The sequence below is a fragment of the uncultured Endozoicomonas sp. genome (genome assembly GCF_947495845.1).
Classification (GTDB): Bacteria; Pseudomonadota; Gammaproteobacteria; order Pseudomonadales; family Endozoicomonadaceae; genus Endozoicomonas.
Window position 1 is genome coordinate 57,672 of the sequence record NZ_CANMAO010000013.1, and the last position, 56,992, is coordinate 114,663.

48 protein-coding genes (1 of these 48 running past the window's edge) are annotated in these 56,992 nt (G+C 45.6%); 25 read left to right on the top strand and 23 right to left on the bottom strand.

Annotation, left to right across the window (positions count from 1 at the left end):
* From aroB to hemE, 4 genes are all read left to right on the top strand, one after another.
* Window positions 1-465 carry the final stretch of a 3-dehydroquinate synthase gene (gene aroB, locus Q1B11_RS10525; protein ID WP_299731874.1) on the top strand. Its footprint begins 615 nt before the window's first position, so 465 of the gene's 1,080 nt are visible here — the last part of the coding sequence; its start codon lies beyond the left edge, outside the window; the stop codon is at window positions 463-465.
* 655 nt (window positions 466-1,120) lie between these two features.
* Window positions 1,121-5,578 (top strand): glutamate synthase large subunit, encoded by a 4,458-nt coding sequence (gltB, locus tag Q1B11_RS10530; protein ID WP_299732028.1) that lies wholly within the window; start codon window positions 1,121-1,123, stop codon window positions 5,576-5,578.
* Window positions 5,579-5,641: 63 nt separating this feature from the next.
* Window positions 5,642-7,090 carry an FAD-dependent oxidoreductase gene (locus tag Q1B11_RS10535; protein ID WP_299731877.1) on the top strand — a complete coding sequence of 483 codons (1,449 nt, stop codon included), beginning with the start codon at window positions 5,642-5,644 and terminating at the stop codon, window positions 7,088-7,090.
* 160 nt (window positions 7,091-7,250) lie between these two features.
* Window positions 7,251-8,318, top strand: coding sequence for a uroporphyrinogen decarboxylase (gene hemE, locus Q1B11_RS10540; protein WP_299731880.1), 1,068 nt, complete (start codon window positions 7,251-7,253; stop codon window positions 8,316-8,318).
* Window positions 8,319-8,366: 48 nt separating this feature from the next.
* Here hemE and Q1B11_RS10545 read toward each other — a convergent pair whose 3' ends face one another.
* The 7 genes from Q1B11_RS10545 to Q1B11_RS10575 form a co-directional block, all read right to left on the bottom strand.
* Window positions 8,367-14,063, bottom strand: a complete 5,697-nt coding sequence (locus tag Q1B11_RS10545) for a hypothetical protein (RefSeq protein WP_299731883.1) — start codon at window positions 14,061-14,063, stop codon at window positions 8,367-8,369.
* 641 nt (window positions 14,064-14,704) lie between these two features.
* A complete protein-coding gene (locus tag Q1B11_RS10550; RefSeq protein ID WP_299731886.1) occupies window positions 14,705-17,032 on the bottom strand; it encodes a response regulator in 2,328 nt (775 codons plus the stop codon).
* 162 nt (window positions 17,033-17,194) lie between these two features.
* Complete coding sequence (purD, locus tag Q1B11_RS10555) at window positions 17,195-18,475, bottom strand: phosphoribosylamine--glycine ligase (RefSeq protein ID WP_299731889.1); 1,281 nt, start codon at window positions 18,473-18,475, stop codon at window positions 17,195-17,197.
* A 20-nt stretch (window positions 18,476-18,495) separates the two neighbouring features.
* Window positions 18,496-20,088 (bottom strand): bifunctional phosphoribosylaminoimidazolecarboxamide formyltransferase/IMP cyclohydrolase, encoded by a 1,593-nt coding sequence (purH, locus tag Q1B11_RS10560; RefSeq protein WP_299731892.1) that lies wholly within the window; start codon window positions 20,086-20,088, stop codon window positions 18,496-18,498.
* 206 nt (window positions 20,089-20,294) lie between these two features.
* The gene (fis, locus tag Q1B11_RS10565) at window positions 20,295-20,627 is read right to left on the bottom strand and encodes a DNA-binding transcriptional regulator Fis (RefSeq protein WP_299731895.1); all 333 of its coding nucleotides are present in this window, start codon (window positions 20,625-20,627) and stop codon (window positions 20,295-20,297) included.
* Complete coding sequence (gene dusB, locus Q1B11_RS10570; RefSeq protein ID WP_299731909.1) at window positions 20,624-21,727, bottom strand: tRNA dihydrouridine synthase DusB; 1,104 nt, start codon at window positions 21,725-21,727, stop codon at window positions 20,624-20,626. Before dusB ends, fis begins: the two co-directional genes overlap by 4 nt.
* A 307-nt stretch (window positions 21,728-22,034) precedes the next feature.
* Window positions 22,035-22,610 carry a RimK/LysX family protein gene (locus Q1B11_RS10575; RefSeq protein WP_299731911.1) on the bottom strand — a complete coding sequence of 192 codons (576 nt, stop codon included), beginning with the start codon at window positions 22,608-22,610 and terminating at the stop codon, window positions 22,035-22,037.
* Between the two features lie 179 nt (window positions 22,611-22,789).
* On the opposite strand from Q1B11_RS10575, the gene Q1B11_RS10580 reads away from it, so the two are divergent.
* Window positions 22,790-23,065 carry a hypothetical protein gene (locus Q1B11_RS10580; protein WP_299731913.1) on the top strand — a complete coding sequence of 92 codons (276 nt, stop codon included), beginning with the start codon at window positions 22,790-22,792 and terminating at the stop codon, window positions 23,063-23,065.
* Here the strand turns inward: Q1B11_RS10580 and Q1B11_RS10585 are convergent.
* From Q1B11_RS10585 to Q1B11_RS10620, 8 genes are all read right to left on the bottom strand, one after another.
* Window positions 23,031-23,948 (bottom strand): DUF3426 domain-containing protein, encoded by a 918-nt coding sequence (locus tag Q1B11_RS10585; RefSeq protein ID WP_299731915.1) that lies wholly within the window; start codon window positions 23,946-23,948, stop codon window positions 23,031-23,033. The two genes, Q1B11_RS10580 and Q1B11_RS10585, sit on opposite strands and share 35 nt — an antisense overlap.
* 115 nt (window positions 23,949-24,063) lie before the next feature.
* Window positions 24,064-24,951 (bottom strand): 50S ribosomal protein L11 methyltransferase, encoded by an 888-nt coding sequence (gene prmA, locus Q1B11_RS10590; RefSeq protein WP_067518792.1) that lies wholly within the window; start codon window positions 24,949-24,951, stop codon window positions 24,064-24,066.
* 318 nt (window positions 24,952-25,269) lie between these two features.
* Complete coding sequence (gene accC / locus Q1B11_RS10595; protein ID WP_299731927.1) at window positions 25,270-26,610, bottom strand: acetyl-CoA carboxylase biotin carboxylase subunit; 1,341 nt, start codon at window positions 26,608-26,610, stop codon at window positions 25,270-25,272.
* An 11-nt stretch (window positions 26,611-26,621) separates the two neighbouring features.
* On the bottom strand, window positions 26,622-27,074 hold the full coding sequence (gene accB, locus Q1B11_RS10600) for an acetyl-CoA carboxylase biotin carboxyl carrier protein (RefSeq protein ID WP_299731930.1): 453 nt from the start codon (window positions 27,072-27,074) through the stop codon (window positions 26,622-26,624).
* A gap of 188 nt (window positions 27,075-27,262) precedes the next feature.
* On the bottom strand, window positions 27,263-27,709 hold the full coding sequence (gene aroQ, locus Q1B11_RS10605) for a type II 3-dehydroquinate dehydratase (RefSeq protein WP_299731933.1): 447 nt from the start codon (window positions 27,707-27,709) through the stop codon (window positions 27,263-27,265).
* 195 nt (window positions 27,710-27,904) lie between these two features.
* Window positions 27,905-29,728, bottom strand: a complete 1,824-nt coding sequence (dsbD, locus tag Q1B11_RS10610) for a protein-disulfide reductase DsbD (RefSeq protein WP_299731936.1) — start codon at window positions 29,726-29,728, stop codon at window positions 27,905-27,907.
* A gap of 137 nt (window positions 29,729-29,865) precedes the next feature.
* Entirely contained in the window at window positions 29,866-30,393 is a 528-nt protein-coding gene (ppa, locus tag Q1B11_RS10615; RefSeq protein ID WP_067518778.1) for an inorganic diphosphatase, read from the bottom strand.
* A gap of 89 nt (window positions 30,394-30,482) precedes the next feature.
* Window positions 30,483-31,121: a trimeric intracellular cation channel family protein gene (locus Q1B11_RS10620; protein WP_299731947.1), complete on the bottom strand. Its 639-nt coding sequence runs from the start codon at window positions 31,119-31,121 to the stop codon at window positions 30,483-30,485.
* A 169-nt stretch (window positions 31,122-31,290) separates the two neighbouring features.
* Here Q1B11_RS10620 and Q1B11_RS10625 point away from each other — a divergent pair, with 169 nt between their 5' ends.
* The 15 genes from Q1B11_RS10625 (at window position 31,291) to frdD (ending at window position 47,655) form a co-directional block, all read left to right on the top strand.
* Entirely contained in the window at window positions 31,291-33,933 is a 2,643-nt protein-coding gene (locus Q1B11_RS10625) for a hypothetical protein (protein ID WP_299731950.1), read from the top strand.
* Window positions 33,934-34,061: 128 nt separating this feature from the next.
* Entirely contained in the window at window positions 34,062-34,961 is a 900-nt protein-coding gene (locus tag Q1B11_RS10630) for a hypothetical protein (protein WP_299731952.1), read from the top strand.
* A gap of 73 nt (window positions 34,962-35,034) precedes the next feature.
* The gene (locus Q1B11_RS10635) at window positions 35,035-35,502 is read left to right on the top strand and encodes a SycD/LcrH family type III secretion system chaperone (protein WP_299731955.1); all 468 of its coding nucleotides are present in this window, start codon (window positions 35,035-35,037) and stop codon (window positions 35,500-35,502) included.
* Between the two features lie 19 nt (window positions 35,503-35,521).
* Complete coding sequence (gene sctE / locus Q1B11_RS10640) at window positions 35,522-37,078, top strand: type III secretion system translocon subunit SctE (RefSeq protein WP_299731958.1); 1,557 nt, start codon at window positions 35,522-35,524, stop codon at window positions 37,076-37,078.
* 71 nt (window positions 37,079-37,149) lie between these two features.
* Window positions 37,150-38,652: a hypothetical protein gene (locus Q1B11_RS10645; RefSeq protein ID WP_299731961.1), complete on the top strand. Its 1,503-nt coding sequence runs from the start codon at window positions 37,150-37,152 to the stop codon at window positions 38,650-38,652.
* A 74-nt stretch (window positions 38,653-38,726) separates the two neighbouring features.
* Entirely contained in the window at window positions 38,727-40,982 is a 2,256-nt protein-coding gene (locus Q1B11_RS10650) for a TyeA family type III secretion system gatekeeper subunit (protein ID WP_299731964.1), read from the top strand.
* Between the two features lie 20 nt (window positions 40,983-41,002).
* Complete coding sequence (locus Q1B11_RS10655; protein ID WP_299731967.1) at window positions 41,003-41,368, top strand: hypothetical protein; 366 nt, start codon at window positions 41,003-41,005, stop codon at window positions 41,366-41,368.
* Window positions 41,369-41,462: 94 nt separating this feature from the next.
* Window positions 41,463-41,891 carry an EscI/YscI/HrpB family type III secretion system inner rod protein gene (locus tag Q1B11_RS10660; RefSeq protein ID WP_067518767.1) on the top strand — a complete coding sequence of 143 codons (429 nt, stop codon included), beginning with the start codon at window positions 41,463-41,465 and terminating at the stop codon, window positions 41,889-41,891.
* Window positions 41,892-41,991: 100 nt separating this feature from the next.
* Window positions 41,992-42,774, top strand: coding sequence for a type III secretion system inner membrane ring lipoprotein SctJ (gene sctJ, locus Q1B11_RS10665; protein ID WP_299731972.1), 783 nt, complete (start codon window positions 41,992-41,994; stop codon window positions 42,772-42,774).
* Window positions 42,775-42,782: 8 nt separating this feature from the next.
* Window positions 42,783-43,475 carry a SctK family type III secretion system sorting platform protein gene (locus Q1B11_RS10670; protein WP_299731975.1) on the top strand — a complete coding sequence of 231 codons (693 nt, stop codon included), beginning with the start codon at window positions 42,783-42,785 and terminating at the stop codon, window positions 43,473-43,475.
* A complete protein-coding gene (locus tag Q1B11_RS10675) occupies window positions 43,454-44,122 on the top strand; it encodes an HrpE/YscL family type III secretion apparatus protein (RefSeq protein ID WP_299731978.1) in 669 nt (222 codons plus the stop codon). The genes Q1B11_RS10670 and Q1B11_RS10675 overlap by 22 nt, the downstream gene beginning before the upstream one ends.
* Window positions 44,123-44,362: 240 nt before the next feature.
* The gene (gene frdA, locus Q1B11_RS10680) at window positions 44,363-46,147 is read left to right on the top strand and encodes a fumarate reductase (quinol) flavoprotein subunit (protein ID WP_067518759.1); all 1,785 of its coding nucleotides are present in this window, start codon (window positions 44,363-44,365) and stop codon (window positions 46,145-46,147) included.
* A 4-nt stretch (window positions 46,148-46,151) separates the two neighbouring features.
* Window positions 46,152-46,901 (top strand): succinate dehydrogenase/fumarate reductase iron-sulfur subunit, encoded by a 750-nt coding sequence (locus Q1B11_RS10685; protein WP_299731982.1) that lies wholly within the window; start codon window positions 46,152-46,154, stop codon window positions 46,899-46,901.
* Window positions 46,901-47,290: a hypothetical protein gene (locus tag Q1B11_RS10690; RefSeq protein ID WP_299731985.1), complete on the top strand. Its 390-nt coding sequence runs from the start codon at window positions 46,901-46,903 to the stop codon at window positions 47,288-47,290. Before Q1B11_RS10685 ends, Q1B11_RS10690 begins: the two co-directional genes overlap by 1 nt.
* A gap of 11 nt (window positions 47,291-47,301) precedes the next feature.
* Window positions 47,302-47,655: a fumarate reductase subunit FrdD gene (gene frdD, locus Q1B11_RS10695; protein WP_299731987.1), complete on the top strand. Its 354-nt coding sequence runs from the start codon at window positions 47,302-47,304 to the stop codon at window positions 47,653-47,655.
* A gap of 46 nt (window positions 47,656-47,701) precedes the next feature.
* On the opposite strand, the gene Q1B11_RS10700 is transcribed toward frdD, so the two are convergent.
* A complete protein-coding gene (locus tag Q1B11_RS10700) occupies window positions 47,702-48,433 on the bottom strand; it encodes a hypothetical protein (protein WP_299731989.1) in 732 nt (243 codons plus the stop codon).
* Window positions 48,434-48,552: 119 nt separating this feature from the next.
* Between Q1B11_RS10700 and Q1B11_RS10705 the strand changes: the two genes are divergently transcribed.
* Both Q1B11_RS10705 and Q1B11_RS10710 read left to right on the top strand, forming a co-directional pair.
* Window positions 48,553-49,248: an SDR family oxidoreductase gene (locus Q1B11_RS10705; protein ID WP_299731991.1), complete on the top strand. Its 696-nt coding sequence runs from the start codon at window positions 48,553-48,555 to the stop codon at window positions 49,246-49,248.
* Window positions 49,249-49,334: 86 nt separating this feature from the next.
* Window positions 49,335-49,985, top strand: coding sequence for a hypothetical protein (locus Q1B11_RS10710; RefSeq protein WP_299731993.1), 651 nt, complete (start codon window positions 49,335-49,337; stop codon window positions 49,983-49,985).
* On the opposite strand, the gene Q1B11_RS10715 is transcribed toward Q1B11_RS10710, so the two are convergent.
* The 3 genes from Q1B11_RS10715 to Q1B11_RS10725 form a co-directional block, all read right to left on the bottom strand.
* Complete coding sequence (locus Q1B11_RS10715; RefSeq protein WP_299731995.1) at window positions 49,977-50,306, bottom strand: Hpt domain-containing protein; 330 nt, start codon at window positions 50,304-50,306, stop codon at window positions 49,977-49,979. The genes Q1B11_RS10710 and Q1B11_RS10715 overlap by 9 nt on opposite strands.
* A gap of 57 nt (window positions 50,307-50,363) precedes the next feature.
* Window positions 50,364-52,370 carry a DUF1631 family protein gene (locus Q1B11_RS10720; protein WP_299731997.1) on the bottom strand — a complete coding sequence of 669 codons (2,007 nt, stop codon included), beginning with the start codon at window positions 52,368-52,370 and terminating at the stop codon, window positions 50,364-50,366.
* Window positions 52,371-52,528: 158 nt separating this feature from the next.
* Window positions 52,529-52,813: a hypothetical protein gene (locus Q1B11_RS10725; RefSeq protein WP_299731998.1), complete on the bottom strand. Its 285-nt coding sequence runs from the start codon at window positions 52,811-52,813 to the stop codon at window positions 52,529-52,531.
* Here Q1B11_RS10725 and Q1B11_RS10730 point away from each other — a divergent pair.
* The 3 genes from Q1B11_RS10730 (at window position 52,807) to Q1B11_RS10740 (ending at window position 54,327) form a co-directional block, all read left to right on the top strand.
* Window positions 52,807-52,992 carry a hypothetical protein gene (locus tag Q1B11_RS10730; protein WP_299732001.1) on the top strand — a complete coding sequence of 62 codons (186 nt, stop codon included), beginning with the start codon at window positions 52,807-52,809 and terminating at the stop codon, window positions 52,990-52,992. The two genes, Q1B11_RS10725 and Q1B11_RS10730, sit on opposite strands and share 7 nt — an antisense overlap.
* Before the next feature lie 24 nt (window positions 52,993-53,016).
* Window positions 53,017-53,322 carry a hypothetical protein gene (locus Q1B11_RS10735; protein WP_299732004.1) on the top strand — a complete coding sequence of 102 codons (306 nt, stop codon included), beginning with the start codon at window positions 53,017-53,019 and terminating at the stop codon, window positions 53,320-53,322.
* A gap of 99 nt (window positions 53,323-53,421) precedes the next feature.
* Window positions 53,422-54,327, top strand: coding sequence for a TIGR01212 family radical SAM protein (locus Q1B11_RS10740; protein ID WP_299732007.1), 906 nt, complete (start codon window positions 53,422-53,424; stop codon window positions 54,325-54,327).
* 260 nt (window positions 54,328-54,587) lie between these two features.
* On the opposite strand, the gene Q1B11_RS10745 is transcribed toward Q1B11_RS10740, so the two are convergent.
* From Q1B11_RS10745 to Q1B11_RS10760, 4 genes are all read right to left on the bottom strand, one after another.
* Window positions 54,588-55,349, bottom strand: a complete 762-nt coding sequence (locus tag Q1B11_RS10745; RefSeq protein WP_299732010.1) for an IS3 family transposase — start codon at window positions 55,347-55,349, stop codon at window positions 54,588-54,590.
* A gap of 284 nt (window positions 55,350-55,633) precedes the next feature.
* Window positions 55,634-55,990, bottom strand: a complete 357-nt coding sequence (locus Q1B11_RS10750) for a transposase (RefSeq protein WP_299732013.1) — start codon at window positions 55,988-55,990, stop codon at window positions 55,634-55,636.
* Window positions 55,991-56,087: 97 nt separating this feature from the next.
* A complete protein-coding gene (locus tag Q1B11_RS10755) occupies window positions 56,088-56,378 on the bottom strand; it encodes a type II toxin-antitoxin system RelE/ParE family toxin (protein ID WP_299732016.1) in 291 nt (96 codons plus the stop codon).
* The gene (locus Q1B11_RS10760) at window positions 56,368-56,619 is read right to left on the bottom strand and encodes a type II toxin-antitoxin system Phd/YefM family antitoxin (RefSeq protein ID WP_299732019.1); all 252 of its coding nucleotides are present in this window, start codon (window positions 56,617-56,619) and stop codon (window positions 56,368-56,370) included. Before Q1B11_RS10760 ends, Q1B11_RS10755 begins: the two co-directional genes overlap by 11 nt.
* Window positions 56,620-56,992: the final 373 nt, after the last annotated feature.

The window sequence follows — 56,992 nt, forward strand, 5'->3', positions numbered from 1 at the left end:
CTTGAGCGCGATAATGATGCATTGTCGTACGCTATTCTTCGTTCCTGTCAAAATAAAGCAGATGTTGTAGCGGAAGATGAGAAAGAGTCGGGTATTCGCGCTATTTTGAATCTTGGTCATACCTTTGGGCACGCTATCGAAACCTATACTGGCTATGGTTCATGGCTGCATGGTGAGGCGGTTGCTGTTGGCATGGTGATGGCTGCAGATCTTTCTCTTCGTGAGGGCGATATTTCCAAGGAAGAATATCGCGGTCTTGTTGAGCTAATTGAAAAGGCAAATTTGCCGGTTAAACCGCCAGCTGGAATGACTCCAGAACATTTTATTGAATTAATGTCCGTAGATAAAAAAGTATTAGATGGGCAGTTAAGGTTGGTGCTTTTGAAAGAAGTTGGCGTAGCGGTAGTCACCCAGGATTTTAATTTGGATAACCTTAGGGCTACGTTAAGTGCATTCTGTTCTTGAGTGGCTTGTATTGCGGTCTGCATAAATTTCTAAATCATTTGTTCTCAGTTAATGGCCTCTATTGGTGTGAATGCGCTATAGAGGCTTTTTTATGGCGAAATCATGGCATTCAATGATTTTATATAGAGGTTTATACCTTTTTTGATGCGGGTCATTTGTGAAAATGAGGGTAGATGTGTAAAATGACCAACCGTTTTGCATCTCATTCGGGTGTTTTTCGTCTAGATTGTTATGCGTTAATATTGAATAACAATTAATGCTTGGTCGGATGCTGGGGAAGAATTCCGCCTTATAGCAAAAAAGCAAAGCACTGGCTCCTGATAGCATGGGTAAGCGCTTGACAATTTGGAATCGAATATTTCTGGCTTATTGGCCAGGTTCTCTGCAAGGCGCAACGGCGTGAGCATAGCGAGCTATGTGACCAGAGTTGCAACGCAGTCAGAGAGCCTGATCAATGAGTCAGAAAATATGATTTCAGGTGGTTAACTGCTTATGCACAGAGAATAAGTTGTCTCATGGCGTGTGGATACGTCAAATAGCAGTAAGACACAGCGCTACGGGAGTGAATTCATTCAATGAATGCTCCCACACGGTCAGGAAGACTGATAGGCGAGCCAGAACAATAATGGTTGATGAGGTTGGTGAGAAAGAGCCTATGAAAGCAGGTCTGTATAATCCTGGGGAGTTTCGGGATAACTGTGGATTCGGGCTGATTGCCCAGATGGAAGGTGAAAAAAGTCATGACCTTCTGAAGACGGCAATTGAAGCACTCACCTGTATGACGCACCGGGGCGGTATTGCTGCTGACGGTAAGACAGGCGACGGTTGTGGTCTTCTGATTCAAACGCCGGATTCCTTTTTTCGCACAGTAGCAAAAGAACAGTTTGGTTCTGATCTTTCTGACGTTTATGCCGTAGGCATGGTGTTTCTCAATACCGATCCGGTACAAGCTCAACGTGGCAAAGTTAGCCTGGAAAATGCACTTTTAAAGCAAGGGCTAGACGTTGTTGGCTGGAGAAAAGTGCCTGTCAATGATGAGTGCCTGGGGCCGATTGCTAAAGACCAGCTACCATTGATTGAGCAAATCTTTGTGACTGCGGATAGTCAGCTGTCCGATACTGAATTCTCTGCCAAGCTCTACATGGCTCGTCGTTATACCAATATGGAAATGGCGGATGACAAAGATTATTACATCTGCTCTTTGTCGTCTAAGGTCATTACCTATAAAGGGCTGATGATGCCGGTTGACCTGCCAACGTTCTATACGGACCTTGGCGATCCGCGTTTTGAAACCGCGATCTGTGTATTCCATCAGCGCTTCTCAACCAACACTCTGCCTCGTTGGCAGCTTGCGCAACCTTTCCGTATGCTGGCTCATAACGGTGAAATTAACACAATCACAGGCAACCGAAACTGGGCAGAAGCTCGTCGACAAAAATTCCAAACACCACTGTTGCCAACATTAGACGACATCTCCCCTCTGGTTAATAGAACGGGCTCCGATTCTTCCAGTCTGGATAATATGCTCGAAGTCCTGGTCAGAGGTGGTGTCGATCTCTATCGTGCTATCCGTATGCTCGTTCCCCCGGCTTGGCAGAATGTGGATACCATGGATCCTGATCTACGAGCGTTTTATGAATACAGCTCTATGCACATGGAACCTTGGGATGGCCCTGCTGGCCTCGTTATTACCGATGGTCGGAATGCCGTTTGTGCGCTGGATCGTAATGGTTTGCGTCCGTCACGTTGGGTGATTACCAAAAATGGTTTCCTGACGGTTGCTTCTGAAGTGGGTGTTCACGGTTATAAGCCAGAAGACGTGATTGCTAAAGGTCGGGTTGGCCCCGGTGAAGTACTTGCCATTGATACTGAAACGGGCGAGTTGCATCAGGCGCACGACATTGATGATAAGTTAAAAGAAAGGCAGCCATACAAACAGTGGCTGAAAGAGAATTCCTACCGCATACGCTCCAGTTTTAATGAGGATGATCATAAGGTTGATCACTTCTCCACAGAGCTGTTGAATGTCTATCAGAAAATGTTCATGGTGACGTTTGAAGAGCGTGATCAAGTGATTCGTCCGTTGGTTGAGTCTGGTCAGGAAGCAGTTGGCTCCATGGGTGATGACACGCCAATGGCCGTGCTTTCCGGTCGTACAAGAACGGTGACGGATTACTTCCGTCAGCAGTTTGCCCAGGTGACGAATCCGCCGATTGATCCATTGCGTGAATCCATTGTCATGTCTTTGGAGACATGCATAGGTCGCGAGCTCAATCTGTTTCAGGAAACACCGGAGCACGCTGCCCGGGTTATTCTGAAGTCACCAGTGTTGTCCACGTCCAAATTTATGGACTTGATGAATGTGAATCATCAGCATAAGTCCTTTGAATCGGAAACCATCAGGCTGACTTACGAGCCTGCCATTGGTTTGAGACAAGCGGTTGTTAGTATCTGTGAGCAGGCTGAAAAAGCGGCTCAAGCCGGCAAGGTGGTGATCTGTCTCTCTGATCGTTATATTGATCAGGGGTTACTACCAGTTCCCGCTGCTATGGCGACAGGTGCCGTGCATCACCACCTGATTGGAAAAGGCCTGCGTTCCGAATCGAACATTGTTGTTGAAACGGCCGCTGCCCGGGATTCTCATCAGTTTGCGGTGTTGATTGGATTTGGTGCCACCGCCGTGTATCCCTACCTTTCCTATGAAATCATCAATGATCAGATTCGTTCTGGTGAAGTGATGGCAGACCCGAGGGAAGCTTATAAAGCTTACCGTAAGGGGATTGGTAAAGGCCTGTTGAAAATCATGTCGAAGATGGGTATTTCAACCATCGCCTCTTACCGCGGCGCCCAGCTGTTTGAAGCGGTCGGTTTATCGAAAGATGTCGTCGATCTCTGCTTCTGTGGTGTGCCGAGTCGTATCGAAGGTGCCCGCTTTGAAGACTTCCACTACGAGCAGGGCCTGCTTGCTGAAATAGCCTGGAAAGCACGAAAGCCTATTCAGCAAGGCGGATTACTGAAATATGTGCACGACAGTGAATACCATGCGTTTAACCCGGATGTGGTTCAGCAGCTGCAGGTAGCTGTTAAAACGGGCGATTATCAGGAGTATCGCAAATATGCGACTCTGGTCAATCAACGCCCTGTTGCCACACTTCGAGATTTACTGGGTTTGAAACTCGATGAGAAGTCGTTGCCGGTGGATGAAGTCGAATCTATTTCTGCCATTGTACGACGCTTTGATTCTGCTGCCATGAGTCTCGGAGCTCTGTCTCCAGAAGCCCATGAAGCTTTGGCTGAAGCCATGAACCGATTGGGCGGACGCTCAAACTCCGGTGAAGGTGGTGAAGACGAAGCGCGTTTCGGAACCAATCGTGTTTCCAAAATTAAGCAGATTGCTTCTGGTCGATTTGGTGTGACGCCTCACTATTTGGTGAATGCTGAAGTTCTACAGATTAAAGTGGCTCAAGGTGCAAAGCCTGGTGAAGGTGGTCAGCTGCCCGGTGGTAAAGTGAACGAGCTGATTGCTCGCCTCCGTTATTCTGTGCCCGGTGTTACTTTGATTTCACCGCCACCGCATCACGATATTTATTCCATCGAAGATCTGGCTCAACTGATCTACGACTTGAAGCAGGTAAATCCGGAAGCGCTGGTTTCTGTCAAACTGGTTTCTGAACCGGGTGTTGGCACCATTGCTGCCGGTGTGGCGAAGGCATATGCCGATTTGATCACCATCTCTGGTTATGATGGCGGAACAGCTGCAAGTCCATTGACGTCTATTCGCTACGCCGGCTCGCCATGGGAGCTTGGTTTGAGTGAAGCGCATCAGACGCTTCGAGGCAATGATCTACGAGGTAAGGTTCGCTTACAGACGGATGGTGGTTTGAAGACTGGGCTTGATGTCATCAAAGCGGCCATTCTTGGAGCCGAAAGTTTCGGCTTTGGTACAACGCCCATGATTGCCATGGGTTGTAAGTACTTGCGTATCTGTCACCTCAATAACTGTGCGACCGGTGTTGCCACTCAGGATCAGTCACTCCGTGATGAACACTTCAAGGGTGATGTGGAAATGGTCATGAACTTCTTCTCCTTTGTGGCAGAAGAAGTGCGTGAATGGCTGGCTCTTTTAGGTGCTAAAACCTTAGAAGAAGTGATTGGTCGTACTGAGCTGCTTGATCTTTTACCGGGTGTTACCGAGAAACAGCAGAATCTTGATCTCTCCCCCATGTTGGGAAGCGCTCATGTGCCAGCGGACAAGCCTAAAACCTGTCAGGTAGATCGCAACCCGCCTTATGATAAAGGTGAACTGGCAGAAGAAATGGTACGCCAAACGCTCAGCGCTATTGAAAATAATTCCGGCGGTGAGTTCAGTTTCACGGTGGGGAATTGTGATCGTTCCATTGGAGCCAGGCTCTCCGGTGAAATTGCCAAGCGACATGGCAATCAGGGGATGGCAGAAAATCCGATCAGGTTAGCACTTACTGGCTCCGCAGGTCAGAGTTTTGGTGTGTGGAACGCCGGTGGTCTCGAAATGAGGCTGGAAGGCGACGCCAACGACTACGTTGGTAAAGGAATGACTGGCGGTAAACTGGTGATTCGTCCGCCGGCAGTCAGCACATTTGTTACCCATGAAACGTCCATTATCGGTAACACCTGCCTTTATGGTGCTACCGGCGGCACATTATACGCCGCTGGTCGTGCCGGTGAACGACTGGGTGTTCGTAACTCCGGTGCCCATGTGGTTGTCGAAGGTACGGGCGATCACTGCTGTGAATACATGACTGGCGGTCAGGTAACTGTCCTTGGTCGGGCAGGTCATAACTTCGGTGCGGGTATGACCGGCGGTTTTGCCTACGTTCTTGACCTGGAGCGTAGCTTTGTGGATCGCTACAACCACGAGTTGGTAGACATCCATCGTATAGATAATGAGTCAATGGAGCAGTATCAGTCTCATCTACTGAGTGTTCTTGAAGATTATGTTGCTGAAACAGGCAGTTCCTGGGGACAGGAATTGATTGATGATTTTTATGATTACAGTGGTCGTTTCTGGCTGGTGAAGCCAAAGGCTGCCAGTCTCGATACCTTGCTGGCCAGCACCCATGGCAGTCCTGAGTAACAGGTTGCCGGTGCAGAAGACGAAAGGTATTGAACATAAAAACAGCTTTGTGAGGTCAGCGAAATGTCACAGTTACACTTAAAGAATGGTCACAAGGGAAAGCGACTGAATAACAACTTCCAGTTTGTTGATGTCGGCAGGGTTGATCCGGATAAAAAAAGCCTGCGTCAGCGTAAGACTGAATTTGTTGAAATTTATCAACCATTCGACGAGGAGCAGGCAGCCGATCAGTCACACCGTTGTTTGGCTTGTGGTAATCCGTACTGCGAATGGAAGTGCCCGGTTCATAACTACATTCCGGACTGGCTGAAGCTGGTGTCGGAAGGTCGCTTGTTTGAAGCGGCAGACCTGTGCCATCAAACCAACAGTCTTCCAGAAGTCTGTGGTCGTGTATGTCCACAGGATCGCCTTTGCGAAGGTGCCTGTACATTGAATGATGGCTTCGGTGCAGTCACCATTGGCTCGACTGAAAAGTACATTACGGATACTGCGTTGGCGCTGGGCTGGCGCCCGGACATGTCGCAGGTCCAATGGACAGACAAAAAAGTAGCAATTATTGGTGCAGGGCCAGCCGGGCTTGGTTGTGCTGACGTATTGGTTCGAAACGGTGTCACGCCGGTTGTCTTTGATAAGAATCCGGAAATTGGTGGTCTGCTGACGTTTGGTATTCCGGAGTTTAAATTGGAAAAACACGTCATGAGTCGTCGTCGTGAAGTGTTTTCTGAAATGGGTGTCGAGTTTCAACTGAACACTGAAATTGGTAAAGACATCACCATGGAACAGCTGATGGCAGATTACGATGCTGTCTTCATGGGGATGGGTACGTACACCTATATGAAGGGTGGCTTCCCCGGCGAAGAGCTGGACGGTGTCCACGATGCGCTTCCTTTCCTGATCTCTAACGTGAATCGTAACCTTGGGTTTGAAAAAAACGCGGATGATTTCATTGATATGAAAGGTAAACGCGTGGTGGTTCTCGGTGGTGGTGATACGGCGATGGATTGTAACCGTACCTCCATTCGACAAGGCGCGAAGTCAGTTGCGTGTGCCTATCGTCGCGATGAGGAAAACATGCCAGGCTCCCGTCGCGAGGTGACGAATGCAAAACAGGAAGGTGTGCAGTTCCTGTTTAATCGCCAGCCTGTAGAAATTGTTGGCGATGGCAAAGTCGAAGGTATTCGCCTGGTGACGACGGAGTTAGGAGAGCCTGATGAACAAGGTCGTCGTCGTCCAGAGGTTATCGAAGGCAGTGATGAAATTATCGATGCGGACGTCGTTTTGGTAGCCTTTGGCTTCCGTCCAAGTCCGGCTCAATGGTTTGAAGAACATCAGATAAATACCGATGAGGGCGGGCGAGTTGTCGCTCCGGAGAAGAGCAAATACAAGTTCCAGACCAGCAACCCTAAGGTGTTCGCTGGTGGTGACATGGTTCGAGGCTCGGATCTTGTGGTAACCGCAATCTGGGAAGGCCGTGAAGCTGCTGACGGAATTCTTGATTATCTGGATGTTTGAATAAATCACGAGAGCAAAAGGGCGTATTTCTAACCGGAAATACGCCTTTTTTATGGTGGATTTCCGTGATAACGGGTATAAATGCCGAATCTGATTCATGGTTGTTTACCGGTAAACGCTGTAGAATCGCTGTTCCGGAATATCGGGTATCAAGGTATTTATGACTCCTCTAAAAAATGACCGCTTTTTACGAGCACTGCTCAGGGAACCTGTTGATGTGACACCAGTTTGGATGATGCGCCAGGCTGGACGTTATTTGCCGGAGTACCGCGAGTTACGGGCAAAAGCCGGTGACTTTATGTCCCTTTGCCAAAATCCACAACTGGCCTGCGAAGTGACACTGCAACCGCTGGAACGTTTTCCATTGGATGCGGCAATACTGTTTTCCGATATTTTGACGATTCCTGACGCAATGGGTCTGGGTCTCTATTTTGAAGCGGGTGAAGGTCCAAAATTTAAAAAGCCGATTCGCACAGCGGCAGATGTTGAAGCCCTGTTTGTTCCTGATCCGGAAAAAGACCTGGGTTATGTGATGGATGCGGTGAGAACCATTCGCCATGAATTGAATGGTCGTGTTCCGCTGATTGGTTTCTCTGGCAGCCCATGGACGCTGGCAACCTATATGATAGAAGGTGGCAGCAGTAAAGACTTCCGCCGCATCAAAGCCATGATGTTCGATCAGCCAGAACTGTTAAAACAGGTGCTTTCTGTGCTGGCAGATTCTGTGGTCAGTTATTTAAATGCACAGATAGAAGCCGGTGCTCAGGCAGTACAGATCTTTGATACCTGGGGTGGTGTGTTGAGTCCGGAGAATTACCGTGAATTCTCATTGCATTACATGGACAAAATTGTCAAAGGTCTGAAACGTGAGAATGAAGGCCGAAGAGTGCCTGTGATTTTGTTCACCAAAAATGGTGGGCAATGGCTTGAATCAATGGCGGATACCGGTGCGGATGCTCTGGGCCTGGATTGGACAACGGATATTGGCGAAGCCCGCCAACGGGTTGGCGACAGAGTTGCCCTACAGGGTAATATGGATCCATCGACACTTTATGCGTCGCCTGAAAGAATTCGTCAGGAAGTAGGAACCATTCTTGAAAAGTTTGGTGCTGGCAATGGCCATGTGTTTAATCTTGGCCATGGTATTCATCAATTTGTTGAACCCGATAAAGCTGCTGCGTTTATATCTGCTGTTCATGATCTTTCAGCTGAATATCACCGACATTAATTGAGCACCCCAAGAATCTGGCATTAGAGACTTGGGGGGATTCTATGTTTAAACTATAGTAATCTGTAGCTCTTGTTCTGAAAGTAGCTGTTTTCTTTCTTGAACATATGAACTAGGTTCGTAGTGTGTATCAGCTTGGGGACTCATCTCAATCGTAGTTGACTTAGAGAGCTTTTTCTCTGTTTTACTACTTTCATTCAACTTGGTAAACCTGCGGCTTTCGGCTTCTTGAAGAATGCTCTTTCTGTACTCATTTTTTTTATGTGGTTCAAGTGACCTCAATTTTTTTCTGACGATGCTGTTCATATACTTATCCATAGTTTCAGGAGGCACTATTTTGTGAAGCTCAGAAAGAGCCATAAATAGCTCATTTTTTCCCCAGCTATTAATCTTTGGTGCTATTTTATTTATGAAAATTTTCAGTTGTTGTTTGGCATTTGAGTTTTTATCAGTCGCTATATCGTCTGTATCTGATTGAAAGCAGGGAACACTTTTTTCCAGTTCATCACGTAACATATTGGCAATGTGATAGTAATGGTTCTCTGTGGGTTTAATGTTTCTGCCATTATCATTCTGAATATCGGATTCAAATAATTTTTGGAGAACTAACTGGGCTTCTGACTCTTGATCTTTTGCTATTCGAGTTAAAGTTGGCAATCCTATATCTAAAACTGCCTTAAATTTCTTCCCAGCGTCAGCATGGATTTTCATGGGGTCCCCTTCTTGGGTGATTATTATTTCTTCAAGCATTGAATTCATCATTTCTATACTGGCTTGAGGTGGTACCAAAGCTCTTCCGCTTAAATGACCAATGATTATTTCTGCAACAGGAGAGTCAATTTTGTCTAAAAAACTGAACATGGTTCGCCAAAATTCAGAACCCATCAGGGTGCCGAGTCTTGCCATAATACCTGTTGTATCTTTGATTAGATAAGCGGAAGTTGCAGCCAAAATCTCCCAGTTTCTAGTGGTAACACCGAGATTTAGTTCGTTCGCTGTGGCATTAAGGAACATGCTGGTATTAATGGTTTCTTTAAGAAACCAGAGAATAGCAGTTTGCTCCCATTTTGTTGCGGCTCGTTGACCAAATATGTAATGCCAAAATTTTTGATCATCTGAAAGGCCTCCTGGGTCATACTCTCGTGATATAGTCTTTTGAGCTGATTTTAAGATATCCTGCATCATACTTTCGCGAGCGGCATTCGTCGTTCCATTATGAAGCCACTCGATTGTTGAGCTTGCCAGTTGCCATGGCGTTACAGCATAACGATAAAGATTGAAGGCTTGTCCAGCGTAAGCAATTATCACGCCGGTAGTGCCCGCTACTCTATAGTTGTTACCACTTTGTTTAATGGCTTGCTCATTTTCAATGGTAGATATTGTTGGGTTTTTACCTAATAAATCTGCCATTAGTTGTTTGCCATAAATATTATCTAAGGCTGTAAGCTGAAAGGTATCTTGTGGCGATCCTTTTTTGGAAAGGCTCATCAGGGCATGAGTAACGCGTTGATGTGTGGTTTTAATCGATAGGTAATTAGCGATACCTGCTTTTTCGTTAAAGGTGTTAAACCAATCCAGCTCTTTCAGAATAAAAAGAAATTGCAGTGTTCCCGATTTGGTGCTGAATACATCCATCATTTCTTTAAGGGTGTTATACCCGAGCATTCTATAAATTGTCTTAAGCTGGCGTTGAGTGCCAAGCTTCTCTACTCTGGCCTCTAGTTGTTCCATAGAGTGTGGCCGATCCGGCATTGCCATACCCATGGGGCCAAGAGTGAAGTATGCAATGACCTGATGGAGTACTTCTGCACCGAAGGCCAATGAAAGCTTACGTTCGTATGGGATTTGTTTGTTCAATGCTGTATCAAGCCAGTCAGAAATAGTTTCGTAGATGCTTCTGCTGTTATAGCCATAGAGCTTATCTGGAATAGCTTGTGTGGGATTTTGCTTGCGCGCAGCGTGTGTAAGAACCCTCTCATTGAGGTCTGCAGTCAATTCCTGAAACAGGATTGGCAGAGAAGAGTGAGTTCGCACACTTTCTGTAAACATAGATACATCCAACCCCCACCTTGTCATTGAGGCGGCGCTGGTGATTATACTCACAACGGCAGAAAAGGCGTTGCCAAGATTGATGAAGCCGGGGGGGAAAGATTTCATACCGCCAGAAGGACAACCAGCAGCATCGCTGTAAAACAGAGACCTCATTGCCTCAAGATTAGAGGTTTGCGAAGCACCTAGTGAACTCTGAATTGATACTTGAGGTGCATTGGAATTTACGCTGCTGTGGTAAATCTGCTGAAGACAAGTAAAGTCGCCATTAGTCAGATTTGATGCACTCGAAGCGGTGAAATTGGCAGGTACAGGAGTATCGACGATTGTAGTGAAGGCATCATGAAGAGCGGGATTGTTTTGTGTTAAATGGCTAAAAAGATGGCGTAGATTGTTCAGGCTCCTGGTCACATCTGAAATAGGTTCCTGCAAAGACCTCATTAAATCAGTACCCTGCTTTATGGATATCATACTCATTACGGCAACACAGAAGAAACCGCTAAGAAAAACAAACTCACCTTTGTTTAACAGTTTTATCAGACCTTGTATTGGTTTTGACCCGAGTGGTGAATTACTAAAATGCTTTTCGAAAAACCCTTTTTCAGATAGTTTAATTAATTCGTCACTGATTTTTGATAATACAGCTGGGTCTTTCATTTGTTCTACGCTAAAGCCATTTACAAGCGTTTGAATCGCTTTGTTTCTAACAGTACGTTGTATTTCAGAAACAGTTTTTTCGATATGATCAATGGTTGCTTGTGTGGAATCCTGATTGCTGTTATAGCTTACATAAGCCATCTGTTCTTCAAGGGATTTGAAATGGTCGTTGTATTTCATAATGGCGATTTTAAAGTCACTGTAATCATCAGTAGTATTATCTTTACCAGGTGCTGATGTCGTCAGTTTAATAGCCATTAAGCTTTGAAAAAAGTTTACGGCTTCTAGAGAAGGGGGAAGAGCATTTGCAACTTGATGGCTGAATGCTTCAGAGAAGCTATTCACTATGATCGAGGTTAAGGTTTTTGCCATTTTCAGTGTATCTGGGTTGCATTCATTTGGTTGATATCTGGGCAATAATGATAGAGCATTCCATATTTCCGATATGTCAGATTTCCAGTCTGTATCATCACTTCGATTGTAATTTAATCCACAAAAATTATTGAAACCTTTTAAGGATTTGTCATTCTGTATGGAAATATCCTCTATTAATTGTACTTTGGTATTGGAAGGTGGAAGTATGCGATTAAGTGCATTTTTTAGTATTGATAAAGGTTGGCATTGACTTAAATCATTTTTTCCTATCAAGCTTTGAATGGTTTCATTAAAAAAAATAACTGCCTTCTCAGTAAGCTCTCTATCATCAATGGCGTTACAAAATAAAAGCTTGCTATTTTGTAGAGCAAGAGAAGAAAGCTTAAGTATGTTGTGTGTCGCGCTGGGTATTTGTTGAAAATGGTAAGCTGTTCGAAAATTTTCGGCGGGCGAAAGATTGTTAGTGTGTCGGGAAATATTAAAAGGCTTTTTCTTACGACGAATTTGAGCCGATATCTCCTCACTGGTAAGTGTATGAATTGATATCTTTGGTTGATTATATTCCTGTTTGTTGGCCTTAGAGCCTGCAGTTAATGTGGCAATTAGGTCATCGTTATGTTGGTTTTGCTTGTCGGAATTTGCGATGGCAACTAATTTGCTGAGATAGTTCTTATATGTTTCAAGGTCTGCCATCGTCATACTTGGCTGGTCAGATGTTGGCTCTGATTTACCTGCATTTATGCTATTAGCTCTGATAAAGCTTGAAATGCTGGCGATGCAATTTTCATGATATGCTTTTTCTTCAGAAGAGATAATGCTTGATATTTCTGACTTTGTTTTTTTGAATGCATTATCGATATTTCTGATAATGAGTTCTTTATCTTTCCCATAAAATTCATCTGTTGGTGGGGTTTCGGAGGATAAATAGGTTGAAAGTGTGCTCATGGCTTGAGCAACGCAGTTGTTATAGAGGTATTTTTCGTTTTCAGGGAGGTGCTTTTTGATTTCAAAAATAATGTTTGAAAAACCATTAATTATCGTACGTCGCACATTTACACGTGACCTTATAGAGTTCTCTTTATCAACCTTATCAATATTTTTATCACTGATCAATTCATCAGCTCTTTCTATAAAATCATGTGTAACTTTATTCCAGTTAGCTATGGATTCTTCGCTTTCACTTGTGTTTGCAAATAATCTACCTCCTGTGATTAAATTTTTTGATAACCCATGAATGTTGTCGTCCAGACAACTGATATAGATGTCTGTAATTTTTCTGCGTAAATTCGATATCACCTCATTGAAGTATTGCTTGTTGTTTTCCGTGTTTATTTTTTTTTGTTCTTCTGTGGAATTGGGCTTATCTTTGTCGTAGGTTTTTGACTTTTTTTTATCAAGGTGGCTGATGTCGATACCGCTATCAGTCAGCGTTTTTTTTGTTTCTTTAATAGAATCGTCTGTGTTTAGAAATACTTCAAGCATACGGTTTGGAAATGTTTCCCTGACCGCTTGTAGATGTCTCTGCAGGTCACTTCTTTCGCCACTCCATATAGACGGTGAAGAGAAAACACCATCAGGCAGGTCACCTTTTAGTTCCTTCATAAGATTATTGAAAAAATCTCTCAAGCGTAAAATGTTGTGACTGTGCTCTGTTTTATCCAGAAGCAGGTCGTTGTTTGAAAGTGCCTTGGTGAACTCTGCCGCTGTTAGTAGGGTATGACTATATAAGTCAGGATTTTCTTTAGGGTTAATCGTATTCCCGAAAATTCCTTCTTCAATATAAAGTAAATTGGAAAGAATTAAGGAGTAGCCTGTATCAAATCGTCTAATGTGCTTTTCTGCGCTATTTTTATCTGTTGATATATTGATGCCCATAAACTCAAAGAAAGAGGCTAATGGGCGATCTTTATTTTGCTGGTGGTGATTTTTCTCCAGTAAAGGAGTGTTGAATGACTCCGCTGAGCTTAATATTGTATTTTTGAGATGATGGAATATTGCGGTTGTAGTGAAATTAGTTGGTATTCCCTCAGTATTTAAAAAGGCATGTAATAGCTCATGGTCTGCTAAATCTGGATGTGCATATGTTAATATTGCAAGCTGCATGAGCTGTTGGTTGTTTTTGCTATTTAGTACACTATCTGCAGCTGTATCGAGAGTAATGGATTTTAGAGTATTTAGTGCATTTTCGAGAATATCTCTTGTGTGAATATTGTGATTGTCACTGGGTTGATGGAATGCCAGCTTTAAATTGATGGTTTTGTAAAGGTTGTTTAATATCTGTTTTGTTTCTTCAGTGATTGGTTTTTCGTTTAACTTCTCAATCTCAGTGGTAAGGCTCGAAATTAGTTTTTCTGATTCATTGGTTCTATCTATGGTTGATGATATTTTTTGCTTATCACCATAGGGGATTTCAAATTTAATAATGTCTTTAGGATCTGGCACGCTTCCAGTGATAGTTCTCTGGATGATTGTCTTTGAAATGCTAGATGCTGTATGTTCTACAAGTGTGGCCGTGCCAGATATTGGATTAAAACTTGAATTTAATGGTTGTACCCTTCTCGCAGTGTTGGCCTCATATGCCGACGTTGTAGGCTTTAGGTTGGAACTTGGTGAGTAAGTTACTGGGTGTGATTTAAAATCTTGGTGGAGGTTTACTGTGCTCACTTAGGACTACCTTTGAAGGAATGAGGGATAGGTGGTTTTAATAATTTGATATGTTGATTTATTTTACTTTGATACTAGGTACCGGACGCGATAACAACGGAAACTTGTTGTCATACTGGTGATAACAGTCTTATAGTGGTTTCTTAAATTATTTATTTTTATATTGGATTGGTTTAGCATTATTTTACCCTCCTTTTTTATTGATGATTTATGGTTTAAATTAATAGTGGCAGTGGCATAAGTTTATTCAGTTTAATCAAAGATAGTGAATGGGTATATTGTCAATATTATTTATTCAGATTGATCTGTTGAACAGAAAGTCAATTTTAAGGTTAATGATAGTTTACGTAAAAGCTTTTTTTTTAAATTTGGTGGGTTTTTCTTCATTCGCAGATTGTTTTTATTATAAATTGTTTTAAGCTTTATCGTCTGTTAGTAACTGCTCAAAAGTTGTGGTAGATTTCGCAGTGATGTCTCTGCAGCCCAATAACAAAAATTAGGAATTTTTAGGAAGTGTGTTTATATTACCAAAAAATGAGCAGTTGCGTCCGTTTTTGATTGCTTTATTGGTGAATGCATGATTTGGTTTCAATGCTTTGTTTCGTACTAATATCTTGGTTGTGGATCTAGGTGTTAGAAGGTTAATTGGTTTTTTTAAGTATCTTAAATAATGCTTTTTTCACGGTAAACCGAGTGACAGGCTTTGTTAGTAGAGAGCTAATTCCAAGTTTATCGATATCTTCTGTATTGGGTAGTGTTGTAACACCCGTGAGCATAATGAAAGAGGGAGGTGTTAGCGTGTTCTTATCCTGGCTGATTCTCTCTGCTATTTGAATTCCCTTGAGGCCTGGCATTTGATGATCGGCAATAACCACGTCATAAGGTCGTTCAAGATATGATGCAGTGCGGATCATAGCAAGTGCTGTAAGACCATCTTCTGCTTCATCTACCATCAGGTCCAACAGCTTGCACTGCTGTTGCAGTACTTTCCTGCAGGTTGAGCTGTCATCAGCGATAAGCACTCTCATTTGGCTATATTCGTTATCGTTCTTTTTCTCCTGCTCTGGCTCTTCTTTGCTTGTTTCTGTATAGGGGGTGAAGAGGCTGATAGAGTTGGTATGTCTGACAATGTCCCCATCCATTTCTTTGAGCAGTTTCTTGGCAAGGAATAGATTTAGCGCTGAACTGGCTTCTACTTCCCCTTCATTTGTATCTTGATTGATGTCGTTGTTATATCCCCAATGTTCAATATAGCGACTTGCAGGCAGGCGTAATTCAATCCGCATTTTGCCAACAGTCTCTTTTTTAACACTAAGAATGAGTTCACCATTTTCAGCTTGGTTTAATGCGTAGAAGCAGGTGGCCTCTAATATCAGAAAAAAACGGCTGTCATTGAAGTAGCATTCTGAGGAGATGTCTTCTGCGATGGAGTAAATCAGCTCTACGTTCTTCTGTTCAGCCCGGTAGAGTAGTCTACTGGTTACTTCATCAATAGTGTCCTGCAGGTTTAATAACTGGCTATCACTGGGGCTTCTCACTTTGTTTGTCTTGATATTGGAAGCCAGCAGGTTGATCAAGTTGCCCAGCTCATGCCCGGAATATCTAAGTGTTTGTACATAGTCTTCTTGTTTTGGAGTGAGCGAGGTGCTTTGTAATAGCTCTGTCATACCCATGACGCCGTTTAATGGGGTACGGAGTTCATGTCCGATTTGTTTCACCACCTCGCGACTGAACAGTTCGGGATGATGCTGTTTATAACGATCTTGACTTTGCCTCAGTATGGTTTTTTTAAATCGGGTTGGGATCGTAACGTAGCCCATGGTGATGGTCATCGTGTACAACAGTATCCAGGTGGCATCATCTAATGGAACAGCAATGCTACCAGAGCCGGAAAGTGTGTAAAAAAACTGGCTCAGGGCAAGGGGAATAAACGTCCAGGGAGGTGCAGTCCGACATTCTCGTTTAACCAGCCAGAAAGAAAAGCAGAAAGTCACCGTGCTGATAAGCATTAATAATGACATTGGCGTATTCATGAGGCTATTCGAAGCCAATGGTATGAACAGAAGGCATATGAGATGCAGTATGGATAGGCCGTTGATGAAACGAACCAGCTGTGGCCACTCTCTATCTAATAGGTTGACCGATATGCGGTGAAAGCTAAGGCCTAGAAATAAGATGGATGCTTTAAAGAGCATGTTTTGTAATTCGATACTGCTATGTAGCCACGAGCACAGATAACCTTGCCATGAGCAGATAAAAAGTAGAACACAGACCATATTAATGGCTGTATAACCGTGGAGTGCACTGAGTCGTCTTGCTTCGATATTTTTAGCGGTAAGAGTGACGTTCTGTTTCGATAAATAGGATAGGCATATGTTGGCAATAATAATGGCGATTAATAGACCACTTAAAAGTGCGGTTTTACCCAATCGTGTGTTTTGTTCTGCCAGATACTGGTCCAGGCTACTTAAACGAATGCCTTTAAACAGTTCGGGTTGGTGGCGGGTTTTCAGGAATATTGTGGCTTTTTCGTTAGGGTTTAACGTGAAACTGGTGGTTCCATATTGATCAAATTGCAGGGCAGATATGTTCTTTTGCTCGGTAAGTGAGTGTTCTTTTTCAATGTACAGTTCTTTGCTGGGCTGTAATTGATAATCCACGGACAATACGGGGGTGACTTGATTAGCAGTATTATTACGAACGGGGATACGGAGCCAAAAGTGCCCGGATGTATCTTTTGAGCTTATGCTGCCGTACTGGTATGGGGTAAAGTGATATTTGTAGTCATCCCCGGTGAGCTGTTCAATACTGAGTGGTGTGCTGTCTTCAATCAGGTAGCAAACACTGCCATCGGAAGAAAAGGTAAACGATGGGTTGAAAATTTCAATAGCCGTGGTGGCCATGGCCGTGAAAGGTAATAGCAGAAAAAGTATAAGTGTCCATAAGTACCTATGGGCTTTGGTAAACACTCTGAAAAAGTCCGTTTCTCTTTATTCTTGGCCTGATTATACGTTAAGCATTTTTCTCAGACAGTGATTCAGTCGACGCTTTGGGTTGAGTTAGCATTCCCCTCAATTCCCCAAAACCCTGTAAGCACACTCATTGATGATGCTTACAGGGTATAATGGCCTTTACGCCTCTTCTCTGGCAATGGCCTTATGGCCAATATCCGTGCGGAAATAGGCATCCTGCCATTGTATGGTTGCCACTGCTTGATAGGCTTGCTCTTGTGCGTCTTTTACAGAGTTGCCCAGAGCGGTTACACAAAGCACGCGACCACCATTGGTTAAGGTTTTACCGTCTTCGATCTGTGTGCCTGCCTGAAAGACCTTGGCATTAGTGACGTTTTGCAAACCCGAGATTTCATCGCCTTTACGATAGGATGCTGGGTAGCCACCGGCGGCCATCACAACACCTAAAGCGGTTCTGTTATCCCATTCGATGTTGGCTGTATCCAGTTCTCCTTTAGCACCTGCGAGACAAAGCTCGACAAGGCTGGACTTCAGGCGCATAAGAATAGGTTGGGTTTCCGGGTCACCAAAACGACAGTTGTACTCTAATACTTTCGGCGTTCCTTTAGCGTCTATCATCAAACCGGCATAGAGGAAACCACTGTATGGCGTGCCTTCGCTGGCCATGCCTTCTACTGTGGGGATGATAACTTCTTTCATCGCCCGGTCATGAATTTCCTGAGTGACGACTGGAGCTGGAGAATAGGCACCCATTCCTCCAGTGTTAGGACCTTTATCACCATTATCCCGGGCTTTGTGATCCTGACTGGTAGCCAAAGGGAGAATGTTTTTGCCATCCACCATCACAATAAAGCTGGCTTCTTCACCAGTCAGAAACTCTTCGATCACCACGCGGTGACCCGCTTCACCGAAGGCATTGCCTGCTAGCATGTCGTCAATGGCAGCAAAGGCTTCCTGCTCGGTTTGAGCAAGGATGACGCCTTTACCAGCAGCTAGACCGTCCGCTTTCACCACGATAGGCGTACGTTGTTGTTTAACATAGGCTTTGGCGGGCTCGATTTCAGTAAAGTTTTGATACGCAGCCGTGGGAATGTGATGGCGTGCCAGAAAATCTTTGGTGAATGCTTTAGAACCTTCCAGTTGAGCTGCAGCTTGACGTGGGCCAAAGATTGGCAGGCTTGCTGCTTCAAACTGATCCACGACACCGGCCACCAAAGGCGCTTCAGGACCAACAATGGTGAGCCCAATGTTTTCTTGCCTGGCAAAGTTCACCAGTCCTGAGATATCCAGCACATCAATATCGACATTGATGACTTTATCTTCCGATGCGGTACCGGCATTGCCCGGTGCCACAAACACCTGGGCAATGTTTTCATCCTGAGCGACTTTCCAGGCCAGAGCATGTTCCCGACCACCGTTTCCAATGATAAGTACTTTCATTGTTATTCTGTCCTTTCAAATCAATGACGGAAATGGCGGATGCCAGTGAAGACCATGGCAATCCCCGCCTGATTGGCGGCATCGATCACTTCCTGGTCGCGCATGGAGCCGCCAGGTTGTATCACGGCGGTAATACCGGCATTGGCGGCGGCATCGATGCCATCACGGAATGGGAAGAATGCATCGGAGGCCATCACTGAGCCCGGTACTTCCAGTCCCTCATCAGCGGCTTTGATGCCAGCAATACGGGCGCTGTATACGCGGCTCATCTGTCCGGCGCCAATACCAATGGTTTGTGCATTTTTGGCGTAAACGATGGCGTTGGATTTTACGAATTGAGCTACTTTCCAGGCGAACTGCAGGTCGATAAGTTCCTGCTCTGTGGGTGCGCGTTCAGTCACTACTTGCAATTCTTCCGGGCTGATCACGTGTATGTCTGCATCCTGTACCAGCAGGCCACCGTTAACACGTTTGAAATCCAGAAATGGTGTTTGGACTTCAGGCCATTGTCCTGCACTGAGAACCCGGATGTTTTGTTTGTTCTGCAAAACAGCCGCCGCTTCCTCATCTATCTCTGGAGCGATGATGACTTCAACAAACTGTCGTTCAATAATTGAGCGTGCAGTGTCAGAGTCCAGCTTGCGGTTAAAGGCAATGATGCCGCCAAAGGCTGAGGTTGGGTCTGTTTCGTAAGCCAGGTTATAGGCTTCCAGAATATTGGTGCCGGTGGCAACGCCGCAGGGGTTGGCATGTTTTACAATCACACAGGCAGGCAAATCAAAGGCTTTCACGCACTCAAGAGCGGCATCGGTATCTGCAATATTATTGTAGGAAAGCGCTTTGCCCTGTAATTGTGTAGCACTTGAAACCGTGCCTTGAGGTGGGTATTTCTCGGTATAAAACGCTGCTTTCTGGTGAGGGTTCTCACCGTAACGCATGTCTTCAACTTTCATAAATTGCGTGTTGAATGTGCGTGGGAAAGACTCAGGCTCTTCAATACTCATTTTTTGAGAACCAGTGAGCTTGCCAAGATAGTTGGCAATGGCGCCATCGTAACCAGAGGTGTGTTCAAAAGCTTTAACGGAGAGATCGAAGCGAGTAGCAAGATCAACCTGGCCATCATTATCAGCCATGTTGTCCAACACACGTTGATAATCGTGATAATTAACGACGATGGTCGTGTCTTGGTAATTCTTGGCGGCAGCACGAACCATGGTTGGGCCACCGATGTCGATATTCTCAATCGCGGTTGCCAGATCACAGTCAGGCTTGGCAATGGTTTGTTCAAATGGGTAGAGATTCACAACCACCAGATCAATCGGCTGGATGTTGTGTTCTTCCATAATGGCTTCATCCTGCCCGCTTCGTCCCAAGATGCCACCGTGGACTTTTGGGTGTAGCGTTTTTACCCGGCCATCCATCATTTCCGGAAAACCGGTGTAGTCAGAAATCTCAATGGCAGGAATATCGTTTTCCACAAGAAGGGCGAAGGTACCGCCGGTAGAAAGGATTTCAACAGCGTGTTGATGAAGAGCTCGGGCGAAATCGACAATTCCTGTTTTGTCGGAAACGCTAATCAGAGCCCGGCGTACCGGACGAGTCGTGACTGCCATCGTTTCTCACTTACAGTTTGTTGGTATGCGTTATAAATTGGTATGTATTATAAAAAGTCGGCTGATTTTAGCGGGAAATAGCGGCTAATGGCAGGGGGAAGCGTAATAAAGTAGTAAATCCGCGGCCTTATGCTCGATAAAGGCTCGATAAAGGCGCGATAAAGGCGCGGATTATTCGTAAAACGATGTATTTTTCAGACGTAAACTCAAAGCAGACCGAACTGTTTCAGCTTTTTGCGCAGTGTTCCACGATTCAGACCAAGCAGCACCGCAGCGCGGGTCTGGTTGCCTTTGACGTAAGCCATGACCGTTTCCAGCAATGGTGCCTCTACTTCAGATAGAACCATCTGATAGACGTCGGTTACGTCCTGCCCATCCAGATGAGCAAAGTAGTTGTTCATTGACCGTTCAACACTGTCGCGCAGAGTTTGAGACTCTGGTAGCTGCGTTGGGATATGAGTCGTTGAGTGAGTGGCGGTGTTGTTTTCCCCGATTCCATTCACCGGATGACCTTCCGTCATTACCTGTGTTGCTGTCATGCCGCTATGACCTCTCCGTTGCCTTTTCGCTGTGCTTTTCTTTGTAAAGTAGAAAAACGTTCAAAATACGCTTGTATGCAGGTGTGCTGATCTTGTGAAGATTCCAGCTTATTAAAGTCCCGGCGAAACTCCAGGCCGGAAGGCTGATTCTGCATGTACCAGCCTACGTGTTTCCGGGCGATTCTCACGCCCTGTAGTTCTCCATAAAATGCATGCAGTGCACTCAGGTGGTCCAGAAGGATGGCCTGAATCTCACTTTGTTCCGGTGCGAGCAGTCTTTCCCCATGTTTCAGGAAATGATTGATCTCCCGGAAAATCCAGGGTTGCCCTTGAGCAGCCCGACCAATCATCAAAGCGCTGGCACCGGTGTAATCCAAAACGTATTTTGCCTTTTCCGGAGACGTAATGTCTCCGTTTGCAATCACCGGTATGTTGACCGCTTCCACAATTCGGGCGATGGTCTCGTATTCGGCATCCCCTTTGTACATGCAGGCGCGGGTTCGACCATGTACGGCCAGAGCGGCAATGCCATACTGTTCTGCCAGTTTGGCAACGTCGACACCGTTACGGTGGTCCGGATCCCAGCCGGTTCGAATCTTAAGTGTCACTGGTATGTCTACGGCCGCGGTGACCGCTTTCAGGATGGACTCCACCAGTTCAATATCTTTCAGCAGTGCCGATCCAGCGGCTTTATTGCTCACTTTTTTCGCTGGACAACCCATGTTCAGGTCGACAATCTGGGCGCCGAATTCCTGATTCAATCGGGCGGCTTCTGCCAGTTGCTGGGGATCTCCTCCCACAATCTGAACCGATCTGGGTTCAGACTCGCAGCTGTGATCCATACGCAACCTGGACTTGCGTGTGTTCCAGAGTTTCGGGTTGCTGGTCACCATTTCCGAGACCGCCATGCCTGCACCCATTTTCAGGCAGAGCTTGCGAAACGGACTGTCGGTAACCCCCGCCATGGGCGCCAGTATCACCGGGTTTTCAATCGAGTAAGAACCAATAACTAATTGCTTGGACAAAACAGTACCTGACAACGGGCTGGTTTGAGTCAGAGCAGCCTCTGCCTGATGGATAGAAAATGAATCCTCCATCATACCCGCTCGACTTCATGCGATAAAGTCGGGTTGATCAATAAATAACCAGTTTTTGCCGCAGCATTTTGTGAGCAATAGCTCACCAGAACTGATGGGCAATGGCCATCACTCCTTGCTATCCCAGTTATTCTCTAAGATGCGGATTCATAATAGAGCGATTGTCCTGCTCATTTTTTGATATAAGTCAGCAAGACCATCGTTCTATTAAAGAATCGTGAAGATGGCTGTTTATTGTGCGGTTAGCAGAGGATATTTTTGGTCGAAGTGGCTTTTTAGTTGTTTATCATGTGTCAGTCATCATTTTTCGTTAAGGATAACTGCTGGCCAGTTCTTCCGATAGTGTTGAGCAGCGACGGCTGAGAAGAAACTCCTCCGCCAGATCAATCACGGCAATATCTTTCAGTGTATTAATGCCCAATAGAATGGGGTTTTTGAATCGGGAGCGGGAGGTTAAGCTGAAATCCGAAGTGGTTTCTATAGGGCCAATGCGTATTTGCGTTTCAATCACCGGGCGCTTTTGAGGGCTGCCATGGTGCGTCTGAATATAGGCAAAGCGCTTTAGTGGACGAACGATGGATATCATTCTGTTGCTGTCATCGGCTTCCGGGATTTGGAAATGTACCCAGATAGAGCCGTTTTCTCGGGTTTTTAATTCAATATTTCTGGCATCCATAGAGGAAAGGGTTGAGCCGGAATCAATTAGCGCATTCAGTTGGGTTTGACGGTTTCCTACTTGATTAACGCGTTCCTGAAGGCCCACGATATAGCGATCTCCCGCCATACAGTGTTTAGTATCGACTTGGGCATGAACGGTGGCTGCCAGCGAGGGCAGGGTTAAAAATAGAGCCAGCAGGTATTTGGGTAGCTGGATGGAATACGACATAACTTCCTCCACGAAGGTACTGCAATACGGATGCCTTCTTCTCTATTAGGTTTAGCTGCTGGGAGGTGGTGCGGAGAGTTTCTTGAGAATGCCTGCCGGATTTCTGTCAGATGGAATATGGCGCTTTGGATCTCTGGAGATTACAGCCATAATCTTGCTGCTGACGGGTAGAGGTTTTTATGAGTAGATTCAGGTTTTCATGGCTGTTAATACCAGCGTTTTTTCTATTGGAAGTGGTTCTGATGAATCACCTTTCTCGCCCGGATAACTTTCCACTCAGTTTGAACCCGATAGAGGCGTTGAGTGGCATCGCCTTTACCCTAAGCTATTTCCATATTCCTGTAGTGATTGCCTTTGCTCTTGCTGTGTTGATATTGGTAATTCCAGCCTGGTTGATAACCAGACTGGTGATGTGGGGAGTCAGGAGCTTTTGGCAAAAGTTAGCTGATAGCTAACTGCGCTGGGGCCAGGGTCCATTATTTCAAGTCCGAGCCGAATAGGTTGATCAGCAGGCATGGCGTTGGATCCAGCCAGCTCTCCACCCAGATATTCAGAAGGTGAAAAGGCTCGGCTGGCAATTAACCGGCCATTAATATCCGTAAAGGTTAACTGGATGCTGGGGTATGGTTGTGTGTGACCAGCGTCATTGATAATCACCGCATCAATCTGCAATGCCTGACTGTTTTCGGGATGGGTCCGTACCACCAGATCCAGACTGCGGATGGCTTTAATGTTCACAATTTGCGGTAGTTCGCACTGTAAGGCACTGCAAATCAGACTATAGGCCGGTCGCAGCGTTGTATTTAAAGCCAGCTGGTTGCGATTGAACCAGCCGTATTGAGCAATCAAAGCCGTTGCCAGCACAAAGACAGTCAGCTTAAGAAGGGGGCTGCTTTGTTGAGACCGTTTGCGCAGCCCCGGAATCTCATCGTCATCCTCTTCATCATGATCATCAGAATGGTCATCAGATTTGTAAATGAGTGTTGAAACGGTTTCATGATGATAGCCATCGTACTCAAGTGCCGGCGTAGCAGTTGCCACTTTAGCTTTGCTGGAAGCTATGTCGGCTGTTGGTGATGCTGTTGTTTTAAGAGTCTCTGTATTTTCGCTGCTTTCTGGTACATCCTGTTCTGTTTCCAGTGAAGGTAATAGTTCTTCAGAAACTGTAGTTACTGTCGAAACCGGTTGTTCTGCAGGTAGACGCTCCAGTTGTTCAAGTGCATTAAAAACCTGCAGACAGGACCCGCAGCGTACAGAGCCTTTGGCGGCTTTTAATTGTACGTTCGTTATGCGGAACGATGTCTTGCAGTGCGGACAAGTGACACTTGAGGGCGTCATGTTAACTTCTTACCGATGTTCAAATTAATTATTAATTAGATCAAAGCCCTTGATCTTTATCCAGTCCATTAATGCATAGTCGTTACTGACTATGCATGGTGTTCAGGTTGTCTGCTTATGCTCGCTTGGTGCCTGAGAGCATTGCCCAGCCATCAAACGTGGTGGGTGGCTCCATATCAAACCACTGCTTGTAAGTCTGAATGATCTCCTCAGCTTGCTCCGACAGAATGCCTGACAGTGTAATAGAGCCGCCGGCCTTTGTCAGTCCAGCCAGTTTGGGGGCCAGTTGAGTTAACGGGCCAGCAAGAATGTTGGCGAGGACAACATCTGCGGCTTCAGCAGGTTCATCATCAGGCAGAAATACATCCAGTTTGCTGGCGGAAATCGTGTTCCTTTTCGCATTTTCAATGGTGGCTTCCAGAGCCTGAGGGTCGAGATCAACACCAATAGCTGACTTCGCGCCCAATAACAAAGCGGCAATGGCCAGAATCCCTGAGCCGCAACCGTAATCAATGACTTCTTTGCCTTTCAGGTTGGCCTGTTGATCCAGCCATCTGAGGCAAAGTGCAGTTGTCGGGTGTGTACCTGTGCCGAAGGCCAGACCGGGGTCCAGCATCAGGTTGACGGCGTCTGGGTCAGGTACCGGTTTCCAGCTGGGGCAAACCCACAGGCGATCACCAAACTGCATGGGATGAAAGTGAGTCATCCACTCTCGTTCCCAGTCTTTGTCTTCAACAATTTCGACTTTATGTTTTGGAAATGGATCAAGCCCGGCATTTTCCTTGAGGAAGGGCACAACATGGTCAACAGAGGTCAGGGCGTCAAATAATCCGATGACGACGGTGTTATTCCAGAGTGGAGTTGTGCCCAGTTCCGGTTCGTAAACCGGCTGATCTTCGGCGTCCTGAAGTGTGACCGCAGAGGCGCCAACTTCTAGAAGCAGGTCTTCCAGACGGTCAGCGTGGTCAGAGGTGGTGTTGAGTCTGACTTGAATCCAGGACATCGTATTTTCCAGAATAATAGACAATAAGCACTTCACTGACCTTTTGGCGAGGTTGTCGCAAAACTCCAGAAACCTTGTTCCCATGCTTCGCGTGGGAATGCATACCTCTTAATTTTCAAAGAGATAGATGTATGGGTTCCCACGCAATACCCAAAGGGCATAAAAGCATGGGAACCAGGGCTTTTGCGAAAACCTCTTGGCGCGTGAATTCATAACGCATAACGAGGGTATTGTAGCTGAGCCCATATCTTTCATAAATAGACAAAGGGTGCAGAAAAAACAAAGGCCTCGTTTGAGGCCTTTGGTGGGAGTGCAGAATCAATCTGCGAGTTTCTTCTCAAGATAATGAATGCTGACACCGCCTTCTTTGAAGTAAGGGTCAGTCACCAGTTCCTGGTGGAGAGGGATATTGGTTTTGATGCCTTCAATCACCGTCTCATCCAAAGCATTCTTCATACGAAGCAGAGCCGTTTCACGATCTGGTCCGTAGCTAATGATTTTGGCGATCAGGGAGTCGTAATGAGGCGGTACGCTGTAGCCATTATAAATGTGACTATCCACACGAATACCATTGCCACCCGGAGCATGGAATTGCTTTACATTGCCAGGGGATGGCATGAAGGTTTTCGGGTCTTCAGCATTGATGCGGCACTCAAAGGCATGACCTTTCAGTTCAATATCTTCTTGCTTGACGCTCAAAGGCATGCCACTGGCAATTCGCAGTTGCTCTTTGACGATATCAATACCGCTGATCATTTCTGTTACCGGATGCTCTACTTGAACCCGGGTATTCATTTCAATGAAATAAAACTCGCCGTCTTCATAGAGGAATTCAAAGGTACCGGCGCCTCGGTAACCCAGTTCGATACAAGCGCGGGTGCAGGCGCTGGCTACTTCCTGGCGTTTGTCTTCAGGAATATAAGGCGCTGGTGCTTCTTCAATGACTTTCTGGTGACGGCGCTGCAGGGAGCAGTCACGGTCACCAAGGTGGATGGCATTACCCTGCCCGTCAGCCAGTACCTGAAATTCAACGTGACGTGGGTTTTGCAGAAACTTTTCGAGGTAAACCGTATCGTTATTAAAGGCGGCGCCGGCTTCCGATTTGGTCAGTGCAACAGAGCTGATCAGCTCGGCTTCTTCATGCACGACCCGCATACCACGACCACCGCCACCACCGGCAGCTTTGATAATGACTGGATACCCAATTTTCCGGGCAATAGACAGTGTTTTCTGGTTGTCGTTGGTGAGAGAGCCATCGGAACCGGGTACCGTTGGCACGCCTGCTTTTTGCATTGCAGCAATGGCGGACACTTTGTCACCCATTAAGCGGATCACGTCAGCGGAAGGCCCGATAAAGGTAAAGCCGCTTTTTTCTACCTGCTCGGCAAAGTCAGCATTTTCAGACAGGAAACCATAGCCCGGATGGATGCCGGTGGCATGGGTGACCTCGGCAGCGCTGATAATGGCCGGAATATTCAGGTAGCTTTCTGTCGGGCTGTTTGGACCAATACAGACAGACTCATCGGCCAGATGCAGGTGCATCAGGTCGGCATCGGCCTTGGAGTGAACGGCAACGGTTTTAATGCCGAGCTCTTTGCAGGCTCTCAGGATTCTGAGCGCAATTTCACCCCGGTTCGCAATAACAACTTTATCGAGCATGGTAGCGACCCTCAGGCGATGGTGAACAGAGGCTGGTCGTACTCAACAGGCTGACCGCTTTCAACCAGAACCGCTTCAATGGTGCCGGATTTGTCTGCCTTGATTTGATTCATCATCTTCATGGCTTCTACGATACACAGGACATCGCCCTGGTTAACCTGCTGACCTTCTTTCACAAAAGGGGAGGCATCGGGAGAAGGTGAGTCATAGAAAGTACCAACCATGGGTGACTTAACCTGATGACCAGACATCACCGGTGCATCGGCAGTAGCTTCGGCAGAAGGTGCAGCTGCAGGCGCTGGAGCCGCAACAGGCTGAGCCATCTGAAACGGAGCCGCAGCTACCGGAGCGCTTTTTGAGTAACGACTGATTCGAACAGACTCTTCGCCTTCATGAATTTCCAGCTCATCAATGCCAGACTCTTCCAGTAGCTCAATGAGCTTTTTTACTTTTCTAATATCCATAGTCAGTCTCGAATGTTGGAACAGGCCGGGCGTGTAACCTTGCCGGTTGGGTTTAATAAGGTTTGAAAGCGGGAGGCAGGTAGGTTGCTCAACCTGCTTTCAATGTTTAAATCTGGTTCGCAGGTGCGTATGGCTAGAGGTTAATACCATTACGCACAATTAAAAATGCGGGTTTTCCCTATTTTGCTTCAGGGATTGTCAGTCAGTTTTTTAATGGCTGACGACAGTGCAAGGCTATACCCTTGTGGGCCAAGGCCTGCAATGACTCCTTCTGCAATATCACTGAAATAAGAGTGATGGCGAAAAGGTTCTCTTTTATGCACATTGGAGAGGTGCACTTCGATGAACGGAATGTTCACCCCAAGAATGGCATCTCTCAAGGCTACGCTGGTGTGAGTAAACGCAGCAGGGTTAATGATGATAAAACGGACATTATCGAGGCCAGCCTGATGAATGCGCTCGATCAGCTTATGCTCAGCATTACTTTGATAGCTTTCCAGTTGCAGGTTTGCAGCGGAAGCTTGCCTGGCCAATTCCTGATTAATCTCATCCAGCGTCGTTGAACCATAGACTCCGGGTTCCCGGGTGCCGAGAAGATTCAGGTTTGGGCCGTTGAGCACAAGAATGTCTGTCATTTTAATCCTCTTTTTGCGGTGTATCTCTGTAAAAGGAAAGACACAGCGTAGTACCCGGAAAGCCAATGAGCTTGCTTTTGATCAGGCATTTTGCCCCATTGTCAATGATGCGTCCAGCTTGTGCGTGTTACAGGAGGTTAACGACAGTTACGAAGAATTTCGAGACCGTTTCCAGCATGTTTCTGTGAGCTGTGTTCAGGTCTGACGGTTTAGAAGTGCCGTCAGCTTTTGATGAAGTTGCTCAGCCGTGATTTCTCCCTGACTTTTTAAAGCAGGTGCTTCTTTGCCGCTACCGTCGAAAAACAGCAGGGCAGGTGGGCCGAATAGGCTGTTTTGATTGAGGTATTGTTGGTGTTCGCGGGTGTTGTCGGTGATATCCAGTTTGATCAGGGTGAGCTGATTGAGCTGATCTGTGACCAGTGGGTCTGGGAAAACGGTTCGTTCAATCACTTTACAGGAGATGCACCAATCAGCATAAACGTCCACAAGGGCAGGTTTTTGCTGTATTGCCGCATCAGCCAGTAATGCATCAAGCTCTTTGAGAGTGGTGATCTTGGTAAAGTTTGATGTCGGCGCTGAATTACTGACGTTACCAGAGCCAGGAGGTTGTGCAGTCACGCTGGCTAAAGGTCGAAGTGGGTCTTGATTTCCCATAGCGCCACCGACGATGAGGCAGGTTCCATAAATCAGGCAGAGAATACCAACAGCCTGTTTCAATTTTTGGCTTGCAGCCTCTGTGTTCAGCTTAAGAGCACCAGCGAAGATACCGCTGCCAATCAATAAAGCGCCCCAGAGTAGTAATGTTAATGGGGCAGGAATGATTCTTTCCAACATCCAAATGGCTACGCCAAGCAGCAAGACTCCGAAGAAAGACCGAATGCCGTTCATCCATGCGCCTGATTTAGGGAGCCAGTGACGGCCACCAAGCGCCAGTACAAAGAGCGGAATCCCCATTCCCAGCCCAAGTGCAAATAAAGTCAGGCCGCCAAACAGAGCGTCACCGGTAGAGCTGATATAAATAAGTGCACCGGCCAATGGTGCAGAAACACAGGGAGAAACCACAAGAGCGGATAACATTCCCATGACCGCTGCGCCTGAGAGACTTCCGGACTGTTGCTGGTTACCGCTGAGCTTTTCTCGAAGTTTTGTCGGAAGTTGAACTTCATAAAGACCGAACATACTTAACGCTAAGAGAACAAACAGTATGGCCATTGGAATCAATAACCATGGAGACTGGAGTTTTGCCTGTAAATTCAGACTGGCACCAAATAACCCCATCAGAGTGCCAGCAACGGCAAAAGTGGCTGACATGGTTAAGACATAGGTGGAAGTGAGTGCAATGGTTCTACCCTTACTTTGCTCTTTAGCTCCAAGAATCAGGCTGGAGAGAATAGGGAACATGGGCAGCACACAAGGAGTGAGGCTTAAACCAATCCCGGCAAGAATAAAGAGCATTAAGGCAACGGGCAGGCTGTTACCTTCCAGTTGCTGTTGGTAAATGCTGTCTGGAGCAGAGTTCTGAGACGAACTAGCCTGTTCTGCAGAAGTGCTCATCGTGCCAGTATTCTGGGCAACCAGCGGGATCGTAATAGAGTGCGGCGGGTAGCAAAGCCCTGCTTTGGCGCATCCCTGAAAACCAACCTGTACTTCCGGCAATGTGCCGGCATTGGTTACTGGCAATTGAATGGTGAAATTCTGGCTGAATGTTTCCAGATTTTTGTTGTAGTAAGGGTCGAAAATCAATTCGCTGGTGGGGTAGGTCGCGTTGCCAAGGGCGGAAATATCCGATTGGGGGGTAAACTGAAACTGATGCTTATATAAATAGTGCTCCGGCGTCACTTGGACATTAATGGTCGCCGTATTATTTTCCACCGTTCCTGAAAAACTGAAGGCTTCTTCCACTGGAAGAAAGTCCTGATTTTGTCCGCCGAAGAGTTGATCAAGGTTTGCCTGAGCGGACCATGGAAGAAACAAGGCGAATAATAAAGTCCATATAAGGCGGATCGGGTGTTTTGGCATACAGGCGGCTGTTTATTGTGTGGAATGCTAATAATTGTGCAGTGATATAACGGATATGCAAGTGATACGGCGTAAGCAGGGGGTAAAGAACAAATGGGAACCTGAAGCCCATGAAGGCCTCAGGCAGTCAGAAGAGATCAGCCCTTGTAGTTTGCGGCAGACTTCTTGATAACTTCTTTAGCCGCTTCAGCGCCTTCCCAGCCATCGATCTTCACCCATTTGCCAGGTTCCAGATCCTTGTAGTTTTCAAAGAAATGCTCGATCTGCTGAAGCAGCAGTGGCGGCAGGTCGGTGTATTCTTTGACGTCTTTGTAAATAGCAGACAGCTTGTCGTGAGGAACGGCAATCAGTTTCTCATCGCGGCCACTTTCATCAGACATGTTCAGCATGCCCACAGTGCGGCAGCGGATCACAGAACCAGGAATCACCGGGTAAGGCGTAACCACCAGAACGTCCAGCGGGTCGCCGTCGTCCGCCAGGGTGTTGTTGATGTAGCCATAGTTGGCTGGGTAGAACATTGGCGTGGCCATGAAACGGTCCACCAGAATGGCGTCCATCTCTTTATCCACTTCGTACTTAATAGGGGCTGCGTTGGCCGGGATTTCGATAACAACGTAGATATCTTCAGGAATATCTTTACCGGCAGGAATGGATGCGTAACTCATCGACAGTAGATCTCTGTTTTGGGGGTCATGTTGAAATTGCTGCGTATTATATAAAGTTTGCTTCCGTATTTTCCACTTTGGTCTTAGTTTTATCGAGGAGTGTTGTTGTCAGAGTCCGATTCTGAATCATCAAAAATAAATTTTGGCAGTTCCAGAGCTTTATAGATAGCAAGAATCCTGAGCAGAAATCCGCAAATGAGTGTGATCAAAATGGCTGTGCTTGTGGTGAGTGGTGTCAGTATTAGACCAAAGTAGAGCCAGGCGGAGAAAAAGGCGATGCTGCCATAGAGTTCCTTTCTGAACACCAGCGGTAATTGATTGCACAGAATATCCCGAACAACCCCACCAAAGGCGCCGGTAAATACGGCCATAATGGAAGCAATCAGATAGCCGTGACCCAATTCCAGGGTTTTCTGAGCCCCAATAATGCTGAAAGTGATCAAACCGATGGCATCCAGTACCAGGAATGTCTCGGTTAAATGGCGCACCCAAGGCCGTATAAAAAGTACAAACAGCGCAGCTGAGCAGGTGATCAGGAGGTATTCAGGCTTGCCAACCCACACCATCGGGTGATTGTTTAGCACTACATCTCTTAGGGTGCCACCAGCAAATGCAGTGGCACAGGCAATAATCAAAATACCGAACGGATCCATTTTTTTTCGACCAGCAACAATAGCACCCGCCATTGCTTCGACAGTGATAGCAAGAATGTAAAGAGTTTCAAGCACTTTGATGACCCTGCAGCTTTCTCGAAGTAGTGGCTTTTATAATAGTTCCGTTTAAAGCGTTGTATTTCATAGCACTCATTATTCTTTAGTTTTAATTCGCTTTCATATGGCGACCCATCAACTAGACTTATTTTTTATATAGCGTAGGTGTTTTAAAAGGGATTTTCTTATGACATCGGTAACTTCAGGTGCCCCAACTCCACCGCCAAGTCCTCCAACAGGACGTAAAGAATCAGCAGTTAAGCTTGGTGACAAAAAGGTTGAAGTTTTGTCTCCTGGTGCTGTGGTCAATCATATGCCTAAAGGTTCTGGGTCTAGGGGAGTTTCATCTGCTTTTACTGGTAGAAGTGTCAAATTAGCACCTATAGCGGATCCAAAGTCTGATGACGGATTTTATGATCAGGAAATTCCAGATGAAGTGCATGGCGCAGAAGGTGTGTCCAAAGCAGTTCTTGAGAGCCAGCAGCCGCATAAACCTTCTCACTTAGATGATGACTCCGATTACTATTCTGAGGAAGAAGGTGACATACCAGGGACTTTTAAGGTTGAACCACCCACCCAAAACTTTCCTTCTACCAAGCTTGATCCTAAAACAGGCGTTTTGGATATTAGTGTTGATCCAGCTATAGCGACAGATGAATCCGAAGCGCCAACAGAAGTTGAGAAGGGCTTATTTAAGTCCGCGCTTTCGAGTATGGGAAAATGCTTATCGAAAATAGTGGCTTTTGCGAAAAAACACAAACTACCGATCATGATTACGTTGGGTATTGTTCTAGGCCTTGCCTTGATGTTTGCATCTGGCGGGCTGGCAGGCTTACCACTTATCGGTGCTTTTTCTGTTGGTTATATTGTGACCACAATGAATATGTCGATTCTTTTATTTTACGCAATGGATGGCATGCTGAACCCGAAGGATCATCAAGGCGCTAATGGAAAAGATGGAAAAGATGGTAAAAGTGGCAAGGATGCTAATAAGGTTGATGCGAGCTCAGGTTCTGCTAAATCCAATGCTGCTGAAAAGGAATTAAGTAATGGCAATATTTTCAAGCTGCACCGTAAAGGGAAAGTTGAACCAGCCATCCGTCTTAAACGCTCAGAAGCAGAAAAAATATCTCAAAGTAAGGAAGACCTTGTACATCCATTCGCCTTAGATGAGTTTTATGAGTGGGTTGATAAGGCTCTTGGTTCATTGAAAGACGAGGACAAATTTAAGGAGTTTAGGGAAAATTTTCTTGCTCCTGGTGAAGTGCTCCCCATCGAAGATTCTGATGCTTTAAGAGCAGAGCTTGATAAACTTGGTCTGTCTTTGGATAAAATTAAAGCGTTGGCTGGAGAGCCTCTTGAGGCTGAATCTCATTCGTTTGCAGAGCAAGCGACACGGATGGAGACGATGGATGAAGAAATGGGAAAAATCTTAGCCATATTGCGTCCGAAAGCAGAGCATGTGGGACCATGGTTAATCGACCTGGTTAAAGCATTACCCAAAAGCAAATGGTTGCCTGATCACAACCGTCTTACAGACAAGTTCTTATCTCTTGATCCGGAACGTGATCGGTGGTCTACCGGAGTAGATGAGATGGCAAAGCTTGAAGCCACTGATATGACACGTAATGTCTGGAAAGCACTGAAAGAATATGAAGCAAGTGTATTAACCAATAGTCCAGCGACTTCAATCAAACCGCCTGTGATTTCAAATATGGATGATGTTGAAGGTCCTGTTATAGAAGAAGCGAAACCCGTTTTAGAGAGACAAAACCCTCCTGTTCAGCCTGAAGGTGTGAGAAATGGAGAACGGCTGAATGGTTTGGATCTAAGTGACGATGGGTTTGATTTTGGACGGGTAAAGCAAGCTGCGGGAGAACTCAGAGATAAATTTGATGATTTAGTAAAAGCAGCAGAGCCTATTAAAGCGTCTGGACAAGATGGAGATTCAGGTTTTGGTGATGACAGGCCTGATCCACCAGCCTCAGGTAAAACCGGTTCTGTAAACCCTCCTGTTCAGTCTGAAGGTTTGAGAAATGGAGAACGGCTGAATGGTTTGGATCTAAGTGACGATGGGTTTGATTTTGGACGGGTAAAGCAAGCTGCGGGAGAACTCAGAGATAAATTTGATGATTTAGTAAAAGCAGCAGAGCCTGTTAAAGGGTCTGGACAAGATGGAGATTCAGGTCTTGGTGATGACAGCCCTAAAGAGTTAGTTTCACCACTTTCAAATCAAAGTTCAGATTACACCGGTTCTGTAAAAAGGAAAAAAGGCTTACGTAAAAGTGGTTCGAAGGGAGATGAAAATTCTGGTTTAACCACAGAAAAGATGAAAAAAATAAGAGAGGGTCTTAATAAATTTGAAGCTATAGCTAAAGATGAAGAAGGTTTTGTTGCCGGAAATTTCTGGGGTCTATTTAAAAGTAAAACTGGTTTTGATATTAATGATCCACAAAATGATAAGATTAGGGAGGCTCTTCTTCGGCTTGGAACTGAACTTATCTCAAAGTTGGGTGAATTTGAGGTAAACCCAAATAGTTCGCTAGGTCGTATTCAAAGTGCAGACTCACAAAATGCTAAAGACTTGATGAAGGTGTTGATTGTTATCATGTTGAGTCATGCTAAAGATATTCTGAAAGTGGAAGCTGTTAAGTCGGAATGGCTTGCTAGCGAAAACAAGAGTTCAGTAAAAAAGAAGATAGTTAAAACATTTAGCGATAATGTTTATTTTGAAGAAAAAATGTCGAGTGTTAAGTTCAGGGGTAAGAGGTTGAAAACAAAAATAACTGAGCTGATTGGTAATTGGGTTGTTAATGAGAAGAAATCTTAGTTTGATTTTTTTGATAAGTGATCGGAAATTAAATTGCGTTTATTGATCGTTAGAAGCTACTGATCTGAAGCATAAACGAAACTTTTACCTTAATTAAATTATTTTACTCAACCAGCAGGGAATTAATTATGAGTGCTCCAGTAGATGGATCTACTCCCAGTGCGGAGCCAAGCACAGGGAACGGTGGCAGTTCAGGATCGTATATTGTTAAACTGAACACTGACCGCTTAGATACTTTGCGAGCAGCAGGGTATTCCGATCAACAGATCGAAGCACTCCTGTCATTAGCTGATGATGAAGGTAGCTCATTAGAGCCACAGCACTTTCATACAGTTAATAAAGAGACTTTGAATGCTCTGAGATACAGAGGAAAGTTAAATGAGGCCACCAAGGATCTGATCTATCTTCAGGCGCCGGTTGCTCTTGTTCAGGAAGTCAGTGATCCCGGCAACTGGAGTGGTGATAATTATCTGGGGCCTGGGGCTTCTGAGGTTCGATCCTTTATGCAGGGCGAAACAGTTGATCTGACCAGACCAAGCCTTGATGCGTTGATGCTGTCAGTGCTGAGTGCAAGGGCTGATATTCTGCAGGGGCAGCTGGAAGATCAGATTCAATCAATTCAAGAAAGAAATGATTTGTTAGAGCGCGGAAATGCTGCTTTGGCAGTGGCGCGAAATTTTAAAGCTGCAGCAGGTACTTCGGGTGATGCAGGAGATACTCTTGGTTCAACCGATCTTGGTGATGCTTTTAGTGCTTTAGGGGCGACTTGGGCAGGTGGCGGAACAATATATCCCGGTGATCCGGTGCTCCCGATAGGCCCATCAGGACTTCGCTATAACTCTTCGCTTTGGGATGTGAACATAGAGTCTTTAAAGGGAAGAATTGAAGCACTGACCAGTGAGTCCCAATTAGATACAACTCGTCTTCAACAAACAATTAATAAATACAACCAAACTTTTGAACTGCTAAGTAACTTTATTAACCGATATTTCCAGTCTGTCAGTTCTGTTATTCAGAATTTGAGATAGATAACTGCATGAAAACAAAAGTTATAAGCTAGGGTGGTTTTTATAGCATGTTTGATTTCAAGGAGGGGCGAACGTGAATAATAATGAACTGAATGGCGAAACCTTTGAAGATGAATTAATGGGCTTCTTTTCAAAGGGAGGCACGTTTAAAGATTTAAAAGACGTGAGTGACGATGCCATGGAGGCAATCTATTCTGTGGCCTATAACCTCTATCAAAGTGGGAAGTATGATGAGGCTCAACAGATTTTTCAGTTTCTCTGCTTTTATGATCACTTCAACCGTAAATACTTTATGGGTCTTGGTGCCTGTCAGCAAATGAAAAAAGAGTTTGATAAGGCTATAGAAGTGTTTTCATTTGCTACCTTGCTGGACTCTGACGATCCCCGCCCAATGATTTATATCGGAGATTGTCATATGGGTAAGGGTGACAAAGAAAAAGCCAAAATTGCCTATGAAACCTCCATGGATTGGGCTGGTGAAAGTACTGATTATGCTCAAGATATTGAGCGTGCAAAAAACATGCTGGAAAACCTGGAATAACGTTTAAAGGAGTATTCGTATGTCGTCTTCCATTCCACAGGGTTCTGTACCTTCGGAACACAATACCAACCCTTCTGTAATATTGGGGACAGATCAAGCCGAAGCAGAAAGGCTTGGTAAGCTGAACCAAAAAGATAAGGTTGATCGGGGTTTTTCAAATCAGAACAGTGCTTCACTGGCTGCACCGAAGGAAGATGCTGACTTTACAGCCGGTACTGTAAGGATTGAACCACCTGCTGAAGGTGCTGACTCGCCTTCAGGTAAGGTTCTGAAAGAAGTTGAAGTATTGAAAGAGCTCACGAACTTTTTCAAGCCCGGCAGCAAAGGGCAGGAAGTTTTAACCGGTGTGCAGCTGGAGCAGGTGGGGCAGGAGATTTTTGATAAAGCATTGAAAAAGCTGAACCCTCTGGCAAAGCATATCAGCACTATTCAGGGTAACAGGGAGCATTTGCACTCACTAGGTTACAGTGATGCGCTTATTGATGGTCTTCTGTCTCTTGCGAATCCGGATGATGTTGATAATTCATTGTCCTCCATGCACTCATTCTCAGCCAGGTTGTCTGGTAAACTTCAAGGCGATCCATCATTGCAGAATCTGCATGATCTCTTCGGTGATGTGTTGACTCAGTTTGCGGGCCTTGAAGGTGGACCACCAGAAGTTCTTGATGACATAAAAGCCAGCCTTCAAGCATTTACCAATAAGCATTTGAGTACAGGTAAAACACTGGATGTTGATGCAGCTTCCCTCATGCTGATGGAGATACAAACCAAGCTGCAAAATAACCGTTTGGTATTTAGTCAAGAAACGATAAAAACACTGCAGGTTGAAAGAGAGCAGTTAGCGGAAAAACGCATCAAAAAAATTGCAGAGTCGGTCGAGAAAGCTAAAGAAGCCGAAAAGTCAGGCATGGTTGGTCGGATATTTAGCTATATTGGCTTAGCAATTATGGCCGTCATTGCGGCAGTGGTTACTGCTACTACCGGCGGTTTGGCTGCAGGCCTTATGATTGCTGCGGTAGCTGTCATGGTATTGATGTTGGCCTCGTCAGAGAGCGGCACTAACTTTATGACCAACTGGGCTGGTGAAGATGGCGAGCTGGGTTTGACTATTGCCTGGAGTGTTGTGGTTGCACTTTTGACGATTGGCGCTGCAGCAGCCGCTTACTCTGCTTCTGGTGCATCTACTGCGGCAAATGCTGCGGGAGCAACAGCTAAAGGAGCACAAGTAGCTGCCACTGCGTCAACGGGCGCTTCAGTTGCAGCGAAATCTGCAAAACTGGCTGCGATGGCAGAAAAGTTGGTTCGATGGGGGCAGGTGGCGGGAGCCGCTACATTGTTCGCAGATGGTGCTGCCAGTGCTGTCAGCACTCAATATCAGTTTGAGGCTGATATGCTTAGGGCAGAGTCCAAAGAAATCCATGCATTTATTCTTCGAAATCAGCAGTTAATTGATGAGTTTGTAGAGGATATTCAGAAAGTCGTCGAAGAGCTTCAGCAGGGCTATTCTACTATCGCCAGCATTCTCAAAGATAACCATGATACAAAGATAAAACTTCTATCTTATGTTAAAGGCTAAGTTCAGTAGATTCATCAGGGATATTGAATCATAAAATTGAAAAGACATATATGTCGACAGGAGGTTAACGTATGACTGAAGTAAATAATTCAGGTGCTTTACACCATACTCAACAACAGGCACCTATTCTTGATGCTGGAAAGCTTCCAGGTAAAGAAAGGGTCTCCGGTGGTCAGCTGGACGGTAAAGATTTGACAGTTTCTAGCAGGGGTGCGGCTCCAAATGAGTTTATTAATAGCAAAGGTGAAGTGGCGCCTCAATTAGAAACTCCTGGGGACACATCGTTGCTTGATCTTGAGTCGGCGTCGGTCAAAATTGCAGAAATCAGCAAGCATGCTGAGGAGTCTCTTAAATCTACACGTGCATTATTGAGTAATATTGTCAGTGGAAAAGTGACTCCGGAGCAGACTGCGCAGCTACAGCAGCATGCAGCAGCACTTCTTGAAACCAGTGAGTATGTGGATAATCTCCAAGGAAAAGGGCTGGATAACACCAAAGGAAAAGAGAGTGTTTTAGCGGCGCTTGGCTTTAGTGATGCTCAGTTGGAAGCACTTTTGTCTCTGGCTAATCCGGATGATGCAGGAAACTCTCTTGCGTCACTGCATGGAGGCGCCCGAAGCCTTAACGCTAAAGCTTCGGTGCTGAGGAGCCTTGGTTTCAGTGATAGCCAGATAGATGCATTGTTATCTATGGCCAATCCTGATGATGATGGCAATAGTCTTGCTTCTTTGCATCAGTCGGGGGCGGGGGCTAAAGAACTATTGAAGGCCCTGGGTTTTCAGCAGCAACAGATAGACAAGTTGATCGGTCTGTTGAATGGAACTCTAGATAGTTCAGGATTTTCTGAGCAGGCTGCATTGTTAAAGAAAATGGGATTCACGGATGCTCAGGCTGAAACGATCTTGAGCAATAGTGATAATCTAAAGCTGAAAGAACAGAAAAAATTACTGGAAAGCGCGTCCAGTGAGCAAAGTAATTTACTGAAATCTGCAGCTATTGGCTTTAATACTTTGTCGGCTAACCAAGTGTTTGGCCCAGAAATTCTTGAACAGCTAGTTGATATGTTTGCTGTGATGGAGTTGCTCCACAAAATGAGTGTAGAGCAGCGACAAAATGCGAGAACAAGCCGCTCGATCAACTATGAAGCATCCAAACAGCAGGTTCTTGTTCAAGCCGAAAAAATGAAAGATGCCGCCGTTAAAACAGCCATAGCTGGATTCGTCAGTGCCGGTGCAAAGATGGCTGCCGCTGCAGCACAGGGTGGCTTTGCAGTTAAGTCAGCTAAGGGTGTGACTGATGGCGTTAGACAAGCTCAGGTAGCTATTGGTAACGCCCTGGGCAGTAGTATCACCAGTATGGGTGATATTATTAAAACCGGATTGGATTATACGGCCACGATGGATCAGGCGGAAATTAAAGTGCGAGAAGCAATACAGAAAACTTATGACAATGCGGCTCAATCTGACAGCGAATTCCTGAACATGCATCAGGATATGATCCGAAATGTTCAAAGTAAAATGGATGAAATTATTCGTTCATGGTTTGAAACTCTAAAATCAACAACACGGGTTTAATTTTTACGATTAAGCCTATTTGTTATCAGGAATAGCCAACCAGGAGGGTTGGCTATGCAACAGCAGAGGACGCTATGGCAATTGCAGATGGCCCAAGCTCGATCGCCACTCAGGCACCTACGAACAAAGCATTCTTTGACGTTCCAGACGATATAAAGCAGCGTAGCTTTGGAACAGGTACTGCATCTAATGGTGATAATGTAACTGCGCTTAAACAAACAAGTGCTTTAGAGGCAAGTACTGATATTGCTGAAGAAATCTCACAGGCTCTGACAAAGTTCAAAAAATGGGATAAAAGAGAAGTTGGTCAGAACGATTCACATCAAGAAAATATGCTTGAGTTAATGCGTAAAATTCAGGCAGTTGAGAAAATTGATGGTATTGATGAGTTCAAAAATGATTTAATTAATCAACCTAATTTGACCAGCAGAGATTATCAAAAAAAGGCTGAAGAAAAATTCCCGGATGTGTTTCATCAGTATATTGCTTTATATGAAGCGGCAATGGCTTCTGAACAAGCTAATGGGAAAGGCTCAGCGGATGAGATTTTTTCGGCGGTAGATAACCTCAAGCGAGATAATAGACAGGCCATTCAAATTGGCCTGAACCTTACTGAAGAGGCGGCTAGGCTCTCTGATGAAACGGGGCTGATGTCAATTCCTGAAACCCGCCGTGAATATCAGGATCATGTTCAAGATCACAAAAGCCTCAATCAGGCTTATGTTGAGATTAATAAGCGCCATGGTTCAAAAAACTTTGAAACCGCAGTGGATATTCAGCTTAAACTTCTTGCTACGGACTTGGCCTGCGTTGATAAGTCTACATCCGGGACACGTTTAAAAGCGATACTTGATGATATGCAGAAACTGAAAGTTCTGGTGGGTGTTCATGATAATTGTGTCGAAACTCAGGAGCAGATTGCCAGGGCACCTTTCAATTTAGAGCTTGCTGCTCATGAATATCTCGGAAGTATTCTTGGCCTTATAGATAGGCAGTGGATTACAGAAGCTGATTTTTCCGGTTTAGCTAAAGAGATGAATGTTAATGAGCTTCAGGCAAAAATTTTCTTTATGAATAAAACGGCTGAAACAGTGCGAATGTTACCTGAAGAAATATTTGTCAACGTAGAAGCCAAGCAGCAAATGGTTTCTGCGGTTCAGGAGGTTCAGGATTCACTGGTGATTCAGGAAGAAGGCTCAGATAAACCCATTGATAATAAAGATGGCATCATTGGCGAAATTGATGTGCAGAGTAATGGGATCCTCAGTGATATTGCGCATCAGATGGGCTACGATCTTTCCGGTTCATCTTCTGAAAATAAAATGCAAGGTGTGCTGCAGAAGAGTTCGGCTCAAGCTGCGGATACAAAAAAATCTGCGGTGGAAGCCAATAGTGGAAATGAGGGCGCCACAAATGTCAGTGCTTCTGAACCTGAATCTTACAGAGGGCTTTCTGATGAAAAGCTTGTTGAGATTCAGGACGTAAAGCTTAAGCGAGCCGATGAAATTCAACAGCTGAATGGTGAAAAATATGTGTTCGATAGCGCTGTTGATGCCCTTAAACGTGCTCAGGAAAATGGGCCAGGTGAAGTCCTGAAGACCCTGGAGGCCTTAACCCAGAAAAGGGGAAAAAGTGTTGCTCGTAGTTTGAAAGTACACATTATTCCGGATGGTCAAAAGGAAGCTATTAACCTTATTCCTCCTGATAAAATATTGAATGATAAAACGCCGGAAGAGATAAATAACTTGGTTCAGACTGCTATTGACGTATTAGAAACGCAAAGCGCTAAACAGTTCAAAAGTGTGGACTTTACAAAATTACAGAATGAGTTGGAAGATCTTCGAAGATCTATTACGGCACTTGATAGAAACATGAAGACTAAGATTAATAACCGCTCTAAAGGTATGAAGCAGTTCTACCAACTCGAGTTGAGAAAAGTCACTGTTCATGCGTATGAGGCTGGGGTTGCAGTAGGAGCAGCAGCCGAGGATTATGATGCTAATGATGAGAATACATTGAAAATTCAACGTGCTAGAACAACTGGCAGGCCCCAGGAACTCAGATCCATTGTTAAACCGGCTAAAAAAACCAAGTTTGATATGGATGTTGATGATGGTTTTGATTCAGATTTTGAAGGCGAGCGTGAAGATAATGGCCCCGTATATAATCAAGGTGATGTTGATTTCAGTCCTGATGCCGGGAGCTTTAATGATGATGGCGCTGCTGGCGAAAACCCTCAGCCCGATGATGATCAGTCAGAGGGGCAAGATGATCAGAGCGGAAATGATAATTTCGATGAAGGCTTCGGGGATGACACTGAAGTAAACTGAGATTTTAAAAGGAGAAGATAATGGACTGGAAGGATGAAGTCCTTGCAGATGTTGGCAATGGAATGGGGGTCAGTGGGCTGAACTTTGGTCCAGAGGGCGTGATTTGCTTTGAGTATGAGCGAAGTGGCTCTTTATACATGGAGCAAAAAGAAGACGGTGTTTTAATGTATCTACACCGGGATATTGACGCTTTTAACCCCTTGCCAGTCATGGAAAAGGCCTTGAAAGGGTGTCACTTTACAAACAGTTATGCATGGCCATTGCAGGTTGGGCTTAAAGATAATCAATTATTTATCGGTTTGTTTTTGGTTGATAATGAATTTGACCGCCCTAGTGTGGAAAAAGCCATTCAGTATCTGATGTCCAAGCTTGATCAGCTAACCTGATAAGTAAATCAGTATATTTTAATTCCAAAACGATCCAGTTCCCCGGGAGAGAGGCAGTACCTCAGAACTGAATAAAGCTCAGAGGTCTCTTGCTATGGTTGATAAAATTACCAAACCCGGTGATTTGGGTGATAAGGCTTTTGATAAAGCCAAAGAAGGCTTGTCAACATCGGATCAACCGGATGATGATTCTGCAGGGCGTTTTGCCGAGTTGGTTTCCGGTGATCTTAAAAGTCCACCTCAAGCAGCTTATGAAACGGCTGCCGCGGAAGGTGTCATTGCTGATGATCCAGGTTTAACCCTTGGTGACAAAGTACTAAGGGGTATGCAAGGGCTGAGGAATCATGTTGAAGACAGGGCTGATCTGGTTAAGGGGCACCTTGCTCCCGGAGAGGCGATGAGTATGAAAGATATGTTTAATACTCAACTAGCTATGACGAACTTGATGGTTACTGAGGATTATATTGGCAAAATTGTCAGTAAGAGCACTCAAACCTTCGATACACTTCTACGTAACCAGTAATATTTATTCTTAATCTATCCCGACCTTCTGATAAGTTTTCTACCTCCTGGCCGTTAACAGAGAGGTAGAATTCAATTAAACATCGATAGGGTCACCTCATATGAAACAGGGGGTTCTCAAGAGCTTCAGGCTGATACTGGTGGTTTTTTCCAGCCTTATCTTGCTGGGATGTAAAGTAGAGCTATATTCAGGTCTTGATGAGAAAGAAGGCAATCAAATGCTGGCTATTCTCATGGATAACGGTATTTCCAGTGACAAGCTGATAGATAAAGACAAAGTGGTGACGCTATTGGTGGACGGAGAAGATGTTTCCAGATCCATCAGGGTGTTAAACAACTATGGCTACCCCAAGGAAAAATACTCTTCTATTGGTGACATATTCCCTAAAGATGGTTTGATCTCTTCTCCAACCGAAGAGCGAGCCAGATACACTTATTCCATGTCTCAGGAGTTGTCGTCTACCTTGTCAATGATCGACGGTGTCGTGGTTGCCCGGGTACATGTTGTTCTGCCTCAAGAACAAGACAGCTTAACAGACGTGACTTATCCTTCATCAGCCTCAGTATTTATTAAGTACACCACAGAGCTGGAATTGGCAGGTTTCATACCTAAAGTGAAAACACTGGTTGCTAACAGTATTGAAGGCTTATCGCTTGAGAAAATTTCGGTTTCAATATTTCCAGCGACCCGTCTGAATGAATCTTTTTCCAATACGTCGTCGACAGAAACGGTGTTATTTGTTGAAGTGCCCGCAAGTTCTGCCGGTATATTCCGCTTGGGTTTATACGCATTATTGATTCTGCTCCTCCTCGCAGCTGTGGCAACAGGCTATGTATATTGGATCGATGCTCAGAAGCAACGAAAAAGAGCACAGTCAGAGTGAGTTAGGCCATGAATAGCCAAAGTAATAGGCAGGACGACAGTGGACAAAGTTTGTTTAATCTGGCCATAAAGTTTAACTTTTACCCTGTTCGGTATGCGCATCCCAGTTGGCTTCAGAAAGATGAAAATTTTCGAGTTATTGAGTCACTGAAGTCAGACCCGGCAGCGCATTTCAGTCTTTCCGCCTACTTGCTGAAAAAGTTCAATCTTCAAGGCGCATTTGATTTTGATTTTGGACGGTTTGATAAGCGGGTAGTCTTTGCCAGTGCAGCAGAGATTGAACAACTGGCTTTTTATATTGGGCTGGTCACTAATGAAGAGGTGATTCGTTCCGTCGTGCGCAGAGAAGAAAGGTCGGCATTGAAGCAGTGCCTTGGCGAAGATGCTTACCGATTTGCCGTGAAGAAGGCTCAGTTTATCAGTAGGACTTCTGTGAAATCGGGTCCGAGTATCTTGATCGATTGGGGTAATCTTGATCGTTTTAAGGCGTACTTGATCTCAACCGGACAGAGTGTCATGGCCTCTGCATTTTCAGACGTGCCAGAAGCCTTCAGGCAGCGGCTGATCATGAAAATGCCAAGAAGCTGGCAGATCCCATTGAGTAAGCCGTCCGATACCGGTCTTACCAGTCCTCAATGCATTTCTCTACTTTTAAAAACACATAAAGAGGTGAATCGACAGTGGCGGCACCTGTTATCCTGAACAACGTTCGTTTGGAGTTGGATCCAAACTGCAAAGTGCTCAAGGCCAATGATTACGTTGAATACCTTGAAGCGGATGAAATCATGCAGGCTGCCCATCAGCAGGCTGAGAAAATAAAAGAAGAGGCCAGGCAGGCCTACGAAGACGAAAAAAAACGGGGCTATAAAGAGGGAATGACCAAGGCCCGTGAAGATCAGACTGACCATATGTTAAAAGTGGTGAGTCGGACGATTAATTACCTTTCCGATATAGAAGACACGCTGGCGAATATTTTACTCTCCGGGGTCAAAAAGATTATCGGCGAGTTTAACCAGGAAGAGTTAGCTGTGAATCTGGTTAAAAACGCGTTACAGCATGTTAGAAGTGAAAAGCACGTCACTGTCCGTATACCTCCTGCCCATTACAGTGCAGTACAGGCGCGATTGAATGAAATTCTGGCAGATTATAAAGGTGTTGGTTTTATTGATCTGGTGGCAGATCCTCGATTGTCTGCCGGAGACTGCATCATGGAAAGTGAGATTGGTGTGGTTGATACCAGCATTGAGGTGCAACTGAAAGCGCTGCAGAAGCGTTTTGACAGCCTGAAATCCATTGCGGCCAGAACAAGAGAGGCTGAAATGGTCGCGAAAACTGATTCAGATCAATAGGTAGTGTCTATAATCTTGTGCGTTCATTCAATGGTGAATAGGATGTAGTTATATACGCATATAAGGAGCCCGATTTTATCGTGGCTTTCCGAAAAGTTGGTGTATTTTTGTTCTGCATCAATAGCATTACTGTCCAGCTCCTATAAAATCCTTTCTTGAATTTTTAACCCTTCTCATAAAACTCCAAAGAAGCCGAAGACTGCGCTCAATGATGCGGTATAAGGCGTTAGAGGTTTGCGTATGCAGGTCATAAAGGCTGATGTAGCCATTGTCGGTGCCGGTGGCGCCGGGCTGCGGGCTGCGATTGCCGTTGCTGAAAAAAATCCGGAACTGAAAGTGGCTTTGATCTCCAAAGTCTACCCGATGCGCAGTCACACCGTCGCTGCCGAAGGCGGTTCTGCCGGTGTTATTCAGGATCACGATTCCCTGGAAAACCACTTTGTTGACACCGTTGCCGGTGGTGACTGGCTGTGCGATCAGGACGTGGTCGATTACTTCGTTTCTCACTCTACCGAAGAGATGATTCGTCTGGAGCACTGGGGCTGCCCATGGAACCGTAAAGACGACGGTGACGTTAACGTTCGTGCCTTTGGTGGTATGAAGATTGAACGCACCTGGTTTGCGGCGGACAAGTCCGGCTTCCACATGCTGCATACACTGTATCAGACGTCTACCAAGTATCCATCCATCGAACGCTACGATGAGTTCTTCGCTACTGATCTGATCATGGAAGATGGTCGTGCTCAGGGCGTTGTGGCTATCGAAGTGAAAACCGGTGAACCTAAAGTGTTCCTGGCTAAGTCTGTTGTCTTTGCAACCGGCGGCTCTGGTCGTATTTTCCGCTTCAATACCAACGGCGCTATTGTCACCGGTGACGGTCATGCCATGGCGCTGCGCGCTGGTGCACCGCTGCGAGATATGGAGTTCGTTCAGTATCACCCAACCGGTCTGCCAGGCTCTGGTGTATTGATGACCGAAGGTTGTCGTGGTGAAGGCGGTATTTTGTTGAACAAAGACGGCTATCGTTACCTGCAGGATTACGGTCTCGGACCAGAAACGCCGGTTGGTCAGCCAAAGAACAAATACATGGAGCTGGGCCCGCGGGACAAGCTGTCTCAGGCGTTCTGGCAAGAACAACGTAAAGGTCGCACCATCGACACGCCACTAGGCGACGCTGTTCACCTTGATTTGCGTCACCTTGGCGAACAGAAACTGATGGAGCGTCTGCCGCTGATCTGCTCTCTGGCGAAAAACTATCTGGGCGTTGATCCGGTTCACCAGCCAATTCCGGTGCGTCCTGCGGTGCATTACACCATGGGTGGTATTCGTTCCGACATCAATTGTGCGACCGATATCGCTGGTTTGTTTGCTGCCGGTGAATGCGCCAGCGTGGGTATGCACGGCGCTAACCGTTTGGGTTCTAACTCTCTGGCGGAAACCGTAGTGTTCGGTAAAGTGGCAGGTGAAAGTGCCGCTGATTTTGCTTCTCAGAACGTAATGTCTGACGAAGGTAAATTGGTTGATCAGGCGCGTGCTCACTTGGCTCGTATCGAAAGTCTGCGCAACGCTAACGGTACCGAAAAAGCATCTCACCTGCGTCACGAAATGGTGAAAACCATGGAAGACAACTTCGGTATCTACCGTATCGGCGAAGAGATGCAGGCGGGTCTGGATAAGATCTCCGAACTTCGTGACCGCTTCAAGAATGTAAAAGTAGAAGACAAGAGTAAGGTATTCAATACCGAACTTCTCCAGGCCTTCGAACTGCAAAGCTCCCTGATGGTGGCTGAGTGTATGGCTATTGGTGGTGTCGAGCGTAAAGAATCTCGTGGTGCACACCAGCGTATCGACGGTTTTGAAGCCCGAGACGACGTGAACTTCCTGAAGCATTCTGTCGCCTATTTCAATGGTGATGCGAAGCCACGTCTGGAATACCAGGACGTTAACGTGACCCGCTTCCAGCCAGAAGAGCGTGTATACGGCGCTGCTGCTGAAAAGCAGGCAGCTGAGAAGGAAGGGAAGTAAGGCCATGAGTAACCAAACCATTACCATCGAGATTCTCCGCTACAACCCGGAGACCGATGACAAGCCAACGTTTGGCAAGTTCGATATTCCTTACAACGAAGACTGGTCCATGCTGGACGCCCTTGAGCACATCAAGGACGAGCTGGATGCTACGTTGTCTTACCGCTGGTCTTGCCGTATGGCGGTGTGTGGTAGCTGCGGTATGGTCATTAACGGCACACCAAAACTGGGCTGTGAGACTTTCCTGCGGGATTATTATCCAAACACCATCAAGGTTGAGCCGCTGGCGAACTTCCCGATTGAGAAGGATTTGGTGGTGGATACCGCCGACTTCATCAAGAAGCTGGAATCTGTTAAGCCATACATCATCAATGCCATGGAAAAACCGGTTGAAGAGGGCGTGAATAAGCAAACGCCTAAGCAGCTGGGTCTGTACAAGCAGTTCTCCATGTGTATCAACTGCATGCTGTGCTACTCCGCTTGTCCGCAGATGGGTCTGAACCCACTGTTTACTGGTCCTGCCGTCATCGCACTGGGTCATCGTTACAACCTGGACAGCCGTGATGAAGGTTACGATCAGCGTACCGAAGTGATTCAGGGTAAAGACGGCGTGTGGTCTTGTACTTTTGTGGGTTACTGTTCAGAAGTTTGCCCGAAGAACGTTGATCCGGCTGCCGCCATCAACCAGAACAAACTGCAGGGTTCCCAGGATTGGGCGCTCTCTTTCCTGATGCCACGTAAAGGAGATAAGTGATGAGTCGCCGCCCTTATGTGCGCCCCATGAAGCGCACCTGGTACATGGATCATCCTTTTTACCGCAATTACATGGTTCGGGAATCCTCTGCGTTTTTCGATGGCCTGTACTGTCTGAACCTGTTTTTTGGTCTGGTACAGCTGGTCCGTGGTGAAGAAAGCTGGAACAGCTGGCTTGATCTTCAGGCTAACCCACTGATGATTCTGTTCACGGTGGTGACGCTGGGTCTGACCATTTATCACGCAGTGACCTACTTTGAGATGACCCCACGGGTTCTGCCTCAACAGTTGCGTAAAATGGTTAAAGATCATGTGGTTAACAAGCTGATGTACGTTGGACTGGCCGTGGTGTCTGCGGTGATTCTGGCTGCAGCTACGTTCGGACTATAAGGAGAGGGAACATGAGTCAGAAGCGTCATATTGAACCTCTGTTGTGGAGTCTGTTCGGTGCTGGTGGTACGACCATCGCCTTTTTCTTTCCGGCCATTATCTTTGTGGTTGGTTTAGGTGTGCCGTTGGAAATCATTCCTGCGGAAGCGTTGTCCTATGAACGTATGTCTGGTTTCTTTCTGGAGAGCTGGATTGGCAAGATCGCTCTGATAGTAGCGCTGGTGCCGTCTTACTGGGCGTGTATCCACCGTGTTTATCACGGCTCTCACGATCTGGGTTTCCACCCGGCTGGCTGGGTTAAAGCTGCTTGCTATGGTGGAACGTTGATTTTGAGTTTGGCGACGATTGTATTGTTGCTGGTGTGATGGGCGTGCAGTTGTGAAAAAAGGGGCTTCGGCCCCTTTTTTGTAACTACGCTTTTAGTTTTATTGATTGCAGATGGTTGTATTCTAAGCTCATTTCGTGATGGGATGTTTTCAACCAATCTTTGTATTGAGTATCGTTACTCTGTCTTTTCACTATCTCTTGCAATGCCATGACTCTCAACAGAATGACCTCATAAATGGTGGCCGACATGTGCTCCACCGCTAGCTGTCGATCTGCGGAATGCAGGTTGTGTGTTTCTATAAAGTCATCAATAGCAAATCTTGCCAGAGTGCCAGTGACACCGTTCGGTTTTTGATGTCCACCCAGATAATAATGCAAAGCTTCTAATTCTTGCTGAGGCTCTTCAGGTAAGAGGCTCTTTAAAGTGACTGCTTTGATCATTGCGGATAGCTTGCCAAATTGCTGGCAGATTTGATTCTGAAGATTGGCAGGTAGCTCAACCTTATGATCTTGGAGCGTTTCAATAATCTGTTCAATGCTGCTTATTGTTTGACCATGCACATCTATAGCGGAGGATAAAGCCTTCCACTTCTTTTCATTAGCAAGGCTCAGAACCATATCCAGATGTTGTTGAGTTACTTTACGTGTGGTCAGCTCTGGTCCATTTGGTGATAGCGCATCTTTATCCAGATATTCATTGGGCTCTGTTTGAGCTACGTGCTGTTTTCCAAGCCGACCAGATTCAACAGATTTACTCTGATCATTGTTAGTATGCTTAATGGGGTGGCTATGACTACCTGGTATTTTATTGGGCATTTTACACTGGCCTGATGATTATCTTTCTTAATTGAACGTCAATAGCGAATTCAGGCTATTGCAGGTATAACTATTTGCATCGGCCAACAATGAGATTTCTATGATGAGCAGGAGGTATTATGGAAAAGGTAGTGGTGATTACAGGTGTCAGCCGTGGGCTTGGGCTGGAAATGTGCAAGCAGTACCTTGCTTCAGGAGCCAAAGTGTATGGCTGCTCTCGTTCGCCGGAACGGTCTCAGGGCTTGCTGGAATTGAAAAGAGCCTTTGGTAGCCAGTTTGAGCTTGTTCCCCTTGATATCACCCAACCAGGGATGATTCAAAATCTGAAGTATGTGATTGAGGAGCCGGTGGATATCCTGATCAATAATGCCGGTATTTATGGGCCAGCCGGATTATCCTGGGATCAGGTAACTTCTGATCCATGGATGGAGGTTATGCAGGTTGATGTAGTTGCGCAGTTGATGGTGGTTCAGGCGCTGGTGGAAAAGGTTGCCGCCAGTGGGGATAAAAAGATTCTGTTTATGTCCAGCAAAATGGGCAGTATGGGTGACAATCAAAAAGGCGGCAGTTATATCTACCGGTCCGCTAAAGCAGCGTTGAATGCGGTAGGTAAAAGTCTGGCCATTGATTTGAAGGCGCAAGGTATCAGTGTTGGCCTTCTGCATCCGGGTTGGGTGTTAACCGATATGGGTGGGCCAAATGCGCTGATTACGGCAGATACCTCAGTGAGTGGTATGCGCAAAGTGATCGATAATTTGTCGTTGAAGAATAGCGGTCAGTTTTTTAGCTATGACGGCTCCGTAATCCCTTGGTAAGATCGTCTTTTGTATAACTAAGTACCCAACCCTATGAAATATATGATTGCATAGGGTTGGGTACTTATCGCTTCGGTTGGAAAAGCATGTCACCAGTTCGCCAGTCCCTTTATTTCTTCTCTCGTTATGGCGTTAGCATCACCGCTGTGTTTTGTCTGACAGCACTGTTTTCAACCGTGCTGGGCTATCTGTTGACTGGTCAAATTCACAGTGATGAAGCCTTAAGCAGCGGCTCTATTGAACTGTTGGTTTCATCACTGATCGAACCGTTGGCTACAGGGACTGTGATTTGCTTTATTGCGAGTCGGGATCGCGGCAATACGCTCAGCCTTATGGGCAGTTTTGCTCAGGCCAGGAGCCTATATTTACCACTGGTATCGAGTTACATGCTGGTGCTTCTGGCGACATTGGTGGGCATGGGGCTCTATATTCTGCCGGGGCTGTTTTTGCTTTATAAACTGATGTTTGTGGAGTATCGGGTGGTTTTGAACGGTGAGCAGCCATTAGATGCCATCAAAGGCAGTTTTGCACAAACGAAAGGAGAAATAAGGCTTTTACTTCCCGTGTTCGTTTTATTACTCGTTTTGTTGTTTGGATTTCAGGCAGTGACCAGCTTTTTGATTCAGGGTAGTGATCTGGCGTCACAGATACTAAAGGCGGTCTTAAATACACCGGTTCAAGCTTTTTCTGTGATTGTGGGCTTTCGGCTGTTCAGTTTGACGGATAAATCAGTCTGACAAATTTTCGCAGTGTTCTTTCAAGTTATTTAAACAGGTTTCGATCTGTTCAAATAAGGTTGAATAGCGTTGTTGCTCTGGTGCCATACCGCACTGTTCCAATTCTGCTGCCAATGTCGTTAACTGGCTTGCGCCAACAATAAGCGCCCCACCTTTAATGCGGTGGGCAATACTGGCAACTAACGAATCTTGCTGATTATTGATGGCCGTTTTCAGGTTGACTAAGTCTTCTTGAGTTACCAGGAAAAAAGTGGTCAGCAGCTCTTTAATCTGCTCTACATCGCCATCAGCAATCTGTTTTAAATAATCCAGATTTAACATAGTTAAATACCTGTTCCGATAAGATTCTTAGTCGCCTTAGAACACTATCGCTTTAACTTATCGTTTCTTGAATCGATGCATTACGGCCTGAATCGCACGGTCAAATACAGGGTTATCCTGCTCTATAACGATAGAACCGCTCTCAATTTCTTTTTTAAGGTCACAGCCTGAAATTTCAGCTACTCGCATACCTGAGCTATTTTCAAAGATATACCGATGTCGGTCTTTACTGAGTTTGGCCAGTTTGCAGCGGAATCGGTGAGAATTGCCTTTGCCCACAAACTCAATCCACTGGCCAGGCTGTAAACCTTTAATAATGATGGGCTCATTTTTTCTTTCAGTAACAGCCTCTGGATGCGCAGAATCCAGTAAGTCTAATAATATGTCCTCCTTATCATTTTCTTTTGGATTTCTTGAAAGGATGATTTCTTCTTCGCTATCTTCATCGAAATCATACTCTGTCTGTTGTAACTCGTTTAGCTTATTAGGTTCTCTGTCGTCTACATCTGGTGGCTCACTGTCGTCTATATCCATTGGTGTACTGTCGTCTATAACTTGTTGTTCCTGATGTTTAACCTGTTTATCCGTTTCGTCAACAAAGAGTTCATCCCAGGATATGTCAACTTCAACCGTGTTATCGTTAAGAGACTGCTCTTCAATCAATAGGTTTTCTTCTTCCAGATCTGGCTTGATTTCTTCAGCTGGGTTAATAATCAGGTCTAGATTATGGTGAAACTCCTTGAGCGCTTCCTGAAATATGTTTGGGTTTTCACAATGGTTACTAATGATTGAGTGAACTGTATGTTCAATTAACATATATACGTGGTGGTTATAATTTAGCTCTGTGCAGTGTTCCAGGCCTGATGTAGTTATTGCGTTGAGTAATGCCCGGGCAGGGTGGTCATGATTGGTTAAAAAACTGTCATCTTGAATGGCCTCTTTTAAAACAGGAATCTGTAGAAAGCCGAGAATTTTTTTGATTTCATCTGGAAGCTGGTGGTCTTCAATAATGAACTCGAACAGCCAGCCAATCATGTTGATCAGATCTTCATGGTGACGGGTTAGTTTTGAATTAATCCCCTGATTTTCCAGCGCCTGAGTCACCGAGTAGTGCAAATTATCAATGGATTGATTTTGAAATGTAATTTCAGACTGAATACACGTCAGTACGCGGGTAAGATCAACCGTACGAACACGGGCACCTTTGCCTTCAGAAATGATTTCACCTTCAGCTAACATGCCTTCTAACCGAGACATCAGACGATCTGCAAATGAGTCCAAAAGTACCGTGTCGTTTAGATCTGAAAGCGAACTTCCCGAGATGATTCCAGACGGTTGAGCTCCTCCCCCTGTTGAGCCGGAGCTGTTGGCTGGAGTGGCCGCGGTTTGAGTTTGAATGGGGGCAGCTGCGAATTTTGGGGGCGCTTTTATTTCCAAACCCCGTTCAATGATGATCGAATCAATTTTGGCCAGTAACTCTTCCATAGGGGACTGCAGGTGAGATGAGAACCATGTGAAAAACATCTCTTCAATATCTCTTTCCGGTGAAAGGCTTTTGAGGGCAATTGAGAAACTTTCGCAAATCCGCTCTGGCATAGCGGGGTAGGTGCCTTTGTAGTCAGGGTAAAGTGAATTGAGGGTCAGGTTGATATGGCTGATTAGCTCCGCGCTTTTGTATTTTTCAAAGAGCTTTGTAGCCTTCTGCCAGAGCAGTTTGTGTTCCAGTTCTTCATTGTCCAACAGTTCCAGAGTCAGCGTTTCCAAACTTGCTTCTGCTTCTTTGTAGTCATCATTGCGAAGCTCTGTCAGAAAACAGGATCTTAGTTGATCACCGTTTTGTTTAAGGCGGTTTTTCACTTCAACCCAGCGCATGATGTCCTGATTGTTATCAAGATCCTCCATGTGCAGATCCAGGTGACGAAGAAGTGCTTCTTTGAGTTTATCGATGCTGGGGGAAAGGTGGTCAGTGGCCAGTTCGTTCAGTTCGGAAAACGGAAGGGTGCCTGACGGCTTTTCAAGACCGGTCGAATCAAACGGAACTACGTTCGACGATCCTATCGACATGCTGGCTACACCCCGTAACGGCTAAATACAAAGGCTGGGTGAACGTCGATTCGGACCTTAACGATGTTTACATCGAAAGAAAAGACGCTCTAACAGGCCAGCTCTGTTTATTAAGTTTCTTAAATGCGCTGTAAACGTTGAGAAGGGGAGGTTTAGTGTCAACCGTCCTTCATTTCTTTTGCCATCTCCCGGGCTCTTTCGATGGCTCTATTGAAACCATTCCTGAACAGATTATCCCTGATCTGTCGTTGTAGCTCTTCAGGTGTGATTTCATCTGTGGCTTCTGCCGCATCTGCCAGTTCAGCGTCTTCTTTATCTTTCACCAGATCCGAGAAAGCCTGAGCTTGCATTGGATCTACCTTATCTACAGACCCAACATCCTGAACTTTCTGTTGATCATCATTTGGCAGGTTTTCAACATTCTTATTGGTAATGTATGACATGCTCGTGCGCTCCATCGCTGATTACGGGCAAAAGTTACCTTCCTCACAGTCTAGCCATGGGAGAGCGCCCGATACAGGTGATTTCGGCAGAACTGGTCGGAATTGCTGCTATTTGGACGAATGGGCTGACAGCTGGTCTGGATGTTCATAAAGCCACCGGAGGCATCGCCGACAACTGAATTTAGTACAGCCGGGAGATAGCCATGAGTGGTGAGCATTTTACGTTAACGATCAGCCAAAGTACCTCAGATGCCGGCGATTTTGCCATCCATATGAAAGAACCTGATAAGCCAGAGCAGCTTTTAGTACATTTGAGATTTATGCATCTGGCCATGTTTGATGAAACCTACCTTGATGACCTAGTGGGCGTGATGGCGCGGAAGCTGGCCAAAAGGATCATTGAATGGCGGGTAGCCCCGGATGACCCCGATGCCATGCAGGCCTGTCAGGATGAAGCCAAAGCCGTAGTTCAGGAAGCGCTCGAGCGAATGAAGAAAGGCTCTGGTTAGGCAATACCCATAACCCATGCGTTGAACTCCGTATAGTCGAATTTTCTGTTAGCCGTTATGTTGTCTTGTTTTTCCAGCTGACAATAATCGCCTATGGACATGACTCGTTACGTAAACACTTTTGGTCGCTATCTCCAGCAAAAATATGGAGAGAAAGTCCATAAGGTCTCGGTCAACGCATCATTTACCTGTCCAAACCGTGACGGCACCAAAGGTATTGGCGGCTGCACGTTCTGCAATAACGCGTCATTCAGCCCGGGTAGTACCAAAGCGGGTGCGATATCGGATCAAATTGCACAGGCAAAAGAAAAAGTCAGTGCCAGAACCGGTGCGCAAAAATTTATTGCTTACTTCCAATCCTACAGTAACACCTACGGTTCAGTAGAAGATCTCAAACGCTATTATGATGAAGCGCTGGCTCAACCGGGAATCATTGGCATTGCAGTAGGCACTCGGCCCGATTGTGTGCCTGAGCCTGTTCTTGAACTTCTGGCAACCTACCAGCATCAAGGTTATGAAGTCTGGCTTGAGCTTGGTCTACAATCCAGCTTTGATCACACGCTAGAACGAATCAACCGTGGTCATACTTATGATGATTACGTCGATGCGGTCAATAGAGCAAAAGCACACGGCTTAAAACTATGTACGCATCTCATCGTTGGTTTACCCGGTGAAGAGCCTGAAGAAAGCCTGATCAGTTTCGATCGAGTTGTCGCGTTGGGTGTGGATGCAATCAAGATTCACCCGTTGCATATTGTTAAAGGAACACAGCTTGCACGACAATGGCGACATGGTGAAGTCACTGAATTGACAATGGAATCTTATACAGATGTTCTGGCAGAAATGATTAACAGGGCACCGGAAGATTTGTTGTTTCACCGGCTAACCGGCTCTGGTGAGCGACAGTATTTACTGTCACCGTCATGGTCCATGCACAAATGGGATGTACTTGGATTGCTATACAGAAAACTTGAAAGTAGTGAGACAGAGGCAATAGAGTCCTAGGCACTACGCTAATAAGGGGATAGCAGTTGAAAACATTATTTATATCAATGAGCTGCAGGAGCTTTTCAGAAAAGATATCTCTGGCAAAAGCGCCACATCGTATTGCGGTCTAAAGTGCTGATACGTCATGAAAATATTAACTACTCATAGACGTCTATCACCTTGTTAGCGTAGTGCCTAGAATAGAGTCGGTAAATTGTGCAATTAGTAGGTAAGTTCGTGCATGAACTTCCCCCGATAAAATGGACACCCTTCTACAGCTAAACAGCCGCTTCGTATTCTACCGGAGATTGATAATTAAGGCTCGAGTGTAATCGAGCCCGGTTATAAAAATGCTGAATGTATCCCGCTATGCTATCACGCAGATGATGCACACTGCGGAAGGTCGTTCCCGTAAAGAATTCACCTTTCAATGAGTGGAAGAATGACTCCATTTCGGCATTGTCAGTGCAGTGGTACGCTCTGTTCATACTGGCTATGAAGCCATAGCGAGTGTGTATGTTTTGAATGTCCTTTGCCCGGTATTCAATGCCCTGATCCGTGTGAAACAACAGCCCTTTCGGTGGCCGACGTTTGCGAATAGCCATGAGTAGAGCTGCCTTTGTCAAAGCCGCTGTTCGATGGTTTTTCAGTGACCAGCCAACCACTCGCCTGGAGTACAAATCCATCACTACTGCGAGAAACATCCACCGACCCTGGATCTTTAAATACGTGACATCGGATGTCCAGTGTTGGTTCACCGCTGTTGGTTTTGGCCGCCCCTTACGGATATTGGGCACAGGGTCGCAAGCCCGTTGTGGCCGAGGCTTTCTGCGATAAATGCAGGCAACCCGCGCAATCAAACCAGCTTCACGCATTAGTCTCTCAACGCGCTTACGGCCTACTTCTACGCCTTTTTTACGAAGAGCCATAAACACTTTCGGGCTACCATATCGGCCCTGACTCTTTTTAAATATGGCCCTTATAAGTAGTTGACCATTTGGAATCGAATATTTCTGGCTGAGTGGGTAGTTACTATGCAAGGCACAACGCAGGGAGTATAGCCTTAGCTATGTGACCGGAGTTGTAACGCAGTACGACTGCATGGATGCAGGAGGTAGAGCAACGCAGGAGCAAGTTGCCGAGAGTGACTGTCCACTCAGTCAGAAAATATGATTTCATTTGGTTAACTACTTACGTTCGAGTAAACGATCATCAGCTTGTTTACGCAAACTAGGCTTTCGCGTTCTCCAATCATGAAAACCACTCCGAGATACACCGAGTCTCCCGCAGAGAAAACCAATACCCCAGCGCTTTCCAAAACGATCTATAAACTGGAATTTTGCCTTCGTTGTTTCGCAAGAAACCGTTTCCACTTTTTTAGGAAATCGTTCTCCTTTTTAAGTGCTGTGACCTCATGCTCCAGCTTCTTGATCCGTTCACTGTCGGTCATCTCATTCTTTCTGGGAACACTCACCAGTTTTTTGGAGACTTTACGCTCATCGGCCACAATTTTGCCCTCAAAATATTCTTTGCGCCAACGAGACAAAATAAAAGGATGAATGTCCAGTGACTGGGCGACGTCCTTAATCATAATGCCGGGCTGAAAAGTGAGCCGAACAGCACTGACCTTATACTCATTACAGAACTTCCGCGTGGGTTTGTCTGGTCTGTAAGTCGTCATATAAACACCTCATTGAGTTAGGAATGAGGTGTCCAGAAAAGCGGGGGAGGTTTCGTCCGGTGCGCAGCACGAACACGATTTTTTTGTTATGTGCATGTTAATAGTTAACTCGCTTATTAAGAGTTCTGTAGACTGAATTTTTCTCCCTCTTGCCTATCGCTAATATGTAAACGACAAGCTCATCATCTATTACCTCATAAGCTAATCTATATCCTGCGGTTCTTAACTTGATCTTATATACTTTCTCATACCCTTTCAGCTTCGCAGATGCGACGTGAGGATTTATTAGCCTCTCTTCAAGCTTCTTTTTAAACTGTGATTGAATAGGTTGAGCTAATTTCTTCCATTCTTTAAGTGCCGCTGGAAGAAATTTCAGCTTATAAGTCATCAATATTCACTTCCACAGCTTGCTCTTTGTCCTTTAGCCTTTGCTCCACCAATTGTGCCAGCTGATAATCATCAATGAGCTCAACCATCCACTCATAGGTTTCAGCTGGAATTAGATAGGCTGCAGGCTTGTTGTGATTTAAAATAGCAATAGGTGAACCTTCTGAATCATTCAAGAGAGCTGTTGGGTTTTTCTTTAGTTCTGAGATACTTGCCGAGCAATCCGCTAATACTTGTCTCATATTCATGCCTCCATTAAGGTCATTTTTAAGGTCTAATTATAGAGCTAAATATAGATCATATACAACTGAATTTATGAAGGCTTATATGTGTTATGTGCTCATACTCGTTACTTGCTGACTGGAACTAAGTTAATGTCAGAGTTGTCTAATCGTACAAAGATAACTAGGGAAGATGCGAACAACCCAAGCCATTTTATAACTTCCTGCTTTGAGCGAATAAAACCAGCTTGATCACCAATATTGATGAGTTATTCATCAAAAAACACTTGAAAACGGTAGGGCTCAACCGCTTTCATTGTTTTCGGGCGGATTAGCCCTGTGCCCGGATCATTTGATCCAGCCTGACGATGTTCGCCAGGGCAAACAATGTCGC

Coding starts and splice junctions, on each gene's coding strand:
- gltB (WP_299732028.1), top strand. CDS start 1,121: ATGAAAGCAGGTCTGTATAATCCTGGGGAGTTTCGGGATAACTGTGGA.
- Q1B11_RS10535 (WP_299731877.1), top strand. CDS start 5,642: ATGTCACAGTTACACTTAAAGAATGGTCACAAGGGAAAGCGACTGAAT.
- hemE (WP_299731880.1), top strand. CDS start 7,251: ATGACTCCTCTAAAAAATGACCGCTTTTTACGAGCACTGCTCAGGGAA.
- purD (WP_299731889.1), bottom strand. CDS start 18,475: ATGAAAGTACTTATCATTGGAAACGGTGGTCGGGAACATGCTCTGGCC.
- purH (WP_299731892.1), bottom strand. CDS start 20,088: ATGGCAGTCACGACTCGTCCGGTACGCCGGGCTCTGATTAGCGTTTCC.
- fis (WP_299731895.1), bottom strand. CDS start 20,627: ATGACAGCAACACAGGTAATGACGGAAGGTCATCCGGTGAATGGAATC.
- dusB (WP_299731909.1), bottom strand. CDS start 21,727: ATGATGGAGGATTCATTTTCTATCCATCAGGCAGAGGCTGCTCTGACT.
- Q1B11_RS10575 (WP_299731911.1), bottom strand. CDS start 22,610: ATGTCGTATTCCATCCAGCTACCCAAATACCTGCTGGCTCTATTTTTA.
- Q1B11_RS10580 (WP_299731913.1), top strand. CDS start 22,790: ATGAGTAGATTCAGGTTTTCATGGCTGTTAATACCAGCGTTTTTTCTA.
- Q1B11_RS10585 (WP_299731915.1), bottom strand. CDS start 23,948: ATGACGCCCTCAAGTGTCACTTGTCCGCACTGCAAGACATCGTTCCGC.
- prmA (WP_067518792.1), bottom strand. CDS start 24,951: ATGTCCTGGATTCAAGTCAGACTCAACACCACCTCTGACCACGCTGAC.
- accC (WP_299731927.1), bottom strand. CDS start 26,610: ATGCTCGATAAAGTTGTTATTGCGAACCGGGGTGAAATTGCGCTCAGA.
- accB (WP_299731930.1), bottom strand. CDS start 27,074: ATGGATATTAGAAAAGTAAAAAAGCTCATTGAGCTACTGGAAGAGTCT.
- aroQ (WP_299731933.1), bottom strand. CDS start 27,709: ATGACAGACATTCTTGTGCTCAACGGCCCAAACCTGAATCTTCTCGGC.
- dsbD (WP_299731936.1), bottom strand. CDS start 29,728: ATGCCAAAACACCCGATCCGCCTTATATGGACTTTATTATTCGCCTTG.
- ppa (WP_067518778.1), bottom strand. CDS start 30,393: ATGAGTTACGCATCCATTCCTGCCGGTAAAGATATTCCTGAAGATATC.
- Q1B11_RS10625 (WP_299731950.1), top strand. CDS start 31,291: ATGACATCGGTAACTTCAGGTGCCCCAACTCCACCGCCAAGTCCTCCA.
- Q1B11_RS10630 (WP_299731952.1), top strand. CDS start 34,062: ATGAGTGCTCCAGTAGATGGATCTACTCCCAGTGCGGAGCCAAGCACA.
- sctE (WP_299731958.1), top strand. CDS start 35,522: ATGTCGTCTTCCATTCCACAGGGTTCTGTACCTTCGGAACACAATACC.
- Q1B11_RS10645 (WP_299731961.1), top strand. CDS start 37,150: ATGACTGAAGTAAATAATTCAGGTGCTTTACACCATACTCAACAACAG.
- Q1B11_RS10650 (WP_299731964.1), top strand. CDS start 38,727: ATGGCAATTGCAGATGGCCCAAGCTCGATCGCCACTCAGGCACCTACG.
- Q1B11_RS10655 (WP_299731967.1), top strand. CDS start 41,003: ATGGACTGGAAGGATGAAGTCCTTGCAGATGTTGGCAATGGAATGGGG.
- Q1B11_RS10660 (WP_067518767.1), top strand. CDS start 41,463: ATGGTTGATAAAATTACCAAACCCGGTGATTTGGGTGATAAGGCTTTT.
- sctJ (WP_299731972.1), top strand. CDS start 41,992: ATGAAACAGGGGGTTCTCAAGAGCTTCAGGCTGATACTGGTGGTTTTT.
- Q1B11_RS10670 (WP_299731975.1), top strand. CDS start 42,783: ATGAATAGCCAAAGTAATAGGCAGGACGACAGTGGACAAAGTTTGTTT.
- frdA (WP_067518759.1), top strand. CDS start 44,363: ATGCAGGTCATAAAGGCTGATGTAGCCATTGTCGGTGCCGGTGGCGCC.
- Q1B11_RS10685 (WP_299731982.1), top strand. CDS start 46,152: ATGAGTAACCAAACCATTACCATCGAGATTCTCCGCTACAACCCGGAG.
- Q1B11_RS10690 (WP_299731985.1), top strand. CDS start 46,901: ATGAGTCGCCGCCCTTATGTGCGCCCCATGAAGCGCACCTGGTACATG.
- frdD (WP_299731987.1), top strand. CDS start 47,302: ATGAGTCAGAAGCGTCATATTGAACCTCTGTTGTGGAGTCTGTTCGGT.
- Q1B11_RS10700 (WP_299731989.1), bottom strand. CDS start 48,433: ATGCCCAATAAAATACCAGGTAGTCATAGCCACCCCATTAAGCATACT.
- Q1B11_RS10705 (WP_299731991.1), top strand. CDS start 48,553: ATGGAAAAGGTAGTGGTGATTACAGGTGTCAGCCGTGGGCTTGGGCTG.
- Q1B11_RS10710 (WP_299731993.1), top strand. CDS start 49,335: ATGTCACCAGTTCGCCAGTCCCTTTATTTCTTCTCTCGTTATGGCGTT.
- Q1B11_RS10715 (WP_299731995.1), bottom strand. CDS start 50,306: ATGTTAAATCTGGATTATTTAAAACAGATTGCTGATGGCGATGTAGAG.
- Q1B11_RS10720 (WP_299731997.1), bottom strand. CDS start 52,370: ATGTCGATAGGATCGTCGAACGTAGTTCCGTTTGATTCGACCGGTCTT.
- Q1B11_RS10730 (WP_299732001.1), top strand. CDS start 52,807: ATGACATGCTCGTGCGCTCCATCGCTGATTACGGGCAAAAGTTACCTT.
- Q1B11_RS10725 (WP_299731998.1), bottom strand. CDS start 52,813: ATGTCATACATTACCAATAAGAATGTTGAAAACCTGCCAAATGATGAT.
- Q1B11_RS10735 (WP_299732004.1), top strand. CDS start 53,017: ATGAGTGGTGAGCATTTTACGTTAACGATCAGCCAAAGTACCTCAGAT.
- Q1B11_RS10740 (WP_299732007.1), top strand. CDS start 53,422: ATGACTCGTTACGTAAACACTTTTGGTCGCTATCTCCAGCAAAAATAT.
- Q1B11_RS10750 (WP_299732013.1), bottom strand. CDS start 55,990: ATGACGACTTACAGACCAGACAAACCCACGCGGAAGTTCTGTAATGAG.
- Q1B11_RS10755 (WP_299732016.1), bottom strand. CDS start 56,378: ATGACTTATAAGCTGAAATTTCTTCCAGCGGCACTTAAAGAATGGAAG.
- Q1B11_RS10760 (WP_299732019.1), bottom strand. CDS start 56,619: ATGAGACAAGTATTAGCGGATTGCTCGGCAAGTATCTCAGAACTAAAG.